This is a genomic window from Hydrogenophaga bisanensis (genome assembly GCF_042665135.1).
Lineage (GTDB): Bacteria > Pseudomonadota > Gammaproteobacteria > Burkholderiales > Burkholderiaceae_C > Hydrogenophaga > Hydrogenophaga bisanensis.
The window spans coordinates 506389-560176 of the sequence record NZ_JBHTBX010000001.1 but is presented as its reverse complement, the minus strand read 5'-3'; the positions used below and the strand labels follow the sequence as shown (position 1 = coordinate 560176).

Here is a 53788-nt window from a genome sequence, read left to right as displayed (position 1 = left end):
CAAGCCGGCCTCCACCCGCTTGAGCGCATCCATGATCTGGCTGTCGGTAAACCTTGACTTCTTCATGTAGAAATTCTCCTTCGAAAACTTCTACTTCTCGCCCCGCCGGTTTTTCGGGGGGATTACCTCTGTTCTTTGACTGATTGAAAAAGCATCGCCTACCCCCAAAAAATTGGCGGAAGCGGTGAGATTCGAACTTACTGACGATTGCTCGTCGGCTATATTCAAGACAGCTGGGTCAAATCACTCCCCCTCGCTTCCAAAATTTGCCCACCGGGTTAGGGTGGGATTGGATAGTACACGAAGAAATTCCTCAACAAAAAAATAAACTCGGATGGACCAGCTTCTAATACCGATTGATCAAAGAATTCCTCGAATAGCTTGACTGAACGACTGGAGTAAGTGACATTGGTAACTTAAAACGAAAACCCCCTTTTGTTTCGTCGAATATCGGCCTCGACCATCATCTGGCAGAGTTCTTCAAGAGACGTTGACGGCGACCACCCCAGAATATCTTGGGCGCGGCGGAAATCTCCGATGAGCAGATCAACCTCAGCGGGGCGATAATATTTAGGATTGATGCGCACCACGACGTTACCAGACGCCTCATCAATGCCAACTTCGTTCTCTTCAGATCCGCGGAAGTCAACCTTAATACCAGCCGCTTTGAACGCCATTGAAACAAAATCCCTAACCGACTCTGTTCGATTTGTAGCGAGCACGAAGGTGTCAGGCTCCTCGGCCTGCATCATTCTCCACATTCCGTCCACATACTCCTTGGCGTAACCCCAGTCTCGTTTTGAATCCAAATTCCCTAACTCGAGATGGCTGGATTTGCCCAGTGCAATCTGTGCTACGCCGTCAGAGATCTTTCTTGTAACGAACTCTTTGCCACGCAAAGGGCTTTCGTGATTAAAAAGGATGCCGCTGCAGCCAAATATGCCGTAGCTTTCACGATAGTTAATCGTCATCCAGTGAGCATAAAGTTTCGCGACGCCGTAGGGACTGCGTGGATAGAATGGCGTGCTTTCTCTTTGAGGGATGGTTTGAACAAGGCCAAACATCTCCGAAGTGCTAGCCTGGTAGAACCGGATGTTCTTGTCGACAATTCTAATCGCTTCGAGTAGATGCAGTGCGCCAATTCCTGTGATCTGAGTCGTAGTAACAGGTTGATCAAAGCTCACGCCAACGAAGCTTTGTGCAGCCAAGTTGTATACTTCTTGAGGCCGGTAACGGTCGATAAGTGTAATCGATGCCCCTAAATCCGTTAAATCATACTCAACGAGATGGAGATTGGGGTTGTTGGAAATTCCTAGCTCCTCTATACGCCAGAAATTAACAGAACTTGATCTTCGATAGGTTCCAATTACATGATAGCCTTTGGAAAGCAGTAGCTCTGCCAAATATGCGCCGTCTTGTCCGGTGATTCCGGTAATAAGTGCTGTCTTCATTTGAAATTTGGTATATTGGGTTAAATTAAATGGCGTTCTTGGTGAGTGGTTTTGTTGGGTTGCCAATTAAAGAAGTTTCTGGGGAGGCAACCCATTTCGCAACAGCTCTATTCCGATAACCACCATTTTTCTAATGCGCAGTGGTTTCTCTGGTGTTTTGTGCTTGAGGATTGCGCGGGCACCAATGTACGCGTGGTCTTTAATGATCACATTTCCCTTGCAATGAACGCCTGGCGCAAAGGTGAAATGGTCGCCAATTGTGAGTGGCATGATGTTATTGCTCACGGTAAGTTGCATGGTTTTTTAACGAAGACTAGAATCTCCAATCGCAACATTAAAATACTGTTCTATCGTGTCAAAGGGAAGAAAATCGGCTGTCTGACAAGACGGATGCCATCTATGGTCCCAACTGAAGGGTATTCTTCAACAAAGCACAGAGAAGCACGCAAGTAAGTTTTGTTAGACTGTACGATGCCTTCAAGAATAGGCTTGACCTCGCGCGCTAAACCGTTTGCGCCGAAAAACACCAATAATTGGAATTGGTGTCATAATTTATTGATCTCCGAATTTTTATTGGCTGCGGTGCGTTGGTTGGTTAGGAGGATTTTAAGGTCCGCGACGCTATTCTTTGTCTCCATGGACATTTGCCAAATACTTGCTAGTGTTTGTGGCGCTTTGAGGAGGCGCCAGGTGTATAAAAGAATTGGAGACACAATCGGAAGCTTCTTTAATGCAGCTACATATTTGTTTTGTGGCTGTATCCTTGTGTCCGTGAGTGGCGGTTTCTGTTGGAGGCTGGCTTTAATAGCCGAATTGGTCTCCAAGAAAGCCGCTACGGAGCGTTTACGGGTAATAGTCCTTGTGGAGAAGATGTTGTAATATCTATTTGCAACATCACTCCATGTGTATTGAGTGAGTAGTTTTTGAATGCGTTTTTGCTGCTCAATAATTGTTGTTCTGTTTGCTTGAAGATTTCTGTACAAGCCAGTCAGTTGGTCTATATTATCCGGATCGAAAACAAAATCAGTGCAATCATTTGGGTCTATTCCGATGGATTCAAGGCGTTCGATTGCGCCAGGCGTTCTGGCTATCAAGGCAGGCGTTTCCATTTGAATGGCTTCTAGTGCTTGCCAAGGTATCCCCCCCTCGAAATAGGACGGGGCAATTGAAAATTCTGCGTATTTGTGGAGCGCGTACAGCTCAATTTCAGATACGTCACCGGTAAGGACTATTTGGTCGTCCAATGCGAGTATTTTTGATAATGCTGATGCTCTCTTGTTCGGTTTTCCTGTAATTACCAACTTGAGGTCTGGATCGCTGAATCGGATTCGATCTAACAAACGGATCAAAGCCTCAAGATTCTTGTACGGCCTAATTTGGGTGGGGTAGAAGAAATAACGTTTGGGAAGCCCGTACTTATACTCAAGCACTTCCTTGCTTGGCAGTGCTACGTCCTGGTGTATCGGAGGAGGGATTACAGGAAGGTGAATGTAGTCGGTGCGTTCACTTCGCAAGCCATCGATATACTTCAGTGCGTGATTGTTTCTGACATAATTGCTATTTGAGCAAAAGAAGGCACCATCCGCGGCTATCTGTTGTGCGAAAAGCAGCACGCTTTTGGTTGACTGTTCGTCGTAGCCTTCTTCCTCTGCAAACAAATGCTTAAATTCAACGGTGACCAGATCGTGCAATGCTATGACCACTGGATGAATAAGGTTGATGGCATTTGTTAAGCTGACGATTGGTACCAGAAAACAGTCTGCCTTCGACAGTGTGTTGCAGCACACCTCCAAAAGCTGGTCGCGGTGGATCACATCTTTTGAACGAATAAAATCCCTAAGCCAAGATGTCTCGATGTCAAGTTGACATTGATTAAGCGAGCTGGCTTCTGTATGAATTCTTAATAGATGGGAAATACTTTTGTCTTTGATAATCGGTTCAAAAAGGCTTTCAAAATTACTCTTGTTAATCTCATAGCACCATAACTCGACTTCAGAGTTAAAGTTCTCCATCAAGGCCTTCGCAAGGCTTACGGTGTAGCGCCCAATTCCTTCTCTTTTTGTCTGAATTTCAAAGGGGAAGCCAAACCAAATTCCGATTCTAAGTGAGGGTGCTGCTTTGCCTGTGCTGGTGGTTTTGCTCATGCTGTCTTTAGTAGCTTTTAATGTGGCTATCTCGAGTGGCGTTGGTGACTTGGATTTAATCTTATGGGGGCGATTTCCGGTGTGTTGAGAGAAAAACGGAACTTTCGCACGACAATTAGAATTGATTGTTTGAGTGTACTGCTTGAGAATTCACAAAAACAATCAATCAATAAGGGTTCTATTTGGTTGGGTGTGTAAATTGGGTGGTGCTGGTGGAGCGGTTGCGTGCTTTTTGAGCTGAGGAAAACTCTGCTTAATTGGGTTCACCCTGAACTCGTGATTCTCATTGGCTCACGGGTTCAGGGTCAGATCATTAGGTTCAAGCTTGCATATCGTGGTTCGGATGCTTGCTTAACTGCCTTGTTTTTGTTTTATATGTCCCTTGTTGCTTCAACAAGAGTTTTGCAAACAAAGTCAATCTGTTGCTCTGTAAGCATAAGATGTGTTGGAAGATTGATCCCTCTTTGGCACCATTCGTCAGCGACTTTAAATGTACGCTCTTCTTTGTACGGAGGTAGCGTGTGCATTGGATGAAACACCGGGCGTGTCTCTATACCAGCCGTTTCAAGGGCATCCCGAACACGATCTCTCTCGTATGCAAATCCCTTCGATAGGAAGATGTTGAACATCCAGCAAACTGAGCGATACCCAGGTGTTTCGTCTGCAAAAAGAATGTCACTTGAAAGTCTTGCGAGATTTTCCTTGTACCGCGCCTTGATCTGATCTCTCTTGGCGATCGCTTCTTCAATGTTTTCAAATTGCGCCAAGCCAATGGCGGCTTGGATGTTCGTCATTCTGTAGTTATAGCCTACGACAGGGAACCAATAGCGCCTATTCGGATCCATTCCTTGGCTTCTATATAGTTTCATTCTTTCAGCAAGCTGATCATTGTTGGTTGTGATCATGCCGCCCTCACCAGTCGTGATGATCTTGTTTCCAAAGAAGCTGAACGTGGCGCAGTCAGACAGTGCGCCCACCTTGATTCCGTTGATTTCGGCGCCGTGGGCCTCTGCAGCGTCCTCAAGCACCCAGAGTCCATGTTTGGCTGCAATGTGATTGATTGCAGGAACATTGGCAGGATGCCCGTAAAGATGTACGGGAATAATCCCTTTGGTTTTGGATGTGATGGCCTTTTCTACAGAATCAGGGCAAATATTTAACGTCCCGGGTACACAATCAACCAAAACAGGAGTGGCTCCGCAATAGCGAACTGCATTCGCAGTGGCAATGTAGGTCACGGTAGGGACAATGACCTCATCACCCGGCTTTAAATCTAAGCCTACCAGGGCAAGATGCAGCGCTGTTGTACCGTTGTTTGTTGAGATGGCATGCTTTACGTCGCAGTACTTTGCAAATGCGGCTTCAAATTCTGTTATGTATTTTCCGCTTGATGAAATCCATGTCGAATCAAGACAGTCAAGTACATATTTTCTCTCGTTGCCGTTGAGCGTTGCTTCAGCTACAGAAATCTTTTTCATCATGGGGGTGCGTGTAATGCTTGGCTGCGTGGATTTTTACTGAATTACAGGCCGCTATTGAAATAGAGGGGGGCAATGTCTTCAGGTGACCCTTCCATCTTGATTTTTCCGTGTTCCAGCCAGATCACCTTATTACATTGGGTCTGAATCAATTCAGCTGAGTGCGTTGCGACGATGAGGATCTTGGATGATCCCACCATGGCGTTCATTCGTTCCTTGGCTTTATGTTTGAAGCCTTCATCACCTACCGACATCCACTCGTCCATAATCAGAATATCTGGCCGTACCATGGTTGAAATCGCAAATGCTAGACGAAGCTGCATACCGGTAGAGTAGGTTCTAAGTGGCATGTGAATGAAGTCGCCCAAATCGGAGAATTCAATGATCTCCTCCGTGTGGGCCTTTATTTCTTCATCTGATATACCAAGAAGTGTCCCTCGTAACTGAATGTTTTCCATTCCAGTCGATTCGGGGTCAATGCCGATGCCAATGTCGAGCAGTGTTCCAATGGATCCGATAATCTCGGCAGTACCGGAAGTGGGGGTATAAATTCGACTAAGCAGCCGCAGCATTGTGCTCTTGCCGGCGCCATTGTGGCCAATGATGCCCACTCTGTCTCCCGATCGGAGGCTTAGATTGATCGAATCAAGGGCTCGTATAATTACCCGGCCTTTGTTGTCGCTTGCTATTATTCCGCCCGTCGCGGCCTTAATAATGGTCGTTTTAAGCGAGCGAGTGCTTGCATTGTAGATAGGAATGTCTACGGTTGCGTTGTTAAGAGTAATGCTTGCCATGTTAGAGCCAGTAGACAATACGCTTGCTGAACTTGTTATAAAAGATGATGGTGAGAATCCAACCGCATACGCTCATTCCAATCGCCCATATGACATTTTCTTGCGTCGGAGCTTGCCCTAACAGAGGGGCTCTTACTGTTTCCACTAGGTGGAATAACGGATTCAGCTTGAGAATTTCGGCGGATGTGCGTTCCGGTAGTTGTTGTGGCATCCAGATGATTGGTGTTAGGTAGAACAGCACCTGGATTGTGTTTGCGATAATCGCTGGCATGTCCCTGAATCTTGCGCAAATCGTGGCAAACAGCAGCGAGATCCATGCTGTGTTGATGATCAACAGGAAAAAGCAAGGTATTGCCAATAATATCGCTGCGTTGACTTCTTTGCCGGTGTAAATATACACAAACGGAAGAACAATCAAGTTGTGCAGCACTATGATCAAATTTCTCCAAATCATCCTCAAGATGTGAAGAAAAAGGGGAAGTTCTGTCTGCTTTATCATCCCCTCAGATTGAGTGAAGGTATAGCAGCCTTCAGATAAGGCACTGTTAAAAAATGTCCAGACAATCATGCCCGCGGTTACGAACGGAAGGTATTCCGTCAGGGGGGCCTTGAAGATGGTCCCAAATACCAGAGCAAAGGCCGCGATCATTACCATCATGTTGAGTGTTAGCCAAAAGGCGCCTACACTCGATCGACGGTATCTTTGTTTTACGTCGAGCCAGCCAAATGTTATGGCAATGTTGTATTGCTTAAATGATCTTAGAATGTCAATCGTGGCGTTCATTTTTTGGCTCTTCCATATATGTCTGATACTCGAACGATGTCATCTTCCCCGAGGTATTCGCCTGACTGCACTTCGATTAGAACTAGATCGCTTTCGCCTGTATTTGTTAATCGATGCAATTCTTTTAGGGGTATGTAGCGGTATTCGCCGGTTTTGGTTGGAAATTCATTTTCGCCGATTTGAACTATCGCTGTTCCTTTAACAACCACCCAATGTTCGGCGCGCTTGTGGTGGTACTGCAGGCTCAAGCTCTGACCGGGACGCACAGTGATGCGTTTGACCTTGTATCCGTCCTCTTCCTTCAGGGTGGCATACGTTCCCCAGGGTCGTTGAACTGCAGGGGGCAACAGCGTGGTCTGATATGGTGCGCTGTCGATATGCCTCTCCTTGAGCATTTCGACCACTCTTTTGACGTTTTGTGCCTCCTGCTTGCTGGCCACCAGCAAAGCATCTGGCGTGTCCACTACAACAAGGTCCTTGACACCGACGGTGGCAACGACCTTGTGGCCGTGGCTGTCTACTTGGACATGGGTGCCTGTGGTGTTAATAGTCACCCAGTGCGTGTCTTCAGTCGATCCCATCGTATTGCCAGCTGCGTCAGGGGTATGTGCTTGGGCAACTGCTGGCCACGCACCGACGTCGCTCCAACCGAAGCGGGCGGGAACAAGCATGACGTTGCTGGCTTTTTCCATCACTGCATAGTCGATGCTGATGTCCGGTTGAAGTCCGAAGGTATGGGCGTCGAACATGCTGACTTTTGCGCTGCCTACTGACCCTGAGGCCGGAAGCATTTCGTCAGATCCTGATGCCATGACTTGCCGGGCTGCGCCCAGGACGTCTGGGGCGTGCTCTGCCAAAGCGGTGAGAATGCTCTTCGCGGTGAAGCAGAACATGCCGCTGTTCCAGAAGAAACGACCGGTAGCCAGATAGTTTTGCGCGGTGGTCAGATCTGGCTTTTCCACAAAACGCAATACCGCTTGGCTCTCTCGACCAACTTTGGGTACCTCGATATAGCCAAATCCAGTTTCCGGGCCAGTGGGCTGGATACCGAATACCACCAGATGTCCTGCCAGAGCAAGACGAGCGGCTTCCAGCGCGTTGGCCACGAATGACTCTGTGTCGGGGATGAGGTGATCGGCTGGCAGCACCAGCATCACAGCATCCTCACCGTGAGTTTGTTGGCACGAAAGAGCCGCCATGGCAATGGCCGGTGCTGTATTTCGGCCCCTGGGCTCCAGCAGGTAGTGGGGACGCGGTGGGTCCGCCATTTCGGCCAGCAGACTTTGTGTGAGAAACAGGTATTCCTGATTTGTAACAACCAGCAATTGGTCGGTGCCGCAGGCCTGACCACGGGAAATCGCTTGTTCAATTAGACTGCTGCCGCCAAGCTTCATGAAGGGCTTGGGATATGCTTGGCGGGAGGCTGGCCAAAGGCGCGTGCCAGCTCCACCGGAAAGTACGACAGTAACAAGCTTCATTTGAGGCAGATCATCCCTTGATGAGAGAGCCGCCTCTTGGGGCGTACTCAATCGTGTTGATAACGCTTCATTTTAGTTGGCTTACGCAATGAAACACGTTTACTCAAAGACGTCAGCGTGCCGTAGCGGTTTTGCCACCTGATCCTTGGCCGACAGGATGGGTGTGATGTCGGTGGTCCAGTCGATGGCCACGTCGGGGTCGTTCCACAGAAGGCTGCGTTCGTGTGCCGGCGCGTAGTAGTCCGTGGTCTTGTACAGGAACTCGGCGGTGTCGCTGAGCACGACGAAACCGTGCGCAAAACCCTCGGGTACCCAAAATTGGTGCTTGTTGTCGGCGGTCAACAGGGCGCCAACCCACTTGCCGAAAGTGGGCGAGGATTTGCGGATGTCGACGGCCACGTCGAACACGGCGCCTTGCACGACCCGCACCAGCTTGCCTTGCGGCTGCTGGACTTGGTAGTGCAGGCCGCGCAGCACGCCTTTGACGGACTTGGAATGGTTGTCCTGCACGAACTTCACAGGTCGACCGACCGCCTCTTCAAAGCGGGCGTGGTTGAAGCTCTCGAAGAAGAAACCGCGGTCGTCGCCGAACACCTTGGGCTCGAACAGGATGACGTCAGGGATGGTTTGTGGCGTGGCTTTCATGGCGGAGGTATCCGTGGGGTCAGACGAGGGTTTCCTTGAGGATCTGCAACAGGTACTGTCCGTAGCCGTTTTTGGCTAGGGGCTTGGCCAGAGCCTGCAGCTGTTCGGCGCTGATCCAGCGGTGCCGATAGGCGATTTCCTCAGGGCAGGCCACTTTCAGGCCCTGTCGTTTTTCCAGGGTGGCGATGAACTGGCCCGCTTCCAGCAGGCTGTCATGGGTGCCAGTGTCCAGCCAGGCATAGCCACGACCCATCAGTTCCACACGCAGCTGGTTCTTGTCCAGGTACAGGCGGTTGAGATCGGTGATCTCCAGCTCGCCGCGGGGCGAGGGCTTGAGGTCCTTGGCCAGCTGAACCACCTGGTTGTCGTAAAAGTACAGACCGGTGACCGCAAAGTTGCTCTTGGGTTGGGCCGGCTTTTCTTCCAGGCTCAGCACGCGTCCTTGCGCATCGAACTCGGCCACACCATAGCGTTCAGGGTCGTGCACGTGATAGGCAAACACGCTGGCGCCACTGTCGCGATCGCTGGCGCGGTGCAGCAGCTCGGCAAAGTCGTGTCCGTAGAAAATGTTGTCGCCCAGCACGAGGGAAGACGGATCGTTGCCGATGAAATCCTCGCCAATGATGAAGGCTTGTGCCAGGCCGTCCGGGCTGGGCTGCACCGCGTACTGGATGTTCAGGCCCCACTGGCTGCCATCGCCCAGCAGGTCGCTGAAACGTGGCGTGTCCATGGGGGTGGATATCACCAGGATGTCACGGATGCCGGCCAGCATCAGGGTGCTCAGCGGGTAGTAGATCATCGGCTTGTCGTAGACCGGCATGAGCTGCTTGCTCACGGCCTGCGTCACGGGATAGAGCCGGGTGCCGGATCCGCCGGCGAGGATGATGCCTTTGCGTGCCATCGTGGGGCCTTCTGGAGAGACGGGAAATCAGAGGATCTGCTGCAGGATGTGCTTCACGCCTTCCTGCCAGTGGGGCAGGTGCAGACCGAAGGTCTGCCGCAGCTTATGCGTGTCCAGGCGGGAATTTTGCGGGCGCCTGGCCGGTGTGGGGTAGGACGATGCCGGAATGGGCAGCACCCGTTCCGGTGTGGCCTTCAATGCCTTGCCAATACCGATGGCTTCGCCAATGACGTACTGGGCGTAAGCGTGCCAGCTGGTCTCACCTGCGGCGGCGAGGTGATAGACCCCGAACGGAAATCCATCGGCACCGTCGCGCAGCATCTGCCGGGCAATGTGGGCGGTGACGTCGGCGATCAGCGATGCCGATGTGGGCGCGCCGAACTGGTCGGCCACCACCTTGAGTTCATCCCGGTCGCCGGCCAGGCGCAGCATGGTCTTGGCAAAGTTGCCGCCGTGGGCGCCCACCACCCAGCTGGTGCGCAGAATCACATGCCGGGGGGTGACGGCTTGCAGGGCGCGCTCGCCGTCCAGCTTGGTCTGGCCGTAGACCGATTGGGGCGACACCGGGTCGGACTCTGTGTAGAGACCATCCTTGCTGCCGTCATAGACGTAGTCGGTCGAGTAGTGGATGACAGATGCACCCAGCCGGGAGGCTTCTTCGCCCAGCACACCCGGGGCCACGGCGTTGACCGCGCGTGCCTTGTCCGCATCGCTCTCGGCCTTGTCCACGGCGGTGTAGGCGGCAGGGTTAACCACGAGCTGCGGTTGCACACGCTGCATCAGGGCCCGAATGGCATCTGCATCGGCCAGATCACAATCAGCGGTGCCGACGGCGACGACCTCGCCCAAGGGGGCCAGGGCACGCTGCAACTCAAAGCCGACCTGGCCATTCTTGCCGGTCAGCAGGATCCGGGGCAACGTCATGCCTTGGCTCCGTACTGCTTGTCGATCCACTGGCGGTATTCGCCGCTTTGCACCTGCTGCACCCAGGCCTGGTTGTCCAGGTACCAGCGCACGGTCTTGCGGATGCCCGTCTCGAAGGTTTCGGCCGGCTTCCAGCCCAGTTCACGGTGGATCTTGGTGGCGTCGATCGCGTAGCGACGATCGTGGCCAGGGCGGTCGGTCACGTAGGTGATCTGCTCTGCATATCCCTTGCCATCGGCGCGCGGCGACATCTCGTCGAGCAGGACGCACACGGTCTTGACGATCTCGATGTTGGGTTTCTCGTTCCAGCCACCCACGTTGTAGGTCTCGCCAGGGGTGCCCGCTTCCAGCACACGGCGGATGGCGCTGCAGTGATCCTTGACGAACAACCAGTCACGAATCTGCATGCCGTCGCCATACACCGGCAGCGGCTTGCCAGCCAGCGCGTTGACGATCATCAGCGGGATGAGTTTTTCCGGGAAGTGATACGGGCCGTAGTTGTTGCTGCAGTTGGTGGTCAGCACCGGCAGGCCATAGGTGTGGTGGTAGGCGCGAACCAGATGGTCGCTGGCGGCCTTGCTGGCTGAGTACGGGCTGTTGGGCTCGTAGGTGTTCTCTTCGGTGAAAGGTGGGTCAGTGGGCTTGAGCGTGCCATACACCTCATCGGTGGAGACATGCAGGAAGCGGAAAGACGCCTTGGCAGCCTCATCCAGTCCACCCCAGTAGGCGCGCACCGATTCGAGCAGGTGGAAGGTGCCGACCACGTTGGTCTGGATGAAATCTTCGGGGCCATGAATGGATCGGTCAACGTGGCTTTCGGCCGCAAAGTTGACGATGGCGCGGGGCTTGTGCTCGGCCAGCAGGCGGTCCACCAGGGTGCGATCTCCGATATCGCCGTGCACGAAAATGTGGCGGGCGTCGCCCTGCAGGCTGGCCAGGCTCTGCAGGTTGCCGGCGTAGGTCAGCTTGTCCAGATTGATGACGGGCTCATCGGACTGGGCCAGCCAGTCCAGCACAAAGTTGGCGCCAATGAAGCCGGCGGCTCCGGTCACGAGAATCATCAGGAACTCCTGTTGTGGCGGCTGTCTTGAGCAGCCCTGCATGAATGGTTGGGGGCAATGAGGCGGACACCTGGACGATCAGTCTGCAACGGGCGATGTACTTGGCAAACGTCCCAGGTGCTTCATGAAATATCGCGCCATGCTGCCTGCGTGCCAGGCCATGTAGCGCGGTTGGCGGCGACTGGCTCGCTGGGCAGCATGCACCACCGATGTGCGAGGTGAGACCACCACCTTCCAGCCGGCATTCCAGAGCCGGGCGCAAATATCCACATCTTCGTAATAAAGATGGAATTTATCATCGAAGCCTCCCACACTGCGAAATGCAGAGGCCCTGAAGAGCAGGAACATGCCGGCGGTCCAGTCCACTGGCACCGGCGAGGCACCCTCGGCGAATGGAATTCGATAGCGTCCATCATCGCCCCCGATGGCTTTTCGCAGCAGTCCGATCGGTGTCGGAAATCGCCTGGCACTGTCTTCGGGCTGCCCCGCCGGGCTCACGACGAGTGGAGCCACCAGCCCCACCTTGGAGTCGTTCATGGCCTCCAGCAGCGCGGGGAACGGATCGACCGGCAGGCGAATGTCGGGATTGCACACGCAGAAGAATTCTTCGCGAGCGACCTTGAACGCTTGGTTGTGGTTGGCGCCAAAACCCAGCGGCGACGTGTTGGTCAGGCGCTGAACCGTCAGGCCATGGCTCTGCAGCGGCGTGCCATCAGGTACGTTGGTGGTCAGCACCAGCCTGTCTGGCCGGGTGATGCCGGCCAGATCGCCAAGCAAGAGGTTGCTCAGATGCGCTTGCCCGTGGCTGACAACGGATAGGCAGATGCTCATAGCTGGCGCAGCAACCGGAACAGCACCCGTTGAAGCGGCGGAAAGTGCACCGACAGCCAGCAAGCCATCCGCGTCTTGATCCGGTCCCGAATGCTCAGCTGGTCGCCGAACTGGCGCAGGAACGCACGCGCCTGGCGAGCGTTGCCCTGAAAGGCTTCATTGTGCTCGTCATCCCACATTCTGATGGCGATGATCACCAGCACCCGCAGTACGTGGTAGATGTTCTTGGGCAAGGCAGCGAGCCCGGCTTTCATCCGGTAGCGGTTGCGCTCCGTCCAGGCCTTGGCGCCAATGGTGTTGTTGCCGTGCTGGCGATAGTTCACCAGCGCCTCTTGCAGATACTGCCTTCGCCCGAAAGCGCTGGCCACCAGGGAGATCCACCAGTCGTGCATGATGGATTCGGCCGGTACCGGTGTGCATCGTTCCACCAGAGACCGGTTCATCATGGCCGTGCAACCGGTGACGGTGTTGCTGATCAGTTGGGCTGCAAGGCTGTCCCGGTCCGGTCGAAGGCCTTGATAGGCTGCCATCGACGGAGCGATTTCCTGGCCGTCCTGATCCACCACACGCAGGTCGCCATGGACCAGGGCCGGTGTCGATGAATCGCCTTGCTCCAGGCGGCGCATGGCCTCAAGCAGCTTTTCAAGTTTGTGTGGATGCCAGGTGTCGTCCTGATCGGCCAGCGCAAAGTAGCAGGGAGTACCTTTGCAAGGGTCTTGCTGGCTGACTTCCAGTGCGATCTCCATCAACCGGGAAAAGCTGCTGCGGGCCCCCAGATTGCCCAGCTGGTCATCGACCACAAGAATGCGCTGTGGATCGCGCGCCTGGTACTCCGCCACGATGGCGCGTGACTCGTCCTTCGATCCATCGTCCCTGCAGACGATGAGGATGCGTTCATGGCTCTGGCCGAGGATGGAGTCCAGTTGCGGCCTGAGATATCTTGAGCCGTTGTAGACAGGCAGGAGCACCAGGATCCAGGGCCTTGCGGACGCGATGGTGGATGTGCTGTTCATGGCAGATGTCGGGCGTCGCGCAAGGCGCGACGCAGGCTGGACCAGAACGCGCGGCGTTCGGCCGAAGTGAGCAGCAGATACAAGGTCTTCAGCGCCCAACGCACGTTGTCCTTGATTCGCCAGACCAGGGGTGCATATGTCTGGCGATGCAGATGCCGTCGGTTGCGTGTCGAGTAGTAGTAGCGCAGGGCACTGTGCTGAACAATGAGGCCGCGTTTGACCAGAGGGTTGTCGCTGTCTTCGCCTATGCGGTGCAGCAGGCTGGCATGTTCGCTACCGTACAGGGCATATCCCTTGGACACGGCGCGAAAACACCACTCCAGGTCGACGTTGTCGATGAAGTAGTCACTGCGCATCGGGCCGATGTGCGCCAGGGCTTGCAGGGAAACCAGCGATCCGGATGTGATCAGGAAAGCCGTGTGGATGAGTTTTCCGTCCGCGGTAGCCGGACTCTCCTGACGTTCAAGGAGGCGCCGGAACGAACGGAAAGGCATGCGTCGGCCGGAATGGGGTTCCACCAGTCGCGGTCCCACGGCTGCGACACGTCCGGGTGTGAGTGCCTGCGCCTCATCCCAGGCGGTCAGGAGGTTTTCCACGAAATGGGCGCCGATGCTGCTGTCCTGATCAAAGAGCAGGGCCAACTCATAGCCACGGCGTGCGACCTCGTCCAGTGCGCGGTTTAGGGCAGCGGCTTGACCGATGTTCTCTCCCAGCGCCAGCAAACCCTGACAGCTGGACAGCGGGTCGACGGATGCCTTGAGCTCGGCGATGTTGGACGAATGGTTGTCGATGACAAGGAAGTCACAGGCGCTGTCGTCGAGCTGACGCAGCAGGTCCATGGTGACTGCAAGGTCTGGATGGTAAGTTACCACGACCGCGCATACCCGGCGCCTGTTCATGGGAGTCTCTGGGTGACCAAGGCTCATGAGGCGCTTCGCCAGTTCAGCGCAAAGTCCCCGTCCGGTGAGAGGTTGGGGTTGTAGGCGGGGTCATGTGGCCGTCGCCCCCATTTGGCGATCCATGCCTGGCGTCGGGAGCCGAACAGGCCCAGCTCCGTCAGGAGATTGGCGCGACCTGCGAACCGCAGATCGTTGAACCGCACCTCGACTTCCGGCGTCCAGATGTTGGCAAGGCCTTTCTGGTGGAGGGACAGACACTTGTCGACGAGATCCAGCCGGCCGCCGAATGCTTCGGTAAACGGGTTTGTGTCTTGCAGGAGTTCGCGCCGGGCCACCAGCACGGCCGGCGACAAAGCCATGAACGACTGCTGCAGGATGCCTCTGCCCGCGTACCCCGTCATGTCGGTGAACAGGCCCTTGTGGGCATGTACCGCACGCATATCGTCCGTGAACAGGATACCGCCATGGTCAAAGATGTCGTCATTGCCAGCGCCATCCACGATCCTCGGCGCAACGAACCCCGCCCGAGCTTGCCCGGCAATTCTGGCCAGTTCCTCCAGCCAGCCCTCGGAAACCTCTGTCAGGGGTGTGTTCAGAATACCCACAAAATGTCCCGTGGCCAGCGCAAGCGCCGCATTCAGCCGCTGTGCAAGTGATGCTCCACGTGGCACGTGCATAACCTGAACACGCAGCTCGTCCCGATACTCAAGAGGCACCAAGGCCCCAGGGTCCATCGGCATCGAAGTGGCCACCACGACGTCGCAGGTCAGCTCACCTATGGCCTGATACAGACACGCAAGGATTCGCCGCAGTTGTTCAGCCGGGTAGTCAAATGTCAACACAAGGCTTGCAGTGCGCTGCTCAGGCCACAGGCCGTAACGCACCCGGTTGAACGCCGGCAAGTGGGTCGAAGGCAGAACCTCGCCGTCAACCCCCATCCGCGCCAGATGGTCCTTGATGGCCTGACGCGACGCGGTCGATGTGTAGGACTTTTCAGACTGCGCCAGCGCCGTGCTGCCTTCGATGGCGCGCCAGTGATACAGCACCTCAGGGATATGGACGATCTGGTCGGGCCGCAGCCGCTCCAGTGCCCGCAGTGCCAGGTCCCAGTCTTGGGACCCTTCCAGACCCAGTTTGAACCCGCCAATATCCTCGATCAGACTGCGTCGGTAGACGCCAAGGTGGCTGATCAGGTTGTGACCCAGGAACAGGTCGTAATTGAAGTCGGGCTTGAAATAGGCACCCAGGGCCTTGGCGCCCGTTTCATCGATACGGTCTTCGTCCGAAAAGATGATCCCCGCTTCGGGGTGCTGGGCAATGGTCTGGGCCACCCGCTCCAGTGCGTGGACAGGCAGCAGGTCATCCTGGTCAAGCAGGACGATGTAGTCACCTCGCGCCAGGCTCAGCGCCGAGTTGGTGCAGGCAGAGATATGACCGTTCTTTTCGCGGAACGCCACTCGGATGTTGGGATGCCGCGCCGCCAGTTCCTGAAGATAGGCGGTCAGATCAGGGTCCTGGGAGGCATCGTCTGCAATGCAGAGTTCCCATTGCGTGTAGGTTTGGGCCTGCACCGATTCGATCGCCTGCCGCAGCAGGTCCAGCGGAGGCCGGTACACCGGAACAACCACGGACAGCAGGACATCTGGCTGTTCAGCGGGTGTCTGGGGAAGCGCACTTGGGTGGCTGGTGCCGAATCGGCGCTTCCAGGCGGCGTAGTCATTGCGGTCGTGCTCGCCAGAGCCCGGGCCAGGGTTGAGTTCGTATGTGTTGATGCGGCTGAAGTAGGACCAACCGTAGGCACGAAACTCCCGCCACCATTCGCACAACTGCGGGTACCAACCCCCGCGACGGGCGACCTCACCTGGCAGCAGGCGCCAGCCATGACGCAAGCGCAGAGCCAGCATGATGGGGCCGCGGATGAGGATGGTGGCTCGCCAGAGGGTGGAATGGCGGATGGCGTCGAGCTCCTTGCGTGCCTGTTCCAGTTCCATTTGCAGATCTGCAATCTGCTTGCGCAGGCGCACAGCTTCTCGCGCAGGCACCGCGTCGGATGACGGGACCATGGGAGCGTGGCTGGAAGAGGTCGGGCGCGGATCCATAGGGGCTCCCGGCCGCTTTGCCGGGTGTTTGGGCATGAGGGGTGGTCGCCCCGGAAGGAGCGCAGCCTGCGATTATCCCGCGTTCGCAGGGCGGCCTTTGAACATTGGCTGCGCCGCCACCATCAGCAAAGTGAGGATGAGCGAGGCAAAGGCAATCAGGACAAAGGAGTTGAACTTGTACAGCCCTGGGTCTTTGCGGATTTTTGCGACATAAACCAGCGTGAGGTCTGTCTCGGCGCCGTTCACGGTGGCCCTGGGCAGGCCGGCGGTACTGCTGAGCACTGCGGTGACGGACTTGCCTGGTGCGGCGCTGACCCCTTCGATGTCGATCCAGGCGTCTCGCTGGTACACCTGGGCAAAGGTCACCCCGGGAAAACAAATGAGCTCCAATGAGTTGTCGATCAGATTCTTGACGTCAACGAGTTGCTCATTGGTGGCATCGCCGGCGGTGACCCGCAGTCGAATCAAACCGTCGTTGCGCCTTCGGCCGTAAGTGGCAAACAGCACGTCCATGCAGAAGACATTGTCCAGTTCGTGTGGTTCGAGTTGGGTGTGCTCGGTGCGCAGGTTCTGGCGAAGCCGGAAATCTGGCGTGATCTCGCCGGCAGGGCGCATACCGGCCCAAGGAATGCCCTTATGGAGGACATCCTCATTCTCATATCGCTCGATCACGGGGTAGAACATGAACAGCAGCAACGCTGCCATGAACAGAACCATGGCCGAAACGGAGCGAAGTGTCGGTCGAAACGCGCTCATATCTTCACCGTCTCAAGGAAGGGGATGACCTTCTGGGCATAGGTGTAGATGTCGGCGACAGCCAGCCCCAGTACGGCCCACAGATAGGCGTGGGGCGGTACGCGCAGCTTCTCCAGCACCAGGGCCGATGAGGCCAGCAACAACGGCACGTAGGGATAGAAGTAGCGCCCTTGGATGCCGCGCATCTGGGCCACCAGCACGTACGCCTTGAACACCTGGGTCAGAAAGATCAGTCCGAAAAAGACAAACACCAGCAGCCCGTATTGGACCAGGCGGTCTGAGGGCTCCCGGCTCAGCACCGCCAGCACCAGCGCCGTGGGGCCCAGGATCAGGGGAATCAGCAGGATGGCGTTGATGAAAGGCTCTTCCCTGAGTCCTTCTTCCAGGTGAAGCTGCGGCCAGACCCAAAGGTAGGCGGCAGTGCCTGCGATGGCCGCTGACACGATCAGCACCACCCGGAGTGCTCGGTTCGAGAGCAGGTTGGTCATCCATTCCTGCAGAGTGGCAGCAGGGTGCAAAGGTGCGGAGGGCTGCGCCAGCTGCCTGCCGTGGACCACGGTGAGCCACAGGAAGGCCAGTGCCAGCACCAGAATGACCAGCGCGAAGTACAGGAAGGGGTAGTCAGTGATGTGCGTCAGGCGCGTGCCGATGCAGAGGTGGGCCAGCTCTGGGGTCTGGCAGTAGCCGGAAAAGCCGAACAGCCCGTAGAAGCTCACCAGCATGGGATAGAAGAACGAGTCCGCGTGTATGAACTGCTCGACGGTCAGATGCGGCAGGGCTGCCTTCACCGAATCGGTGATTCCGATGTAGAAGGGGTTGCCAAAATGGTACAGATTGCGACCCATCCACCACAGCGGTGCCAGCACCGATACCAGACTGATCAAGGGTGCATGCAGGAGCCACCGGCGCCATGGCAACCTGAGTTCGAACAACAGAATCGCCACCATGGCAGCGATCATGATCCAGGCGGTCATTTTGGTGGCGCCGGCGATCGTCAGCCACAAAGCGCACAGGTAGGCATCTTGCAGCCGGTGATTCAGCAGGTACCGGATGAAGTGACGCGTGGCCACCGCCGATACCAAGGCCAGGAAGACATCGTTGGTGATGCCTGCGGACAGATTGGTCAAGGTCGGGATGAACGCCACCGACATGGCCAGCAACACCGCCTTGGCGGGGTCGACACGCATGTCGAGCATGGTTCGGAACAGCACCACTACCAGCAGTCCCAGGCAAAGGGCCGACACCAATCGGGTCGCCCTGATGTGGTACCAGCGGTCGTCCGTGATCAGGCTGGCGATCTTGTAGGGAATGGCGGCAATGGCGTAGTACAGCGGGGGATGCTGAACAATGTAGTTGGTTCGGGGAAACGGGGAGGGGCGCTTGTCGACGGGATCCATCCACAGGTCGTTGGGGATGGTGGCCTGGCCCAGCAGGGGGAAGATGTTGCCGTGGGCGATGTCCTTGACGTAGGCGTAGTGCCCTGATTCGTCCGGAATGTCGGCTGGCGGAATCACAAAGGATCCCAGGAAGATCGACTTCAACGTCACCAGCAGGAACAGCCAGATGGCCAGGCGTCTGGTCGTGCCAGACAAGGGCTGCAGCGCGCCTGAGGTATTGGGAGCCGAGGCAGACGGATTCATCTTTTAATTGTATAGTGCTAGGTTATCCATTTTTTTGGGCTGGCGCCTGTCGCCGGCCTTTTCCCCGCCGAGGATGGCTTCCCTGATCTCGATCATCGTCCCTGTCTACAACTGCGAGGCCTACCTGGAGCAGTGTCTCAGGTCGATCGCCGATCAGGGCTATCCGGATTTCGAAGTGTTGTTGATCAACGACGGTTCGACGGATTGCAGCGGCAGTCTGTGCGATGCGTTCGCTGCCGGGGATTCACGTTTCCAGGTGACCCACAAGACCAACGGGGGAGTTTCGTCGGCCCGCAACCTGGCTCTGGACCAAATTCGTGGGGACTATGTCGTCTTCATCGATGCCGATGACTACGTGGACGCCACCTTTCTTTCGAAGATGGTTGAAGCCTTGAACGACGGCGATGTGGTGGCGTGCGCCTACGATCGCGTCCGGCCGAGCGGCTCCCAGCCATTTGTGTTGGGGCAGGCGGGCCCGATCTCGCTGGAAGCGCTCTACGAGCACACGCTGTGTACCCAATGGATTGGCGGCGGATGCTGCAACAAGATTTTTCGGGCGGATCTGATTCGTCAGATGAATCTCAGGTTTGATACCCGGATTGCCGTGGGCGAAGACATGCTGTTTCTGGTGCAGTACTACCAGCGCTGCCGCTCCGCGGCCTATGTGGGCGATGTGCTGTACCACTACCGTTTCAATGAGGTCTCTGCCACCGAGGCTGGCTTTGCCCAGAAGAAGGTGAACGAGCGGACGGCCAGCATCCTGCTGGCACTGGACGCCATGGCGCAGCGAATCGATGCGGGTGTCGGGTATCAGCGGCAGGCACTGGCGTTTCGGCGGGTCCGTTCCGCGATGAGGCTCTTTTTCCAGATGGTGCTGTCGCGGACCCGTGACCCCGCGCTGATGACGGTCATCGAAGGGCATGTGCGAGCCGGCCTGCAGATCTTTCTGGCATCCCGTCACGCGCGCCTGTTTGAAAAGCTGGTGGCGGTGGCCATGGCGTTCTCCACGTGGCTGACCTATTGGCTGGCCGTGGCCCTGTCTGGTGTTTTGGCTGGTCGTCTGGCAAGCTATCGGACCTGACGGCTTCCATTTTTTGGCGCGAGCACCCGTGTATGTCTTCGATCTCTGACCAGATCCAGCACCTGGCCTCACAGACCTTGCGAAAAACCCTGCAGACGGTCCCGCTGGGGGTTTCGCGTTCGATCTCGTCGGGCACATTGCCCATCTTCATCTTCCACGCGGTGGAATCGTCGCCCAAGCCTTACATCCGGCACCTGTACGACTGCCACAGCCCTCAGAGCTTCGAGCGGGTGCTCGACGAGATCCTGAAGGAGTTCAAGCCCCTGGAAGACCTGTCCCCCGCCGGCATCGCGAATGCCGGGGCTGACCGGTTTCTGGTCACCTTCGATGACGGGTTGAGGTCCTCCTACGAGGTGGCCACACCGATTCTGGAGCGCAAGGGCATTCCCGCCATTCACTTCCTTATCACCGACTTCCTGGCGGGAACCGCCGGTTCGCGGGTGGAGGAGAAGTTCAAGGCCAGCCTGCTCATCGAACGGCTCAAGGGCCAGTCAGCACAGGAACGGCAAGACGTGCAGGCGATCCTGTCCCGACGTGGCTACACCGGGGGGGTGGACGAGGCGTTGATGGCCGTCCGGCTGGAGGATGCCTCCCTCTACGACGAGGTGGCGGAGCGCCTGGGTGTCGATCTGGCCGCGTTTTTTGAGGCGGATCGGCCGTACATCACCCACGATGAGGCCGCCGACCTGGTGCGGCGCGGTTTCATGCTGGGGGCGCACAGTTGTGATCACCCGAGGTACTGGGAGCTGGACCTGGATGCCCAGGTGGACCAGACGCTCAGAAGCGTGCGCCATGTGACACAGGCTTTCTCCCTGCCATACCGGTACTTTGCGTTCCCGTACAAGAACCGCGGCATCAAGCCCGCTTTCTACGAGCGCACCCGCGATGAGGTGGACCTGTTCTTCACCACCAGCGGTTGGGGCAACCGGATGAACCGGGACAAGGTTTTCCATCGGGTGGGGATGGACCACCAACCCGACGCGATCCAGGCGCTCAAGTGCGGGTGGCGACCCTATCCCTTGAGCCTGATCCAGTGATCAGGCCGCCTGACGGCGGTTGCCAAGCGTCCAGGGCAGCCAGCGCTCGATGACCGCGATCGCGGGCCACATGAGCAGCGAGGCCACGCACAGCACCAGCAGGCCCCAAAGGATGCTGTGTTCCATGGTGTCGAGACTGGTGCCTGTGCCGATGCTGAGGACCACTTTCACTCCCTTGATGGCCAGCATGTGCAACACCAGAATGCCCATGCTGTGCCGTCCGATGAAAGCGAGCGCGTCCTGAATCCTGACGCTGGCCAGCTGAACGAACAACAGCGACAGGCCAATGCCGATAAGTGCAAACAGCAGGAACAGAACAGGCTGATTGACGGTTGGTCCCGCCAATCCGACGGCGCCATTGATGGGTGAGAGCAAGGACAGACCGGCCAGCACCACCAGCCATAACCAACGCTGGCCCGTGGATATCTCGGTCATCCTGGCGGTGCGCTTCCAGTCCAGGCCCATCTGAATGAAGACCGCCGCCGCCATGGCAGGCAAGAGGCTGAACGGCGCCTTGATGTCTTCCTCGATCCCGGCAGCGATGGCAAACAGCGCCAACAGCAAGGCATAGCGTTGCCACTGCAGCCGCACATGGGTGTGAATCACATGGACGAGCGCTTGCGCGACGAAGAGGGCAGGAAGGAACCACAGGGGACTGTTGACCAGCAGACCATCGCCCACCGACCCGTAGAAAACGCCCAGCAGGGGCCACCAGAGCCCATACCCGAACTGCGCCACGGTTTTGCCCGCCAGCTGGGCGGCCGCGTAACCCAGCACATAGAAAACGTAACCCAGCAGGGCATAGACCAGATAGGGCAGCAGCAGGGTGGTGAGCCGGCGGCGCAGGAACTCCCCCAGAGGAGCTGCGCCGGGCTTGAAGGTCAGCCCTGCGGCAAAGAAGAACAGCGGGACATGAAAGGAGAAGATCCACATGTACCACTGGGGTACGTCCGACAGGGACCACACGTGACCTACGACGATGAGGATCATGCCCCAGCCCTTGAGGGCGTCTATCCAGGTTTCGCGGGTGGCTGTCGTCATCTTGCAGGGGGAACTCAGGAGGGGTCACCAAGGCGGCGCTGTGCGCCCGTGATCTCGGTCAGCCACTTGAGTGAATAGCCCACCACAAAAGCCAGCCCGTCGCCAAGCACCGTGGCCAGTCGCATGGTGACGCTCAGACCGATGGCGGTGCCCGTGCCGACCACCGACCCCAGAAGGGCCACCACCAGCGCCTCACGCACACCCAGCCCGCCGGGCGCGCCAGGCAACAGGTAACCGGCGATCCAGGCGGAGGTGAACATGAGCGTGAAGGTCAGCACATTCCCCTCGTTGACCCCGAAAAGGTAGGTGGCCTGCAGCTTGAGCATCACGCCGAACACAAAGAAGCAGAAAATGAAGCCGGCAGCGACCGCGACGGCGGTACCAAAGCGGGGCAGGGCCACCATTTGCCCGCTGCCCAAACGGCGCGACAGGCCCGGCAGCACGCGGTTGAGCAGCCACACCGCCACCCATGGGCTGATGGCCAGCGCGATGCCGAGGGCCGCCATGAAGGGCGTGCTGGGTATCGGTACGTCCAGCACGGCCGTGGCATCCAGGTAGATGAGCAGACCGGCACCCCCCATGGCCATGCCCGTGGCCACCAGCCACAGTGTGGAGATCAACATGGTGGTAACGGAGACACCAATGGGTACACCAGCCGCACTGGCCAGGGTGACCTGGCCAACCAGGTGGCCGACGTTGCCGGGCAGGTACTTGGCCACCTGCGCCATGCCCACGATCCGGAAGGCGGTGAGCGCAGGCAGACGCACCCCTTGGTCACGCAGCAGCGCCATCCACATCAGGCCACCACAGACCAGGTTGACGAACATGCACAGCACGGTGGCCATCAGGGCCAGCCATGCCGCCAGATCCCACCGGATCGGCGGGATGCTGTCGATATGCTGCCGGGCGGCACCGACAAAGTAGATGGCGACGATGATCAGAACGATCACGGACGCCCATTTGGCCAGTCGCCTGGACTTGGTGGCTTGGGTCATAACGAACCGCCCAACCGGTCACCGCCCGGCAGGGCGGTTGCCGAGGGGCAGCGTAGCTCAGGCCTTGTCGTTGAGCAGATCGGCAATGCGCTTGCCGGCCAGGATCGAGTGATCCATGTTGTAGTACTGCCAGTCGCCGAAGCGGCCTGCCGGGTGGATGTCCAGGCCCACCAGCCACTCGTGGATGGTCTTGACGTTTTCCTCGTAGTCCAGGTCATAGATCACGTAGGCCGGATCCACGGTCAGCACGTCGGCTGCGAGGATCTCGTCGTCCGGCCGCATGATCTTGGCCTTGATCAGGCCGTCGATGGTGGCCTGGATCAGGGCTTCACGTCCTTGCACCCGCAGCGGGCGGTGCTTGGAGTACGAGATCTCGCAGCAGACCGAACTGGTGCCCGGCGGGCAGGTCTTCTCGGAGGCGTTGCGCGGGAAGCTGATGCGGTGGAAGATGAAATCCTCGGCCTCGTGGAAGTACAGCCAGTGGTACGGGCTCATGTCCGGCCGGTTGATGCCGATGTTCACGCACTCGATCTGGTTGAACTGCAGACCGTTGATGGCATCGAGCACATGCTGCGGAATGTCATCAATGAAGTGTGGCAGGTGGGTCAGGGACAGGGTGTAGACCAGATTCTGGTATCCCACTACCTTGCCCGTGTTGAACGTGACCTGCTTGGTCTTCGGGTCGATGTGCGTGACGGTCTGGTTCAGATGGATGTTCTTCACGCCCTTGGCCAGCGCGACCGGCAGCGACTCGATCGCGCCTTCGATGGGGTACCAGAACTCCTGGTTGAAACCGGAACGGTCATCCTCGTGCTGCAGGGCCCCACGCAGCACGGACTCGAAGTCGGGCTCCGGGACGCGCCGGTCGATCCAGTTGAAGTTCATGTACTTGGGATCGATGGTCCAGATGCGCTCGGCGTAAGGGATCATCAGCTGCTCGGCGATGCCCTTGCCGAAACGCCAGTACATCCACTCGCGGTAGTTCTGCGGCTTCGGACGGTCCGGATTGCGCAACACCTCGACCAGGCCGCTCAGGCACTCGATCACGTCCTTGGCGGGCAGCCCGTACAGGTGGGCCTGATAGGGGAACTGGGTGTACAGGTCGTACTTGCCGTGATAGATAAAGGCCTTGCGCTTCTTGATCTCGATGTTGCCCTTGAGCAGGGTGTGGATGAGTTCGTGCGCGTACGGGTTGACCGTGTACAGGATGTGCGGTGCGTAATCGAACAGGAAGCCGTTGACCTCTTCGGAGCGGCACAGACCACCGACTTCATGAAGCTTTTCGTAGACCTGGTAGTCGTCGCTCTTGAGGTGGTAGCCGGTGCTCAGGCCAGTCAGGCCTGCGCCAAGGATGAGGTTCTTCGTGGTTTCCATCGAGGGCTCAATAAAGAAAATAACCCGGCATTTTACTGCCGGGTCTGGGATCAGAGGAAATGGACCTGCTGGACGTCCGGAATCAGGACATGGCTTCCCGGCACATGGCTTCGATGGCTTCGCCGGTCTTCTGGCTGGAGCAGTACTGCTCGAAGGCTGCATAACCGTTGCGGGCGATCTTTTCCCGCAAGGCCGGATCGTTCTTCAGCGTGCGGATGGCATCTGCCAGCGCCTGGGGATCGGCCGCGGGGACCAGATAGACGCTTTCGCCGTGCGTGAGCAGTTCCTGCACCGGGGCATTGCGCTGGGTGATCAGCGGCTTGGCCATGCCGATGCCTTCAATCACTTTGTTGGTCATCACCAGCGACGCACGGGTGTTGTCACCGAAGATGCCCAGGCACACATCCGCGTTGGACATGAGCACTGCCAGCTGATCGTAGGGAACGTTGTCGATCAGTCGTACGTTCTTGAGATCGAGCTCTCGCGCAAGCTTCATGTCCTCTTCGTAGGTGATGCCCCTGCCAACGATCTGGAAGGCAACCCCTTCGTTCTCCAGCATCTTGGCGGCCTTGAGGATGTGGCGAACGCCATGAAACGGCGTGTACTCGCCGTGGAAATGCACCAGGAACTTGTCGCTCTTCTCGGTGGCCGGACGCGGATAGATGGCTTTGTCGTCCACCGCCAGGAAGAGGCGGCGCAGCTTCTTGCCGTCCACCTTGAAGGTCCGCTTGAAATGGTCGATCACATGCTGGCTGTCCAGGATCGAGATGCTGGCGGCCTTGTAGGACAGCCAGTCGCTCAGACCGTAGACCCAGGCCATGAACGAACCGGCCTTGGCCTTGGCCCGGTCGAACACCATGGTGTCATAGGTGGTGATGTACATGTCGAACACGATGGGCTTCCAGGTCAGCAGACGCATCACCGGGGTGAGCAACTGGCCATAGAAACCGGTGAGCACGACATCACAGCTCGGGGCCTTCAGCATGGCCTTGAGCAACAAGCCAGGGTAGTGCTTGAACGAGCGGTCCGGTGGGAGCACCGGGACCACCTCGTGGCCACGGGATTCAAGGGCACGCATGACGATGCGTGTGCGTGAGTAGCTGGCTTCGCGCCCGGCAAGGTAAAGGATTCGCATGTAGTAGGCGGGTTGTCGGGGCGGATCAGAAGCTCAGGACGGCCTTGAGCTGGACGGCCTGGGTCTCCTCGCGCTGCTGCAGGTCCACCGCGTAGGCGGCATTGAGGTGCAGGTGGCGTGTGAGGCCCACATTGGCATTGAGGCCCAGGTAGGTTTGCTTGATGGCCTTGCGCTCAATGAATTCGCGCTGGGTGACCAAGGGCTGCGAGGCCTCGCGCATGGAGACGGTGTAAGGCGTCCGGTTCAGGCTTTCGCGGTGCATCAGGCTGCCGCCGAACTGAAGCAGGCGACCGTTGCCCAGCGAGACCGGCTGGAACTGCAGATCTACCCCCAAACCCGACACGAGTTCGTTGGACTTGATGGAGGAGAAGTTCACATCGGTCGTGTACATGGATTGCATCGTGCCGGCATTGAGCCGCTGTTGCATCTGTGTCAGCGAGACCCAGGGTGTCACGGTGGCCCAGGACGAACCCATGGAGTAGCGCAACTTGCTCTCGAACGACAGCCCGGAGCCTTTGCGCTCGTTGGCGATCGCGGTCTGGAGGATGTCGTCCTGGCCGTACTGGCCGAACTGCTGCGACAGGTGCGAGACGTGGTTGGTCCAGAGCAGGCTGGACCCCACCGGCTGCATCCAGTACAGCGTGGCGGCATGGGCCTGGAAGCCCAGCTGGGTGCGCTCTTCCATGCCGTCCAGGCGCGTCTGACCGACCTTCTGGTTCAGCGCCAGGCCGAATTGCGGCGCGCGGCCACCGGTGGCGGACTGGCCGCTGAAGTTGAAGGCCAGACCCGCGTAAGCCTGGTTTCCGGATCCGTTCAGGCGAAGCGGCGAACTGGCATCGAGTCGTTTCGCGTTGTCCATGCCCAGCGGCACCAGTGAAAAAGCCGATGTGCCGGGCTGACGCTCCTGCATGGCCAGCACCAGCAGGCCCTGGTCAATGTCCTTGTTCAGCTGGGCCGCCGATGCCGCGCCGGCTTCTAGCGCGTTGGCCCAGTTCCAGGCGCGGGTCAGATAGTGCTGGAACACCCGCGCAATGATCACTTCTCCGCGTGAGCCGAAGTGGATCGGGTCGTAGAACAGGGCAGTGGTACGGTGCTTGCTCGGGTCCTCGGTCGTGACGTTGGTGAAGCCGTACTTCTGGGGCTCGTTCAAGACCCGGTTGAAGGCCGTGTACAAATCCACGGCAATGATGTTGGGGTTGCTGTTGGCCAGCCCCGCCACGAAGTTGTTCCAGTCCACGATCTGGCCGGCAGAACGCGTCGGGTTGACACCCGGGTTGCGGCTCCAGTCGTGGATCTGTGTCACGAAGATCCGGTTGGTCCCGTTGGCGGCGCCGGCTTGCACCAGCTGGTTGATGGCCTCGGTGTAACCGGCCTTGGACGCCGCGATTTCGTTCTCTGGCTTGCCGTTGCGGCCGATGTCGTTGTAGCCGAAGTAGGTCACCGCCAGATCACGCTCGGTGACGGCGGAGCCCGTCCGCTTCCAGGTGGCGATCTGTCGGTCGATGGAGGTGGTCTGGGTGAAGGATGCCTTGGCGCCGCCGATGGCGTAGTTCTCGGTCTTGGTGACGGTGCCGTACTTCTCCAGTTCGGTCGCCCAGTTCAGGATGCCCCTCGGACCCGTGTACCCGGGATCGGAGTAACTGTCGCCGAAGACCCGCATGCGGTTGACCTTGACCTGATCGGGGCTCGTTGCACCTGCCAACGCAAACGGGTTTGGAACGGCCGGTGCGACCTCTTCCTTCTTGGGGCTGCTGGAGCAGCCCGTCGCGAGCATCAGGGCGATCGCGCTGCCAATGACGCCCAAGGGACGGAGCTGGCGCAGTAGTGGTGTCGTGACTTCCATGGAAGGGTGACCTCGCTGAGATTGAATTGTGACTTTGATGGAAAAGAGGGCCGAATCAATCGCTGCCGAACAGGTCGCGCGTGAAGACCTTGCTGTTCACGTCGGACAGGCTGCTGTGCATCCGGTTGCAGACGATCACGTCCGACAGGCGCTTGAACTCTTCCAGATCCCGGATCACCCGTGAATTGAAGAAGTTGCTGTCTTCAAGGTTGGGTTCGTAGATGACGACGTCCACGCCCTTGGCCTTGATGCGCTTCATGATGCCCTGGATGCTCGACGACCGGAAGTTGTCGGAGCCGGCCTTCATGATCAGCCGGTAGATGCCCACCACTTTGGGCTTACGACGCAGAATGCTTTCGGCGATGAAGTCCTTGCGCGTGGTGTTGGACTGCACAATGGCCTGGATTAGGTTCTGGGGCACGTCGCGGTAGTTCGCGAGCATCTGCTTGGTGTCCTTGGGCAGACAGTAGCCGCCATAGCCGAAGGAGGGGTTGTTGTAGTGGCTGCCGATGCGTGGATCCAGGCCTACGCCCTCGATGATCTGTCGGGAATCCAGCCCATGGGCTGCCGCGTAGGTGTCCAGCTCATTGAAGTAGGCCACGCGCATGGCCAGATAGGTGTTCGAGAACAGCTTGACGGCTTCTGCCTCGGTCGAGTCGAGCAGCAGGACCGGCGTGTCTTTCTTGCGTGCGCCTTCCAGCAGCAGATTGGCAAACTGCCGGGCACGCTCAGACCGTTCTCCCACGATGATTCGGGAGGGGTAGAGGTTGTCGTGCAGGGCCTTGCCTTCGCGCAGGAACTCGGGCGAGAAAATGATGTTGTCACAGCCGAGCTCTTGGCGGACACGGGCGGTGTAACCGACCGGCACGGTGGACTTGATGACCATCACCGCTTGCGGGTTGATGGCCATGACATCCCGGATCACCGCTTCCACCGATGAGGTGTTGAAGAAGTTGGTGTCGCTGTCGTAGTCGGTGGGCGTGGCAATGATGACGAAATCGGCGCCTTCATATGCCAGCTTCTTGTCGGTGGTGGCCTTGAGATTCAGCGGCTCGTGGCTGAGGAAATGCTGGATGTCCGTGTCTTCAATCGGACTTTGCCGGGCATTGATGGCGTCCACTTTGCTCTGGACAATGTCCAGCGCCACCACCTCGTGGTGCTGCGACAACAGAATGGCATTGGACAGACCGACGTAGCCTGTGCCTGCGACAGCAATCTTCATGAAAAAACGCCTGTGTGAACAGGCGCACCAATGGAAAAGACAAGCCGCGAACTGACCCGGGACGCTCCGTTCCTGGTCGTGATGATGGCGGATCCTGTGCCGTCTTCACAGCACAATACACTTCTTACTTCTTACCGGCATCGATTTTGCCACACAGGCTGGAGGTGTCGACCGCCGCGATTGGCCAGTGTTGCTCTGCTGCCAATACCTCTGACGCGGTCCGGTAGACGTTTGCGCAACCATTTGACAACCCAGACGGGCCGAAGGCCCACGTGTCCACCATGCACCCACCGAAGCTGGCGCTGCGATCGCTTGACAGGCTCCTGGTCTCAACCGCCGCCATGGTGTTGATGAGCTTGTATTACTTCTGGCAATGGGGTTCGGTATCCGAATTTGTCTTGGCCATCGATCATCACCCGCAGTTGTTCCAAGACTTCCTGGGACATTACTACCCGATGGGGCGATCGATCGATGAGGCCGATGCGCCCGTGAAAGGGTACTACTACTCTGCCTTCTTTGCGGTTCTCTTGATGCCGTTCAAGTGGCTGGAACCGGTGCCTGCTCTCTGGGTGTGGGGCTTGTGCCAGGGTGTGCTGATGTTGGGGCTGTCCGTGACTGCGTTGCGTCTGTTGGACCCAGCTGGAAAGGGGACGGCCTTCGCATTCAGTCTGTTGTTCTGGTCGTCATTTCCGCTGATCCACAACGCCAAATGGGGACAGGTCAGCGTCTTGTTGGTCTGGTTGACCTTGCTGTGCTTTGATGCCTACCGTTGTCGAAAGCCAGGACTGGCCGGGACCGCACTGGCTGTCGCCGCCGCGATCAAGTTCTACCCGGTGGTGTTTCTGGCCTGGTTCATGGTGCGCAGGGATGTCCGGGTGCTCGCAGCCACCGCGGCAGCGATGGTGGCATGCTACGTTCTGGTTCCCCTGGCGGTGATGGGGCCGGCCCAATGGTGGAGCTTCGAAATGGCGACGCAGAAGTCTCTGGCAGATGCCGGTTGGGCGGTTCGTGATGTCAACTCCCAGTACATCGGCCATGTGCTGATGCGTTGGCTGTCACTGGTGGACATCAGACTGGGTGTCGCCGAGTTGCGTTGGCTGTCGGCTGCGGGCTATGTGGTCTTCCTGTCGAACATGGTGCTGCTCTGGAGGGCAAGAAGGCTGCAGGACGCGAACGATCTCCGGTGGCTTTTCGGCCTGGTGTTGATTTTTCTGTCGTTGCCGATGGTCATCAAGACGTCCTGGCCCCACTATTTCGTCCACCTGGCGTTCTGTCAGGTGGCCGTGATTTTGATGGCGCGCGACATGCTGCCCGGCAGTGCCCTGAGAACTTCGGTGACCTTGCTGGCGGTGGCCTCTGCCGCCTGCTCCAGCTATTTCATGTTTGATCTCTTTCCCGACTGGCGGCGCTTCAGTCAGCTGGGCATGTTGTTTGTCTCCAACGGCCTTCTTCTGGTTGCTGCCCATCTGCTGGGTTGGCGCCAGCTGGTCAGTCCAATCGCAGATGGCCCAGCGCGTATCTACCGTCGCCTTGCACCACGCTGATCCGGACTGCAGAGATCGGAGTATCTTGAGACGTTGCTGCCCGGATGCGATGTATCCCCATGCCTTTGCTGTCTTGCGCAGGAATGCGGGCCAGTTCCTGCCAGGCGCCCTGACGCAAGGTGTAAATCGCGTACTCGGCCGCCCCGTCACGGGACAGTGACAGGTCAATCCAGTCCGCCGGGATCGGGGGCTCCACCTGGATATCCAGGTTGGTCGAGAACTGCGTATTGGCTGCTGAATCCCAGGTGGAGCCGGACAACTCCTTGGGCAGGTGGCGATAGGTGGCGGTTTGTGAACCAGACACGCGCGGCACGAAGGCGGTGCGATAAGGCTCCATGTCGGGCAAGGGCACCCTTCCCGCGTTGAGCTTGACGATGGCTTTTAGCCTGGCGGGGTGGTTCAGGGGACCTCTGGTGACCAGGCGGATGTACTCGTAGTACTGCCGCATGGCCGGATCCTTGATCTCGTTGCTGCGGAGTTCCAGGCTCTTGAGGTAGTCGGTCGGGAACTGTCGGTAGAAATGTCCGATGCGCCAATGCCGGTTGACTTTGGCAGGCATGCGGGCAAGCAACGGGTCGGAGAGGGCGCATTCGTCAACAAGGTGGACATGGGGTCCGCTCTTGAGGCCCAGGGCACCCAGCTGACAGGTGGGCTGGACTCGGTATTCGTACGCGGTCCAGTCGGGTTGGTTGAAACGAAATGCCTTTCCGGGTGCTTCGTACCCTGCTAGCGCAGGTAGGAGGCCGTGCTTCTGGAAGTAGTAGCCACGCTCATCCGAGATGCCGTTGGCTCGCACCTCCGGGATGTCGAACTCGGAGGTGCTGAGGACGGTGGACTTGAAGCTTGCACTGCCCATGAGCAAGACGCCACCACAGACCACGGACATGCCCCTGAAGTCCAGGTCCTGTCTCGCGATGCTGATGGCGGCTGCCATGAGTGGCACTGTCAGGAAACGACCTTCCATGAAGTCGCCACCGATGTTCAGCAGGTAGGCGATGTGAAGGAGAATACCCAGGGAGATAGCACGTGAGACGGCGTCCCGTGTAAATCCGAGAGCCAGCCCCGCCAGAATGACGGTGAGCGTCAGCGGGTCGTGGTCAGCACTTTGGATGAGGTAGCGAATACCTTGCCGAACGCGCTCGGACCACTCGATCCCGGTGCCCAGCTTGGCGTAGGCCGTGTTTGGAAAGGGGAACCCGTAGTACCAAGTGGAAAACAGGGTCCAAAGGATGGCAGGCAAGCCACCGATCACGACACTTTTGGCCACGTGCTTCAGCGGAAGATACCGACACCGGTACAGCACCCACAGCGACAGCGGAAATACCAGGACCAACGCGTCTGGGCGGGTCAGGTATGCCAGTGAGACCACACCGAAGAACAGCGCGAGGGTCCTGGTGTCCGGCGCCCGGTCGATGCGGATGGCCAGGAGCACGGAGACGATCAGCAGGACGTGACTGAGTGGATTCTCCAGGCCCGATGTGGCGTAGTCGATATAAGCCTTGGACAGCAGCAGTGCCAAGCCTGCGACGATGGCCCCACCCCGCAGGCCTCCCAGCCTGCAGAGCAGCAGCCAGTAAGCCAGCAGGCTGGTGAGAATCGACGCGGCGAATGTGCCTGTGTAGATGTTGGATGTGAGGGACGAGAAAGCCGCCAATACAAACATCCAGAGCGGATGGGTGTAGGCCTGAACCCGTTCGTCGATGTTGAAGCGCAATCCGTAGCCGTGCTCGAAGTTGAGCACGGTGCGCATGGTGATCATCGCGTCATCGGAGATCCATGCGGTGCGCAGGATGGTGAGCAGGAAGATGGAGCCCAGGGCAAACGCTGCAGCTTTTCGGTAACTGGTGAGGGTCATGGGCTGACTGACCATCGATCCTGCGCGGACCGGGTTGAAGAGGGTTGACCGGTTGTGGTGATCAAGCCTGTTGGTAAACCCGGATGGTCCAGGAGTGGCCGCCTTGGTTCACTGCTCTGGAACTCTCCACCAATCGGTTGTTCCGGTCCAGCATTTGCCAGACCTTGCGGGCCTTGATCATGTCGAACATGGACACCACGAACACGCCGTTCGGGTTGAGATGATCACGATACCGTCGCAGTACGGATTCAGGATCCTCAAGATAGTAGAGCATCTCATTGAACACGATGACGTCGTACTTCTGTTCGGGCTCGTAGTGCTCAACGTTGCCGACCAGGAAGCGGGTTCGCTCACCACCATGGTTCCGATCCGCTCGGGCAACTGCGTCAAGGGACAGGTCAACGCCAACATAGTGGCTGAAGATGTCCAGATTCAGGTGTCGGCGCAAGATGCCTTCGCCGCAGCCATGGTCGAGCAGGGCGCCGCCACGGGAATAGCAGTGGCAAAAGCTCGCGATGATCCCGTAACGGGCAATTTCACTGGATCCGCGCAGGTAGTCCCAGTGACCACCCGCATACTCTGCGTCCCAGTTGGCACGAGCAGTCTGCTGTGGCGAGTATTTGAAGGCGTTGACGGCGATCTCTGGCAGGTAAGCCGAGATCATGCACCGCAGGTGTCTGCGCCAGCGCTTCCAGCCTGTGGCCAACGAGGAGTAGCCAATACTGACCTCCACGGGTACCGCCGGCTGACTCGAGGGTATCTCTGATGGCTCGATGGAGTTTGGCATGGTGGCAATGCTTGTCGCCCGTCATCGGCGAAGGCCGTGGGCAAGAGTGGAACTAATAATTTCGCATCCTAGCCTGTGATCTTAATCGGCATGCATTTCATCCGGGAACCCAGATTCGGGAGTGTTGCCGTCTGGAGACAGTGGGCAGACTTAAGGCGCCAGTAAGCCAAGGGCCAGGGAGATGCTCGCCAGGCCCAGCAGGGTGGATAGGGTGACCAGGCCGGCCACGTAGCCACCGTCGTAGCCCATGCGTGCTGCGAGCACATAGCAGCTGGAGGCGGTGGGTACGGCAGAGAACATCAGCAAGGCCATTGACTGGGCGCTGCCCAGCCCGAACGCCTGGGCCAGCAAGGTGGCCAGCAGGGGCATGGCCAGGTGCTTGATGCCCAGCACCTGCATCGCCAGCAACCGGGCCTTGGCCAGCGACCCGAAGTGCATGCCGGCGCCGGCCGCCATCAGACCCAGCGCCAGGGACGACTGCCCGACCCGTTCCACGCTGGGTTGCAGCCAGCCGGGAATGGACAGGCCCAGCAGGTTGGCCACCAGCCCGCTGGCCGTGGCGATGATCAGCGGGTTGCGCACGAGTTCGCGGGCGAAGCCCCTGTTGGCGTGGCGTGCCATGGGCCAGACCGCGCCCACATTGAAAAGCGGAACGCACACGCCGATCAGCACGGCGATGTGCAGCAGTCCGTCAGGCCCCATCAGCTTGGACGCCAGCGCCAGTGCGATGAACGAGTTGAAACGGAAGCCCACCTGGGCGCTGGCAGCATGCAGGCGGCGGTCGATGTGGCGCCCCAGCCATGGCCAGTGGGGCAGCGAGTAGGACAGGGCGATGGCAGTGGTGCCCAGGCTGACCCCGGCCAGCGCCAGGCTGGAGGCCGCTGCGAAGTCGATCGGGCTGCGCACGATCGAGTGAAAAAGCAGGACCGGGAACAGGAAGTAGTAGACCAGGCTCTCGGTGGGCTCCCACACCTTGCGGTTGAGCGGGGTGAACCGGCACAGCAGGTAGCCGCAGAGGATCAGCAGAAAGTCGGGCAGCAGCAGGGGGAGGTAGGTCACGCCGTGGAGCATAGCGTCAGCCCGTGGACCGGACTGGGGGTTTTCACTTATGTGTTGTCCCCATGGTGTCCATCGGCTGGCACGGCTAGAGTCGGGGCGTCCATCCCCCGGGTGGTGGCTGATCCGTCCTGTCCCGATTCATCCGGTTAGGATCAGGGGGTCAGTCTTTCCAGCCTTTCCAGAACAGGAGATCCTGCTATGTTTTCTCGTCGTCATGTCGTTGGCTTTGCCGCCGCTTCGGTCCTGTTGGTCGGTACTGCCGCCGCCCAGGGGTTTCCAAACAAGCCCATCCGCCTGCAGGTACCTTTCGCGCCGGGTGGAACGACCGACATCATCGCGCGCGTGATGTCCGAACCGCTGGGCAAGGCCCTTGGCCAGAACATGGTGGTGGAAAACAAGGCCGGCGGCGGTGGCGTGGTGGGTGCCGCTGAATTGGCCCGTGCGCCGGCCGATGGGCACATCCTGGGCATGGCCACGGTGTCGACCACGGCGGCCAACCCGGCGATCAACCCCAAGATTCCGTACAACACACTGACCGATTTCACGCCGATCACCAACATCGCGGCCACCCCGAACGTGATCGCGGTGCATCCCAGCTTTCCTGCCAAGGACTTCAAGGCTTTCCTGGCCGAGATCAAGCGCAATCCGGGCAAGTACAGCTATGCCAGTTCCGGCACGGGCGGCATCGGGCATCTGCAGACCGAGCTGTTCAAAAGCCTGACCGGCGCGTTCATCACCCACATTCCTTACCGTGGCGCCGGTCCAGCCCTTAACGACACCGTGGGCGGTCAGGTGCCGATCATCTTTGACAACCTGCCGTCGGCCCTGCCGCACATCAAGGCTGGCCGCTTGGTGGCGATCGTCGTGGCGGCACCTGAGCGGCTGTCGGTGTTGCCTGACGTGCCGACTTTCAAGGAGGTGGGCCTGGAGCCGGTGAACCGCATGGCCTATTACGGCCTGATCGGTCCCAAGGGCCTGCCCAAGGACGTGGTGGACAAGGTCTACAACGCCACTCAGCAGGCCCTGAAGGACCCGGCGGTGCGCAAGCGCATTGAGGACACTGGCTCCCTGATCGTGGCCAACACGCCCGATCAGTTCACCGCGCAGATCAAGGCCGAGTACGAGGTGTACAAGGACGTGGTGACCAAGCAGAAGCTGTCCTTGAACTGAGCATGGATGCGGCGGCTGCCCTGTCTCGCAGCGAGGCCAGTGTCGCCGCATTCACTGACAGCCTGTGGCTGGAAGAGGGGCTGTCCCGCAATACCCTGGACGCCTATCGGCGTGACCTGATGGGTCTGTCACGCTGGCTGGCTCCCCAGGGTCGGTCGCTTCCCGAGGTGGCCGAATCGGAACTTCACGGGTACTTCGCGCAGCGCCATTCGCAAACGCGGGCCACCACGGCCAACCGGCGTCTGACCGTGTTCAAGCGCTATTTTCGTTGGGCCTTGCGGGAGCGTCTGATTGCCGGCGATCCCACCCTGAGGTTGCTGGCGGCCCGTCAGCCCTTGCGGGTGCCCAAGAGCCTCAGCGAAGCACAGGTGGAGGCCCTGTTGCAGGCCCCCGATGTGACCGATCCCCTTGGCCTCAGGGATCGGGCCATGCTGGAGTTGATGTACGCCAGCGGGTTGCGGGTGAGCGAACTGGTGGGGCTGAAGACCCACCATCTGGGGTTGTCCGAGCATGTCCTGCGGATCACCGGCAAGGGCAGCAAGGAGCGCCTGGTGCCCTTTGGTGCCGAGGCGGCCCGCTGGCTCAGCCACTACCTGCAGGAGGCACGCCCTGCGATACTGGCCGGTCAGCAGACGGAGGACCTGTTCGTCACCTCGCGAGGGCCCAAACCGGGGCAGTCCATGAGTCGCGTCATGTTCTGGCACATCGTCAAGCGCTATGCGGTGATGGCGGGGATCACGTCCACCTTGTCGCCGCACACCTTGCGGCATGCCTTTGCCACCCACCTGCTCAACCATGGTGCCGATCTTCGGGCCGTCCAGATGCTGCTGGGTCACGCCGACATCTCGACCACCACCATCTACACGCATGTGGCGCGTGAGCGGCTCAAGTCGATCGTGTCGCAGCACCACCCCCGGGGTTGATGGAGGCGTTCAGTCCTCCAGCACCCGCACCTTCACCGTCTTGCCCTTGACCCGGGTGGTCGACAGGCGGCTGGCCACCTGCCGGGCGATGGCGCGATCCACCGCCACGTAGGTGGACCATTCGTTGACGTTGATCTTGCCCACCTGCTCGCGGGTGTACCCCAGGTCGGCGGTGAGCGCGCCCAGCACGTCCCCGGGGCGGATCTTTTCCTTGCGTCCGCCCTGAATGTGCAGCGTGGCCATGGGTGGCAGCAGGGGCTCTGCGCTGGCGGGGGTCAGTTCGCTGATCGGGTTCCACCGGGCTTCGCTGCCCTGCAACTGCTCAATGCGGCCCACGCAGCCCATCTCGTCCATGCTGGCCAGGTTCAGTGCCAGACCCTTTTCTCCGGCACGGCCGGTGCGCCCGATGCGGTGGACATGCACCTCGGGGTCGGGCGTCATGTCCACATTGATCACGGCGGCCAGGCTGGCGATGTCCAGCCCGCGCGCGGCCACGTCGGTGGCCACCAGCACCGAACAACTGCGGTTGGCGAAACGCACCAGCACCTGGTCGCGTTCGCGCTGTTCCAGTTCACCGAACAGGGCCAGCGCGCTGAAGCCCTGCGCCTGCAGCACGGCCACCAGGTCGCGGCACTGGGCCTTGGTGTTGCAGAACGCGATCGTGCTGGCCGGGCGGAAATGGAGCAGCAACTGGCTGACCACGTGCAGGCGATCCTTGTCGTTCACTTCATACCAGCGCTGTTCGATCTGCGCCGGACTGTGTTGCGCCTGCACAGCAATGGTCTGCGGATCGCGCATGAACTGCGACGCGAGCTTGGCGATGCCTTCGGGGTAGGTGGCCGAGAACAGCAGTGTCTGGCGCTCCTTTGGGCACTGTTTGGCCACCTTGGCGATGTCGTCGAAGAAGCCCATGTCCAGCATGCGGTCAGCTTCATCCAGCACCAGGGTGTTCAGCGCGTCCAGCTGCAGACTGCCGCGCTCCAGGTGGTCCATGATGCGGCCGGGTGTGCCGACCACAATGTGCGCGCCGTGCTCCAAGGTGGCCAGTTGGCCTCGCAGTGGCACGCCACCGCAGAGCGTGACGACCTTGATGTTGTCGTCTGCGCGAGCCAGGCGCCGGATTTCGGTGGTGACCTGGTCGGCCAGCTCGCGTGTTGGGCAAAGCACCAGGGTCTGCACGGCAAAGCGGCGCGGGTTCAGATTCGCCAGTAGCGCCAGAGCAAAAGCGGCGGTCTTGCCGCTGCCGGTCTGCGCCTGGGCAATCAGGTCCTTGCCCAGCAAGGCGGGTGGCAGGCACGCCGCCTGGATGGGCGTCATGTCCAGGTAACCCAGTTGCCGCAGGTTGGACAGGGTGGCTGGTGACAGCGGAAGGGAGGCGAAATCGGTCGAGACAGCGGAAGACATGCGCGATTATCCGCGCTGCGGTCGACGGAGCCCACAAAAAAGCCGCTGGCACTGTGGGGCCAGCGGCTTGTGTTGGGGCAGGGGGTCAGTGAGCGGATGCCGCGGCGGCACCAATGCCGGTTTCGGAACGGACCTGTTGCGCCAGGAAGCCCGCCTTGTCCTTGGCTGCCTGCTTACTGCCGTCCAGCAGAGAGAAAAGCCAGATACCGAGGAAGCCGATGGTCATCGAGAACAGTGCCGGAGACGCATAGGGGAACGGTGCGCTGCCCTTGGCGTTGCCCAGCACCGCCTCCCACACCGAGGCGGACAACACGGTCAGGATGACCGAGGACGCCAGGCCCAGGAAGCCGCCGATGACTGCACCGCGCGTGGTGCAGCCTTTCCACAGTACGCTCATGAACAGGACCGGGAAGTTGGCCGAGGCGGCGATGGCAAATGCCAGCGAGACCATGAAGGCGATGTTCTGCTTCTCGAACGCAATGCCCAGGGTCACCGCGATGATGCCCAGCACCAGGGTGGTGACGCGCGAGACGCGCAGTTCGGAGGCGCTGTCGGCCTTGCCCTTCTTGATCACGGTGGCATAGAGATCGTGCGAGACCGCCGAGGCGCCCGAGAGCGTGAGACCGGCCACCACCGCCAGGATGGTGGCGAAGGCCACGGCCGAGATGAAGCCCAGGAACACGTTGCCACCGACGGCGTTGGCCAGGTGGATGGCCGCCATGTTGCCACCGCCCATGAGACCCCCCTTGGCGTCCAGGAACTGCGGGTTGGTCAGCACGAAGGTGATGGCGCCGAAGCCGATGATGAAGGTCAGGATGTAGAAGTAGCCGATCCAGGTGGTGGCCCACAGCACCGACTTGCGGGCTTCCTTGGCATTCGGCACGGTGAAGAAGCGCATCAGGATATGGGGCAGGCCGGCGGTGCCGAACATCAGCGCCATGCCGAAGGAGATGGCCGAGATCGGGTCCTTGACGAAGCTGCCTGGGCCCATGATGGATTGACCCGCCACAGCGGCTTCATCAGGCGTCTTTCCGGCGGATTCGGCCAGGCCGCGCTTGATCTCCACGGCTTTGGCAAACATGGCTTCGGGGCTGAAACCGAAATGCCAGAGCACCATGAGGGCCATGAACGACGCGCCGCCCAGCAGCAGACAGGCCTTGATGATTTGGACCCAGGTGGTGGCCGTCATGCCCCCGAAGAGCACGTACACCATCATGAGGGCACCGACGATGATCACCGCGATGTAGTACTCCAGCCCGAAAAGCAGCTTGATCAGCTGCCCGGCACCCACCATCTGCGCGATCAGATAGAAAGCCACCACCACCAGGGTACCCGAGGCGGCAAAGACGCGGATGGGCGTCTGGTTGAAGCGGAAGGCGGCTACGTCCGCGAAAGTGAACTTGCCCAGGTTGCGCAGGCGCTCAGCCATCAGGAAGGTGACCACCGGCCAGCCGACCAGGAAGCCGATCGAGTAGATCAGGCCATCAAAGCCGCTGACCATCACGGCCGCCGAAATACCGAGGAACGAAGCCGCGGACATGTAGTCGCCCGCAATGGCCAGGCCGTTCTGAAAGCCGGTGATGCCGCCGCCGCCAGTGTAGAAGTCGGCCGCCGACTTGGTCTTGGCCGCCGCCCACTTCGTGATGAACATGGTGGCTGCGACAAAGACGCCAAACATGGTGATGGCCGTCCAGTTGGTGGCCTGTTTTTCGGCTTGTCCGAGGTCTGCGCCAGCAGCGATGGCCGAAGAAGCCACACACAGTGCGGCCAGGGAAATGAAGAGTCGGGCATTCATCACATCACCGCCTTGCGAATGTCTTCGGTGAGTTCATCGAACTCGCTGTTGGCCCGGCGCACGTAGATGCCGGTGATGACGATGGTGAAGAGGATCACGCCCAGACCGATGGGCATGCCCAGGGTCATCACACCCGCGCCCAGCTTGGTGCTCAGGAGATCCTTCTTGAAAGCCACCAGCATGATGAAGCCGTAGTAGACGATCATCATCAGTGCCGTCAGCCACCACCCGAAGCGGGTGCGGCGTGATTTGAGCTCGATGTATTTCGGATGTGAGGCGATCCGTTGCGCCATGTCTGCATTCATGTCTTCCCTCCACGGTAGATTCGGCACACAGTGCCTCGACGTTTTGTCAAGCTTCTGTAAGCCTTGATAAATCAGAGGGAGATGCTATAGATAGGTGATTACCCGCGTCTTACTTGACGCCCCCGGAGTCTGTCGCTGGGGCATCATTTGGCGAGTTTGGGCGGTCAGCCTTGGCTATACAGATAAGCCATTTCGTCGGGGCTGAAACCGGCGCGCTGCCGCGCCGCTTCATTGAACGGCGGCCGTGGCCTTGGGGCCTCATGACGTCTGGCCAGCACGCGGTAGTGCGCCAGCGGATCGAGGTGCTCCCTGTGACACAGCCAGCCGTACCAGTGGTTGCCGATGGCCACATGTCCGACTTCGTCCCTCAGGATGATGTCGAGCGCGGCGATCCCGCGCAGCGCGGCAGGACTGCCCACCTTGCGCAGGCGGGCCTGGATCAGCGGCGTCGCATCGAGTCCCCGGGCCTCGAGTGTGCGGGGCACCAGGGCCATTCGGGCCACGATGTCCTCACGCGTCTTGATGCACATCTCCCACAGGCCGTCGTGTGCGGGAAAGTCGCCGTAGTCATGGTCCAGCAGACGCAGTTCAGCGCGAAGCAGCGCGAAGTGGGTGGCTTCTTCGTGCGCCACGCGCATCCAGTCGCGGTAGAACGCCGCCGGCATGTTGGCAAACCTCCACACCGCATCCAGGGCCAGGTTGATGGCGTTGAACTCGATGTGGGCAATGGCGTGCAGCAATGCGGCCAGTCCTTCGGGCGTGAAGGGCGAGCGGTGCGGTACCTCGGCCGGCGGGATGAGCAGGGGACGACCGGGTCGGCCGGGCAGGCATGACTCATCGGTCCTAAGGTCTTCATCGATGCACAAGGCGCGCGCCAGATCCGCGTCATCGCCCAAGGCTTCAAAGGCTGCCCACAGGCGGTGGGTCCTGGCCATCTTGGCGTCCGGATCGGCCACCAGCAGGACCTCCAGCGCTTGCTGCCGCAGGGATAGGGTAGGGGGTGCTCCAGAGGCGCTGTCAGGGCTCATCTTTACAATTCTAGGTTTCAGACAGCCGATGGAGGCAGAGGTATGGCGATCTATGAGCTCGACGGCGTGGCCCCTCGCATGGCCGATTCCGCATGGGTGGCGGACAACGCCCAGGTGATGGGGGACGTGGCGCTGGGTGAGGGTGCCAGTGTCTGGTTCGGCGCCACGGTGCGGGGCGACACCGAGACCATCACCATCGGTGAAGGATCGAACGTGCAGGACGGCAGCGTGCTGCATGCCGACCACGGTTTTCCCCTGAACATCGGTGCACGCGTCACCGTGGGCCATCAGGTCATGCTGCACGGCTGCACCATTGGTGATGAGTCGCTCATCGGCATTGGTGCTGTCGTGCTCAACGGTGCGCGAATCGGCCGCCATTGTCTGGTAGGTGCTGGATCGCTGGTGACCGAAGGCAAGGAATTTCCGGACGGTTCCATGATCCTGGGCCGTCCGGCCAAGGTGGTGCGCGAACTCACGCCCGAGCAGATCGAGGGCCTGCGCATGAGTGCGGCGCATTACGTCGAGAACGCCCGCCGCTATCGTCAGGGCTTGAAAAAGATCGGCTGATCCCGATCTGCCTTTCTTTGATTTTCAGGAATTGCCAGTGTCCGAACTCCACAAGTTCATGTTTGAAGGCTTGCCGGTGCGCGGCATGCTCGTTCGCCTGACCGATGCCTGGCAGGAAATCCTGCGCCGTCGTCAGGAGGCGGGCGGTTACCCGGCGGCGGTCACCGAACTGCTGGGGGAGATGGCCGCCGCCGCCACGCTGATGCAGGCCAACATCAAGTTCAATGGTGCGCTGGTGATGCAGGTCCAAGGAGATGGACCGGTCAAGCTCATGGTGGCTGAAGTTCAGCCTGATCTGGGCCTGCGTGCCACCGCCACCGTGCAGGGTGAGGTTGCCGATGACGCCCCGCTGTCCCACATGGTGAATGTGCTGGGACAGGGACGCTGTGCCATCACCCTCGATCCGAAGGATCGGCTGCCGGGTCAGCAACCCTACCAGGGCGTGGTGCCTTTGTATGGCGACCGCGGCGAGAAGCTGGAGAAGCTCAGCGAGGTGATCGAACACTACATGCTGCAGAGTGAACAGCTGGATACCCGGCTGGTGCTCGCTGCCAACGACCGGATGGCGGCTGGCCTGCTGATCCAGCGCCTGCCGCTTCAGGGTGAAGCCAACCTGGCGGGCAGCGGGGTGGCGCGACGGGACGAAGACCAGATCGGCCAGAACGAGGACTACAACCGGATTGCCATGCTGGCGGCCAGCCTCAAGCGCGAGGAGTTGCTGGAACTGGATGCGGAGACGATCCTGCGCCGCCTGTTCTGGGAGGAGGATGTGCGTCGCTTCGAGCCCCTGACGGGCACGAACGGTCCGCGTTTTTCCTGTACCTGTTCCCGGGATCGTGTGGCCGGCATGCTGCGCTCCCTGGGGCAGGATGAGGTGGCCTCGATTCTCGCCGAGCAAGGCCAGGTGGAGGTGGGGTGCGACTTCTGCGGGGCGCACTACCGGTTTGACCCGGTCGACGCGGCGCAGGTGTTTCTGCAGCCGGCCAGCCAGCCGCCCGGCTCATCGGGTGTTCAGTAAGCGGCTGAAGAGCCGGTGTTCGCAGGCCGGGTCGCTGCAACGTTCGCATTGCCAGGTGGCCTGACCCAGACCCCATGCCGGCAGGGGGTCGGTCAGCTCGGTTCCCAGCAGGCGCGAGATGGGGCGCAGCGCTTGCTGAAGCCGCTGGGGCCCTGATCCGTAGATGGTGTGAAACGCCAGCCCGGCTGCTGTCAACTCTCTCCGGATGACACGGTCGGTGTCCGCTCTGACAGTGGGGCTGTCCCTGAACAGGCCATCCGGGACCCAAGGCAGATCCAGACCCATCAGCAGGGTGAGGTCGTACCCGCGCTGCCGGTCCAGGGCCTCGCCCCAGAGCGAGCGGTCTCCGAAGTAAAGCTCACTGTAGGCGGCCACCACGAGGGCGGACGTGTCCGCGATCACCACATCGGTGGATCGGCTGCTGGCGGCCTCGCTGATCAGCTCGGCCTGGGTTCGGGCCAGCGCCGCCTGCTCGTGTGCCAAGGGTGCCCGACCGGCGTTTTGGCACCAGGTGCGAAGGTGTTCGTCCACGCGCGAGCAGCTCAGTCCGTGGCGATCAGCCAGGTGAACCTGGAGTTCACGTGAGAGCGTGGACTTGCCGGTCGATTCGCCACCGATCAGGCAGATGATACGCGCCACGTCTCAGGGCCGGGCATCAGGGCGCGGCCCGGTCACCTGGACAAAGATTTCGTTGGGCTTGACCATGCCCAATTCCTGGCGGGCGAGCTCTTCGACCATGTCCAGACCTTCCTGAAGGTCCTGCACTTCGCTGGCCAAACGCTCATTCCGGGCTTTGGCTTCCCGGTTGGCATCTTCGATGCTGGCCAGTTCGCGCTTGAGTGCTGCCACTTGGGGAACACTGCCCCGCCCAAGCCAGAGCTGGGCGTGAAACACCAGCAGCAGGCCCAGCAGAAGGAGTGGAATCAGGCGGCGGCCCATGTCGCTAGTGTAGTTCTCCTGCGACCTGGCGCGAAAGCGTCAGGCCGCAGATCCGAACTCACTTGAGGTTGTAGAAGGCCGCGCGGCCGGGGTAGACAGCCACTTCGCCCAGGTCTTCCTCGATGCGCAGCAGCTGGTTGTACTTGGCCATGCGGTCAGAGCGCGAGAGCGAGCCGGTCTTGATCTGGCCTGCGTTGGTGCCCACGGCGATGTCGGAGATGGTGCTGTCCTCCGTCTCGCCCGAGCGGTGGCTGATCACGGCGGTGTAGCCGGCGCGCTTGGCCATCTCGATGGCCGCAAAGGTCTCGGTCAGGGTACCGATCTGGTTGATCTTGATCAGGATCGAGTTGGCGATGTCCTTGTCGATGCCTTCCTTGAGGATCTTGGTGTTGGTCACGAACAGGTCGTCACCGACCAGCTGGACCTGCTTGCCCAGGCGCTCGGTCAGGTGCTTCCAGCCGGCCCAGTCACCTTCGGCCATGCCGTCCTCGATGGAAATGATCGGGTACTTGTCGCACCAGGTGGCCAGCATGTCGGTCCACTGCTCGGCCGACAGCACCAGGCCCTCGCCTTCGAGGTGGTACATGCCGTCCTTGTAGAACTCGCTGGAAGCGCAGTCCAGGCCCAGGGCGATTTGCTCGCCGGCGGTGTAGCCAGCGTTCCCGATGGCTTGCAGGATCATCTGGATGGCGGCCTCGTGGCTCTCGACGCTGGGGGCAAAGCCGCCCTCGTCACCCACGGCCACGCTCATGCCCTTGTCGTGCACGATCTTCTTGAGGGCGTGGAACACCTCGGCACCCCAGCGCAGGGCTTCGCGGAAGCTCGGCGCGCCCACGGGGATGATCATCAGTTCCTGCAGGTCGAGGTTGTTGTTGGCGTGGGCGCCACCGTTGACCACGTTCATCATGGGCACAGGCATCTGCACCGCGCTCATGCCGCCGAAATAGCGGTACAGCGGCAGGCCAGCCTCTTCGGCGGCGGCACGGGCCACGGCCATCGACACGGCCAGCATGGCATTGGCGCCCAGGCGGCCCTTGTTCTCGGTGCCGTCCAGGTCGATCAGGGTCTTGTCCAGGAAGGCCTGCTCGGAAGCATCCAGGCCCAGCACGGCTTCGCTGATCTCGGTGTTGATGTTCTCGACGGCCTTGAGGACGCCCTTGCCGAGATAGCGGCTCTTGTCGCCGTCGCGCAGCTCGATGGCTTCGCGCGAGCCGGTGGAGGCACCCGAGGGTACAGCGGCGCGGCCCATCACGCCCGACTCCAGCAGCACGTCGCATTCGACGGTGGGGTTGCCCCGGCTGTCCAGCACTTCGCGGCCAACGATGTCAACGATTGCGCTCATGGTTTCCTTTCGATGGGAGTTTTCAATGAATGGGTTCAGACGACCGGGGCGTCGACGCCCTCAACCAGGATCATGTTGAAGAAGGCCGTCGCGCCTTCGCGTTTGGCGCGCGCCTGTCGGTACATTTCGCCGTCGTAGAAGGTCTTGGCCTGCTCGTAGCTCGGGAAGCGCAACATCGCCACGCGCGCAGGCTGCCAGTCGCCTTCGATTACCTCGAACTTGCCGCCACGCACCAGGTATTCGCCACCGGCGGCCTTCACGGCGGCCGGTGCCTCGGCCATGTACTGTTTGTATTGCTCCAGATCGGAGATCTGCATGTCGACGATGAGGTAGGCGGCTGGCATGGGACGTGTTCAGCTGAAGTTGTTTTCCAGGAAGCCGCTGCGCTTGGTCACATCGTCCAGCGCCACCAGGGTTTCCAGCAAGGCCTTCATGCGGCCCAGCGGCACGGCGTTCGGCCCGTCGGACCAGGCCTCGGCTGGCTTGGGGTGGGTTTCCATGAACAGGCCGGCCACACCAGCGGCGACGCCCGCGCGTGCCAGCACAGGTACCATCTCCCGGGCTCCACCGCTGACAGCGCCCAGGCCGCCGGGCTTCTGCACCGAATGGGTCACGTCGAACACCACCGGCGCGCCGGATTTGCGCATCTCGGCCAGGCTGGTCATGTCGGCCACCAGGTTGTTGTAGCCAAAGCTCACGCCACGTTCGCAGGCCAGGAACTGGTCCTCGGTCAGACCGGCCTCGCGCGCCGCCGCACGGGCCTTGTCGATGACGTTGGTCATGTCCCAGGGTGCCAGGAACTGGCCCTTCTTGATGTTGACCGGCTTGCCTGACTGCGCCACGGCGCGGATGAAATCGGTCTGGCGGCAAAGAAAGGCCGGGGTTTGCAGAACGTCCACCACGCTGGCGACCTCGGCCACCTGCGATTCGTCGTGCACATCGGTCAGCACGGGCAGCCCTGTCTGTCGGCGGACTTCGTCGAGGATCCTCAGGCCTGCATCCAGGCCCACGCCGCGCTTGCTGCTGCCGGACGAACGGTTGGCTTTGTCGAAGGAACCTTTGTAGATCAGGGGGATGCCCAGCGACGCGCAGATGTCCTTGAGTTGCCCGGCGACGTCGAGAGACATCTCGAGGCTCTCGATGGAGCAGGTGCCCGCGATCAGGAATAAGCGCTGGTCCAGTCCGACATCGAATCCGCAAAGCTTCATGGCTTGTCCGATCAGGCTTTCGCCGCCTTCTGGTGTTCGACCGCTGCCTTCACGAACGCGTTGAACAGCGGGTGACCGTCCCAGGGGGTGGACTTGAACTCGGGATGGAACTGCACGCCGATGTACCAGGGGTGCACTTCCTTGGGCAGCTCGACGATTTCGGTCAGTTGCTCGCGCTGGGTGAGCGCCGAGATCACCAGACCGGCCTTGCGCAACTGGTCCAGGTAGTTGACGTTGGCCTCGTAGCGGTGGCGGTGGCGCTCGGTCACCACATCGCCGTAGATGCTGTGGGCCAATGTGCCGGGCTGCACGTCCGAGCTTTGCGCGCCCAGACGCATGGTGCCGCCCAGGTCGGAATTGGCATCACGTTTCTGGATGCTGCCGTCGGCATCCTTCCATTCCTCGATCAGAGCGATCACCGGGTGCTGGCAGGCAGGATCGAATTCGGTGCTGTTGGCACCCTTGAGGCCCGCGACATGGCGCGCGTACTCGATGGTGGCCACCTGCATGCCCAGGCAGATGCCCAGGTAGGGCACCTTGTGCTCACGGGCGAAGCGCGCGGTGTTGATCTTGCCCTCGACGCCGCGGGCACCGAAACCGCCCGGCACCAGGATGGCGTCGTACTGGGCCAGCTTCCGGGCCGCATCCGGGCCCTCCATCGTTTCCGAATCGACGTGGTCGATCTTCACGCGGACGTGGTTGCGCATGCCCGCATGCCGCAAGGCTTCGTTGACCGATTTGTAGCTGTCCGACAGGTCGACATACTTGCCGACCATCGCGATCTTCACCTCGCCTTGCGGGTGCTCGGTTTCGTAGACCAGATCGTCCCAGCGCTTGAGGTTGGTGGGCGGCGTGTTCAGGCGCAGCTTGTCGCAGATCAGGCCGTCCAGGCCCTGCTCATGCAACATTCGCGGCACCTTGTAGATCGTGTCCACGTCCCACATGCTGATCACGCCCCACTCGGGCACGTTGGTGAACAGCGAAATCTTGGCGCGCTCCTCTTCCGGAATGCGGCGGTCGGCGCGGCAGAGCAGGGCGTCGGCCGAGATGCCGATCTCGCGCAGCTTCTGCACCGTGTGCTGGGTCGGCTTGGTCTTGAGCTCGCCGGCCGCGGCGATCCACGGCAGATAGGTCAGGTGCACGAAGGCCGAGTTGTTCGGGCCCATGCGCAGGCTCATCTGGCGCACGGCCTCTAAGAAGGGCAGGGACTCGATGTCGCCCACCGTGCCACCGATCTCGACGATGGCCACGTCCACCGCGTCAGGCGTGCCGATGCCGGCGCCGCGCTTGATGAATTCCTGGATCTCGTTGGTGACGTGCGGGATGACCTGCACCGTCTTGCCGAGGTAGTCGCCGCGGCGTTCCTTCTCCAGCACCGACTGGTAGATCTTGCCGGTGGTGAAGTTGTTGGTCTTCTTCATGCGCGTTTCGATGAAACGCTCATAGTGACCGAGGTCCAGGTCGGTTTCGGCGCCGTCGTCGGTGACGAACACCTCGCCGTGCTGGAAAGGCGACATGGTGCCCGGATCCACGTTGATGTACGGGTCGAGCTTGATGAGGGTGACTTTGAGGCCGCGCGATTCGAGAATGGCGGCCAGCGACGCCGACGCGATGCCCTTGCCCAAGGAGGACACCACACCGCCGGTGACGAACACGAATTTGGTCATGACTCGGGCGAGCCGGATGCTCGCAGGAGGTGGAAAGGCCAATTATAAAGTCCGGCCACCTCGGCCCGCCCGCCGATGACTTTGAAGGTCAGTTGGCGATGACAGACAGCGTGAATGCACGCTCCAACGTTCGGGCGCTTCCGCTGACCCGGGCGATCGCCGTGATCTTGAACTCCTGCCGGCGTCCCGAGGTGTTGTCGTAGCAGTTGGGGAACCCGGAACACTGCTGGTAGATCAGGCCTGTGGCCGGGTCGATGCGCAGATTCGCCTGCATGGAGCTCAGCGCAGCAGAGTCAGCGACGATCGAGTCGATGCGCATGCTGTACTCGATGGCCGAACCCGCCGGGCCGGTGGCCGACGTGTCAATGCCCCAGACGGACATGCTGCGATCCCCCCGGCGGCGCTTGCTGTTGACTGTGCCGTAGTTGGCAGCGCCTTCGGTCAGGACCGTACCGTTGGCTGCCAGCTTGTCCATCGGGTAGTAGCTGTCGTTGTCGACAAACTGGATGCTGCTCAGCGCAGCACCCGTCGGAACCGGATCTTCGTCCTCGTCGGAGCCGCCACAGGCAGCGAGTGCGGCAATCAGGGAAATGGCAAGGCTATGGCGAAGCAGGGTACGCATTGTCCGGTTCATCTCGGTCTGGGTGATAGGTGCCTGATTATGACCAGTTTGTCTATGAAATCGGTGAAAATGGTGGTCTTCTGCCAAGCTGATACATTGCGCCCATGAACGATTTGGCTGGAAAACACATTGTGCTGGGGCTCTCGGGCGGAATCGCCTGCTACAAGGCGGCCGAGTTGTGCCGGGCGTTTGTCAAGGAGGGGGCCACTGTCCAGGTGGTGATGACCGAGGCGGCCACGCAGTTCATCACGCCGGTGACCATGCAGGCCTTGTCGGGGCGGCCGGTGTTCGTGTCGCAATGGGACGCGCGCACCGCGGCCGGTGTAGATAACAACATGGCGCACATCAACCTCAGCCGTGATGCAGATGCCATCGTGGTGGCGCCGGCCAGTGCGGATTTCATGGCCAAGCTGCTGCACGGTCGGGCCGATGACCTGCTGTCGCTGCTGTGTCTGGCCAGGCCGCTGGACAAGGTGCCGCTGATCCTGGCGCCCGCCATGAATCGCGAGATGTGGAACCACCCGGCCACCCAACGTAACGTGGCCCAGCTGGCTGCGGATGGTGCCGTGGTGCTCGATGTGGGGGCGGGTGAGCAGGCCTGCGGTGAGGTGGGTGATGGGCGCATGCTGGAGCCCGAAGAACTCTTGTACGACGTGGCGCGCCACTTCACCGCCAAGGTGATGGAGGGGCAGCATGTTCTGGTCAGTGCGGGTCCCACCTTCGAGGCCATCGATCCGGTTCGTGGGCTGACCAACCTGTCGAGCGGGAAGATGGGCTTTGCCATCGCGCGCGCCGCCCACGAGGCGGGCGCCCGGGTGACGCTGGTCGCCGGACCGGTGGGTCTGCCCACCCCGCGCGGTGTGGCACGCATCGATGTCCGCTCGGCCCTGGAGATGAAGGCGGCGCTGGAGGCGCAGGCCCCGACCGCCTCGGTGTTCGTGTCGGCTGCTGCGGTGGCCGATTGGCGCCCCGCCACCTCGCAGCAGGAGAAGATCAAGAAGGACGGCACCGGGCAGGTGCCCACCCTGTCCTTTGTCGAGAATCCCGACATCCTGGCCGGAATTGCCGCGTCGCCGCGCGCGCGGCGACGTGAGCTGTTCTGCGTGGGCTTTGCCGCCGAAAGCCACGATCTTCAGACCCATGCGCAGGCCAAGCGAGCCCGCAAAGGGGTCCCCCTGCTGGTGGGCAACATCGGTCCCGAGACCTTCGGCAAGGATGACAATGCCTTGTTGCTGGTCGACGAGCAGGGCGTGCAGGAGCTGCCAAGGGCCGGAAAACTGCCGCTGGCCCGGCAACTGGTGGCCGAGATTTCCAGGCGTCTGCCGGTGGTTGTGGCCGCCTGACCGGCGGAGGGCGTGCAGGCTTGCCCCAGCCAGCAATGCAGGTTTATCATCAGCTAATAAGCAACCAATGATTGACTGGTTGTTCGCTGATGGAGACATGTCATGGCACCTGCTGCTCGCCCTGAAGGACTTTCGCTGAACCGCCGGCGCTGGCTGGGCTGGATGACGGGCACGGGAATGGCCGCCGCGGGGCTGGCGATCGTGCCCGAGGTGCGGGTATTTGCGCAGCAGGTGCAGGACTTCATCGAAGGGCCGCCCGTACCTGACATTGCGCCTGAGCAGCTGTCCCCTCACGTGTGGATGATCTATTCGAAAGACGGTTTTCCGACCCAGGAGAACCTGGGCATGATGGCCAACATCGTGTTCGTGGTCACCAGTCAGGGCGTGGTGGTGCTGGACTCTGGCGCCTCATTGCAGATTGGCCAGATGGCCATTCGCATGATCCGCAAGGTGACGCCGTTGCCGGTGGTGGCGATCTTCAACAGCCACTATCACGGGGACCACTGGCTGGGCAACCATGCGTTCGTGGAGACCTACGGCAAGGATCTGCCGATCCATGCGTTGGCGCACACGCGGGAACAGATCGCGGGCCATGAGGGAAACCTGTGGCGCAGCCTCATGGAGCGCTGGACCAACCAGGCCACGCTGGGAACGAAGGTGTTTGCGCCCAACCGGACGGTCGAGCATGGTCAGGTGCTGCAGTTCGGAGACGTGACGCTGAAGCTGCACCACTACGGAAGGGCCCACACCCCGTCGGATCTGTGCGTCGAGGTGGTGCAGGACCGGGTGACCTATGTCGGCGACATTGCCATGGAAAACCGAATTGCCAACATGGACGACGGGTCCTACCCGGGGACGTTCAAGTACTACGATGCCCTGAAGAAGGCAGCTGGCGAGCAGCTGTGGGTGCCCGGTCATGGTCGCGGGCAGAAAAATCTGCTGGATACCTATGGGACCTTCATGAAGGGCATCTGGGAGCCCTGCGAGCGCGCGGTGAAGGAGGGTGTACCGCTGGAGCAGGCCAAAGAACTGGTGCTGAAGGATCCCCGCGTGGCCAGCCGCGCCAAGACCATGGCGGGTTTTGACAGCAACATTGGCAAGTACACCAGCTTGGCGTACCTGGAGGCGGAGAAGGAGGCGTTCTGATCCTCACGGCACATGGTGTCACCTTGGTGACATATTCTGTGAGGCGGCCTGCCTTACTGGTCGGCTTTCCTTCGGGTTTGTGGCCGATTCTGGAAGGATCGCAGTCGCTTGGATGCCACGGTTGCTGACCTTGTGTTTTTGTCAAGCAATAGACATGCCAATTATCCGTGAGGCTTGAACGGCTTTTGTAGCCACATTTCCCCAGTCGATCTTCATGTTCAGCGACAAGTTGTCGCTGTCCGGACGCCAACTTGCGTGATTCCGCAGAAGGGAATCGCGATGCTTGGCTAAGCATGTTCTTTCATAAGGACTAATGCTTGGTCACTTTGACTTTTCTCACGAACACAATGGGTATAGCTCTGCCGTGTAGCAGGCGTTCCACGAAGACGGGCCCAGGGGCCCGCAGGAGAGAAAAGTCATGGACATGAACCGGAGGCAGTTCTTCCGGGTCAGCGGTGCAGGACTGGCGGCATCCAGCCTGGTGGCTTTGGGCTTCTCGCCCACGGCCGCTTTGGCGGAGACGCGCAGCTTCAAGCTGGCCCGGACGACGGAAACACGCAGCACCTGCCCGTATTGCTCGGTCAGTTGCGGCTTGGTGATGTACACCCTGGGCGATAAGGCCAAGAACGTCAAGTCGACCATCGTCCACGTCGAGGGTGATCCGGATCACCCGGTCAATCGTGGCACGCTGTGCCCCAAGGGTGCTGGCGTCATGGACATGATCCAGTCGCCCAACCGGGTCCTGCAGCCGCAGGTGCGGGAAGCAGGCGCCAAGGAGTGGAAGACCATCTCCTGGGATGAGGCGCTGACGCGGGTGGCCAAGCACATGAAGGCCGACCGCGATGCCAACCTGGTCAAGACCAATGACAAGGGGCTGACGGTCAACCGCTGGAACACCACCGGCTATCTCATTTCTTCTGCATCTTCCAACGAATCCGGTTACCTCGCTGTCAAGGTCGCTCGTGGCCTTGGGATGGTCGGCATCGACACCCAAGCACGCATCTGACACGCGCCGACTGTGTCCAGTCTGGGCCAGACTTTCGGTCGCGGAGCGATGACCAACTCGTGGACGGATATCAAGAACACGGATCTTGTCCTTGTCATGGGTGGCAATGCCGCCGAAGCGCACCCCTGCGGTTTCAAGTGGGCGGTAGAGGCCATGCAGCACCGCAAGGCCAAGTTGATCGTGGTCGACCCCCGGTTCACCCGCAGTGCGGCAGTGGCCGATCTTTACGCGCCCATTCGCGTGGGTACGGACATTGCCTTCCTGGCGGGCGTGATCAACTACCTGTTGACCAACAACAAGATCCATCTGGATTACGCCAAGTTCAACACCGACCTGACCTTCCTGACCAAGCCGGATTTCAAGCTGGAAAACGGGTTGTACAGCGGGTACGACGAGTCCAAGCGGTCCTATAACAAGGCCAGCTGGGGCTACCAGATCGGTGAAGACGGCTTTGTCAAGGTCGACGAGACGCTGCAAGACCCTCTGTGCGTGTACCAGCAGATGAAGAAGCACTTCAGCCGCTACACGCCCGAGGTGGTCAGCAAGATCACTGGCACGCCAGTGGACACCTTCCTGAAGGTGGCCGAAGCGATGGCGGAGACGTCGGCGCCTGACAAGGTGATGACCATTCTCTACGCGCTGGGCTGGACCCAGCACTCGGTGGGCTCGCAGAACATCCGAACCATGGCCATGATCCAGCTGCTGCTGGGCAACATGGGCCGGCCAGGCGGCGGTGTCAATGCGCTGCGGGGTCATGCGAACGTGCAGGGCATCACGGATATGTGCGCGTACTCCGAGACGCTTTCGGGTTACATGGGGGCGCCCACCGACAGCGATCCGGACTACGAGACCTACATTGCCAAGCGGGCACTCACGCCGCTGCGGCCCAATCAGATGAGCTACTGGCAGAACTTCAAGAAGTTCCAGGTCAGTCTGATGAAGGCCTATTACGGCAACGCCGCCACGGTGGACAACAACTTCGCCTACGACTGGTTGCCCAAGCGCGATGGCGCCTACGACGTGCTGGCATTGTTCGAGCGCATGCACCAGGGGCAGATGAATGGGTTCATCTGCCAGGGCTTCAACCCGCTGGCGGCGGTGCCGAACAAGAAAAAGCTCTCGCAGGGTCTGGCCAAGCTCAAGTACCTGGTCGTGATCGATCCGCTGGAGACCGAAACCAGCGAGTTCTGGAAGAACTACGGGCCGATGAACGACGTGAAGTCCGAAGAGATCCAGACGGAGGTGTTCCGCTTCCCGTCGGGCTGTTTTGCGGAGGAGGCCGGTACCTTCACCAATTCCAGTCGGGTCCTCAGCTGGAAGGACGCAGCGGTCCCCCCGCCCGGTCAGGCCAAGGTCGACAGCGAGATCGTGGCTAGCCTGTTCATGAAGTTGCGCAACATGTACGCCAAGGAGGGAGGCGCCCTTCCCGAACCGGTGGCTGCGCTGAACTGGCCCTACATCAACCCGACCAAACCCAGTCCCCAGGAACTGCTCAAGGAAATCAGTGGCAAGGCGCTGATTGATCTGACCGATCCGAAGGATCCCACCAAAGTGCTGGTCAAGGCCGGTGAGCAGGTGGCAGGCTTTGGCGTCTTGCGCGACGATGGCAGCACGAGCTGCGGCAACTGGCTGTATTCGGGGTGCTGGAGTCAGGCAGGCAATCTGACCGCACGGCGCGACAACAGCGATCCGTCCGGCTTGGGCGTGTTCCAGAACTGGGGATACGCCTGGCCTGCCAACCGGCGCATCCTCTACAACCGTGCCAGTGCGGACAAGGATGGCAAGCCCTGGGATCCCAGCCGCAAGTACATGGCCTGGAATGGTACTGCCTGGGCGGGCGCGGACATCCCAGACATGCGCCCGAACGCAGCGCCTCAGGAAGGGGTTGGCTCGTTCATCATGACCCCGGAGGGTGTGGCACGACTGCACGCTGCGGGCATGGCGGAAGGGCCTTTCCCCGAGCACTATGAACCGTTCGAGACGCCAGTGGGCTTCAACCCCATGCACCCCGACAACCCCAAGGCCACCAGCAATCCGGCCGCGCGGGTCTACAAGGGTGACCTGGAGGCATTCGGCAAGAAGGACGAGTTCCCGTATGCGGCGACGACCTACCGGTTGACGGAACACTTCCATTACTGGTCCAAGCATTCGCTGAGCAATGCCATTGTCCAACCAGCGCCCTTTGTCGAGATCGGTGAAGAGCTGGCCAAGGAGAAGGGCATCAAGCAAGGGGAAATGGTCAGGGTCCGCAGTAACCGCGGCGAGGTTGTGGCGGCCTGCGTGGTGACCAAGCGCATCAAGGCGCTCGATGTGAACGGACAGAAAGTGCACCATGTGGGTATCCCTATCCACTGGGGCTTCAAGGGCGTCACGCAGAACGGCTATCTGGCCAATGCGCTGACACCGTTCGTGGGCGACGCGAACTCCCAGACAC

General features: G+C 60.1%; 47 protein-coding genes and 1 tRNA gene (1 of these 48 cut by a window edge). 10 read left to right on the top strand and 38 right to left on the bottom strand.

What is annotated here, in order from left to right; all coding sequences use genetic code 11:
* Nucleotides 1–173: 173 nt before the first annotated feature.
* The 18 genes from ACFQNJ_RS02625 to ACFQNJ_RS02540 form a co-directional block, all read right to left on the bottom strand.
* Nucleotides 174–261: transfer RNA gene (locus ACFQNJ_RS02625), tRNA-Ser, on the bottom strand.
* Between the two features lie 155 nt (nucleotides 262–416).
* On the bottom strand, nucleotides 417–1451 hold the full coding sequence (gmd, locus tag ACFQNJ_RS02620) for a GDP-mannose 4,6-dehydratase (RefSeq protein WP_382253605.1): 1035 nt from the start codon (nucleotides 1449–1451) through the stop codon (nucleotides 417–419).
* 66 nt (nucleotides 1452–1517) lie between these two features.
* Nucleotides 1518–1736 carry an LbetaH domain-containing protein gene (locus tag ACFQNJ_RS02615; protein ID WP_382253603.1) on the bottom strand — a complete coding sequence of 73 codons (219 nt, stop codon included), beginning with the start codon at nucleotides 1734–1736 and terminating at the stop codon, nucleotides 1518–1520.
* 260 nt (nucleotides 1737–1996) lie between these two features.
* Nucleotides 1997–3595: a glycosyltransferase gene (locus ACFQNJ_RS02610; protein ID WP_382253601.1), complete on the bottom strand. Its 1599-nt coding sequence runs from the start codon at nucleotides 3593–3595 to the stop codon at nucleotides 1997–1999.
* Nucleotides 3596–3966: 371 nt separating this feature from the next.
* Complete coding sequence (locus ACFQNJ_RS02605; RefSeq protein WP_382253599.1) at nucleotides 3967–5076, bottom strand: DegT/DnrJ/EryC1/StrS family aminotransferase; 1110 nt, start codon at nucleotides 5074–5076, stop codon at nucleotides 3967–3969.
* Between the two features lie 41 nt (nucleotides 5077–5117).
* Complete coding sequence (locus ACFQNJ_RS02600) at nucleotides 5118–5867, bottom strand: ABC transporter ATP-binding protein (protein WP_382253597.1); 750 nt, start codon at nucleotides 5865–5867, stop codon at nucleotides 5118–5120.
* A gap of 1 nt (nucleotide 5868) precedes the next feature.
* Nucleotides 5869–6651 carry an ABC transporter permease gene (locus ACFQNJ_RS02595; RefSeq protein ID WP_382253595.1) on the bottom strand — a complete coding sequence of 261 codons (783 nt, stop codon included), beginning with the start codon at nucleotides 6649–6651 and terminating at the stop codon, nucleotides 5869–5871.
* Nucleotides 6648–8129, bottom strand: a complete 1482-nt coding sequence (locus ACFQNJ_RS02590) for a mannose-1-phosphate guanylyltransferase/mannose-6-phosphate isomerase (RefSeq protein ID WP_382253593.1) — start codon at nucleotides 8127–8129, stop codon at nucleotides 6648–6650. The genes ACFQNJ_RS02595 and ACFQNJ_RS02590 overlap by 4 nt, the downstream gene beginning before the upstream one ends.
* A gap of 99 nt (nucleotides 8130–8228) precedes the next feature.
* A complete protein-coding gene (gene rfbC / locus ACFQNJ_RS02585) occupies nucleotides 8229–8774 on the bottom strand; it encodes a dTDP-4-dehydrorhamnose 3,5-epimerase (RefSeq protein WP_382253591.1) in 546 nt (181 codons plus the stop codon).
* Nucleotides 8775–8793: 19 nt separating this feature from the next.
* Nucleotides 8794–9675, bottom strand: coding sequence for a glucose-1-phosphate thymidylyltransferase RfbA (gene rfbA / locus ACFQNJ_RS02580; protein ID WP_382253589.1), 882 nt, complete (start codon nucleotides 9673–9675; stop codon nucleotides 8794–8796).
* 27 nt (nucleotides 9676–9702) lie between these two features.
* A complete protein-coding gene (gene rfbD, locus ACFQNJ_RS02575) occupies nucleotides 9703–10599 on the bottom strand; it encodes a dTDP-4-dehydrorhamnose reductase (protein ID WP_382253587.1) in 897 nt (298 codons plus the stop codon).
* The gene (gene rfbB / locus ACFQNJ_RS02570; protein WP_382253586.1) at nucleotides 10596–11660 is read right to left on the bottom strand and encodes a dTDP-glucose 4,6-dehydratase; all 1065 of its coding nucleotides are present in this window, start codon (nucleotides 11658–11660) and stop codon (nucleotides 10596–10598) included. Before rfbB ends, rfbD begins: the two co-directional genes overlap by 4 nt.
* A gap of 78 nt (nucleotides 11661–11738) precedes the next feature.
* A complete protein-coding gene (locus tag ACFQNJ_RS02565; protein WP_382253584.1) occupies nucleotides 11739–12395 on the bottom strand; it encodes a glycosyltransferase in 657 nt (218 codons plus the stop codon).
* A gap of 92 nt (nucleotides 12396–12487) precedes the next feature.
* Nucleotides 12488–13504, bottom strand: coding sequence for a glycosyltransferase family 2 protein (locus ACFQNJ_RS02560; protein ID WP_382253582.1), 1017 nt, complete (start codon nucleotides 13502–13504; stop codon nucleotides 12488–12490).
* Nucleotides 13501–14343 (bottom strand): glycosyltransferase family protein, encoded by an 843-nt coding sequence (locus ACFQNJ_RS02555; protein ID WP_382253581.1) that lies wholly within the window; start codon nucleotides 14341–14343, stop codon nucleotides 13501–13503. Before ACFQNJ_RS02555 ends, ACFQNJ_RS02560 begins: the two co-directional genes overlap by 4 nt.
* An 83-nt stretch (nucleotides 14344–14426) precedes the next feature.
* Complete coding sequence (locus ACFQNJ_RS02550; protein WP_382253579.1) at nucleotides 14427–16466, bottom strand: glycosyltransferase family 2 protein; 2040 nt, start codon at nucleotides 16464–16466, stop codon at nucleotides 14427–14429.
* A 108-nt stretch (nucleotides 16467–16574) separates the two neighbouring features.
* Nucleotides 16575–17258, bottom strand: a complete 684-nt coding sequence (locus tag ACFQNJ_RS02545; RefSeq protein WP_382253578.1) for a hypothetical protein — start codon at nucleotides 17256–17258, stop codon at nucleotides 16575–16577.
* Nucleotides 17255–18898, bottom strand: coding sequence for a glycosyltransferase family 39 protein (locus tag ACFQNJ_RS02540; RefSeq protein ID WP_382253576.1), 1644 nt, complete (start codon nucleotides 18896–18898; stop codon nucleotides 17255–17257). Before ACFQNJ_RS02540 ends, ACFQNJ_RS02545 begins: the two co-directional genes overlap by 4 nt.
* A gap of 73 nt (nucleotides 18899–18971) precedes the next feature.
* On the opposite strand from ACFQNJ_RS02540, the gene ACFQNJ_RS02535 reads away from it, so the two are divergent.
* Together ACFQNJ_RS02535 and ACFQNJ_RS02530 are read left to right on the top strand one after the other, a co-directional pair.
* Nucleotides 18972–19979: a glycosyltransferase family 2 protein gene (locus ACFQNJ_RS02535; protein WP_374642629.1), complete on the top strand. Its 1008-nt coding sequence runs from the start codon at nucleotides 18972–18974 to the stop codon at nucleotides 19977–19979.
* Nucleotides 19980–20011: 32 nt separating this feature from the next.
* Nucleotides 20012–21016: a polysaccharide deacetylase family protein gene (locus tag ACFQNJ_RS02530; protein WP_382253574.1), complete on the top strand. Its 1005-nt coding sequence runs from the start codon at nucleotides 20012–20014 to the stop codon at nucleotides 21014–21016.
* Here the strand turns inward: ACFQNJ_RS02530 and ACFQNJ_RS02525 are convergent, their stop codons facing one another.
* The 6 genes from ACFQNJ_RS02525 to ACFQNJ_RS02500 all read right to left on the bottom strand — a co-directional run bounded on the left by ACFQNJ_RS02525 (nucleotide 21017) and on the right by ACFQNJ_RS02500 (nucleotide 28626).
* A complete protein-coding gene (locus ACFQNJ_RS02525) occupies nucleotides 21017–22057 on the bottom strand; it encodes an acyltransferase family protein (RefSeq protein WP_382253572.1) in 1041 nt (346 codons plus the stop codon).
* Between the two features lie 14 nt (nucleotides 22058–22071).
* Nucleotides 22072–23052: a lysylphosphatidylglycerol synthase domain-containing protein gene (locus ACFQNJ_RS02520; protein ID WP_382253570.1), complete on the bottom strand. Its 981-nt coding sequence runs from the start codon at nucleotides 23050–23052 to the stop codon at nucleotides 22072–22074.
* A 57-nt stretch (nucleotides 23053–23109) separates the two neighbouring features.
* Entirely contained in the window at nucleotides 23110–24426 is a 1317-nt protein-coding gene (locus ACFQNJ_RS02515; protein WP_382253568.1) for a protoporphyrinogen/coproporphyrinogen oxidase, read from the bottom strand.
* 82 nt (nucleotides 24427–24508) lie between these two features.
* The gene (locus tag ACFQNJ_RS02510; RefSeq protein WP_374642620.1) at nucleotides 24509–25561 is read right to left on the bottom strand and encodes a glycosyltransferase; all 1053 of its coding nucleotides are present in this window, start codon (nucleotides 25559–25561) and stop codon (nucleotides 24509–24511) included.
* 25 nt (nucleotides 25562–25586) lie between these two features.
* On the bottom strand, nucleotides 25587–27404 hold the full coding sequence (locus ACFQNJ_RS02505) for a GDSL-type esterase/lipase family protein (RefSeq protein WP_382253566.1): 1818 nt from the start codon (nucleotides 27402–27404) through the stop codon (nucleotides 25587–25589).
* A gap of 55 nt (nucleotides 27405–27459) precedes the next feature.
* Nucleotides 27460–28626 carry a nucleotide sugar dehydrogenase gene (locus ACFQNJ_RS02500; RefSeq protein WP_382253564.1) on the bottom strand — a complete coding sequence of 389 codons (1167 nt, stop codon included), beginning with the start codon at nucleotides 28624–28626 and terminating at the stop codon, nucleotides 27460–27462.
* Nucleotides 28627–28976: 350 nt separating this feature from the next.
* On the opposite strand from ACFQNJ_RS02500, the gene ACFQNJ_RS02495 reads away from it, so the two are divergent.
* Nucleotides 28977–30170 (top strand): glycosyltransferase family 87 protein, encoded by a 1194-nt coding sequence (locus ACFQNJ_RS02495; protein WP_382253563.1) that lies wholly within the window; start codon nucleotides 28977–28979, stop codon nucleotides 30168–30170.
* Here ACFQNJ_RS02495 and ACFQNJ_RS02490 read toward each other — a convergent pair.
* The 3 genes from ACFQNJ_RS02490 to ACFQNJ_RS02480 form a co-directional block, all read right to left on the bottom strand.
* Nucleotides 30115–32025 carry a hypothetical protein gene (locus ACFQNJ_RS02490; protein WP_382253561.1) on the bottom strand — a complete coding sequence of 637 codons (1911 nt, stop codon included), beginning with the start codon at nucleotides 32023–32025 and terminating at the stop codon, nucleotides 30115–30117. The two genes, ACFQNJ_RS02495 and ACFQNJ_RS02490, sit on opposite strands and share 56 nt — an antisense overlap.
* 61 nt (nucleotides 32026–32086) lie before the next feature.
* Entirely contained in the window at nucleotides 32087–32812 is a 726-nt protein-coding gene (locus tag ACFQNJ_RS02485; RefSeq protein ID WP_382253560.1) for a class I SAM-dependent methyltransferase, read from the bottom strand.
* Nucleotides 32813–32962: 150 nt separating this feature from the next.
* Nucleotides 32963–33883, bottom strand: a complete 921-nt coding sequence (locus ACFQNJ_RS02480; protein WP_374642608.1) for an AEC family transporter — start codon at nucleotides 33881–33883, stop codon at nucleotides 32963–32965.
* A 186-nt stretch (nucleotides 33884–34069) separates the two neighbouring features.
* On the opposite strand from ACFQNJ_RS02480, the gene ACFQNJ_RS02475 reads away from it, so the two are divergent.
* On the top strand, nucleotides 34070–35041 hold the full coding sequence (locus ACFQNJ_RS02475) for a tripartite tricarboxylate transporter substrate binding protein BugE (protein ID WP_382253558.1): 972 nt from the start codon (nucleotides 34070–34072) through the stop codon (nucleotides 35039–35041).
* 2 nt (nucleotides 35042–35043) lie between these two features.
* Nucleotides 35044–35964 carry a site-specific tyrosine recombinase XerD gene (gene xerD, locus ACFQNJ_RS02470; protein ID WP_382253556.1) on the top strand — a complete coding sequence of 307 codons (921 nt, stop codon included), beginning with the start codon at nucleotides 35044–35046 and terminating at the stop codon, nucleotides 35962–35964.
* A 9-nt stretch (nucleotides 35965–35973) separates the two neighbouring features.
* Here xerD and dbpA read toward each other — a convergent pair whose 3' ends face one another.
* The 4 genes from dbpA to ACFQNJ_RS02450 form a co-directional block, all read right to left on the bottom strand.
* Nucleotides 35974–37368, bottom strand: coding sequence for an ATP-dependent RNA helicase DbpA (gene dbpA / locus ACFQNJ_RS02465; RefSeq protein ID WP_382253554.1), 1395 nt, complete (start codon nucleotides 37366–37368; stop codon nucleotides 35974–35976).
* A gap of 85 nt (nucleotides 37369–37453) precedes the next feature.
* Nucleotides 37454–39163: a cation acetate symporter gene (locus ACFQNJ_RS02460; RefSeq protein WP_382253553.1), complete on the bottom strand. Its 1710-nt coding sequence runs from the start codon at nucleotides 39161–39163 to the stop codon at nucleotides 37454–37456.
* Nucleotides 39163–39468 carry a DUF485 domain-containing protein gene (locus ACFQNJ_RS02455; RefSeq protein WP_374642599.1) on the bottom strand — a complete coding sequence of 102 codons (306 nt, stop codon included), beginning with the start codon at nucleotides 39466–39468 and terminating at the stop codon, nucleotides 39163–39165. Before ACFQNJ_RS02455 ends, ACFQNJ_RS02460 begins: the two co-directional genes overlap by 1 nt.
* Nucleotides 39469–39632: 164 nt before the next feature.
* Entirely contained in the window at nucleotides 39633–40496 is an 864-nt protein-coding gene (locus ACFQNJ_RS02450; protein WP_382253551.1) for a ferritin-like domain-containing protein, read from the bottom strand.
* Nucleotides 40497–40538: 42 nt separating this feature from the next.
* Here ACFQNJ_RS02450 and ACFQNJ_RS02445 point away from each other — a divergent pair, with 42 nt between their 5' ends.
* Nucleotides 40539–41063 (top strand): gamma carbonic anhydrase family protein, encoded by a 525-nt coding sequence (locus ACFQNJ_RS02445; protein ID WP_374642595.1) that lies wholly within the window; start codon nucleotides 40539–40541, stop codon nucleotides 41061–41063.
* 37 nt (nucleotides 41064–41100) lie between these two features.
* Nucleotides 41101–42081, top strand: coding sequence for an Hsp33 family molecular chaperone HslO (gene hslO / locus ACFQNJ_RS02440; RefSeq protein ID WP_382253550.1), 981 nt, complete (start codon nucleotides 41101–41103; stop codon nucleotides 42079–42081).
* Here hslO and ACFQNJ_RS02435 read toward each other — a convergent pair.
* The 7 genes from ACFQNJ_RS02435 to ACFQNJ_RS02405 all read right to left on the bottom strand — a co-directional run bounded on the left by ACFQNJ_RS02435 (nucleotide 42064) and on the right by ACFQNJ_RS02405 (nucleotide 47859).
* Nucleotides 42064–42720: an AAA family ATPase gene (locus ACFQNJ_RS02435; protein ID WP_382253549.1), complete on the bottom strand. Its 657-nt coding sequence runs from the start codon at nucleotides 42718–42720 to the stop codon at nucleotides 42064–42066. The two genes, hslO and ACFQNJ_RS02435, sit on opposite strands and share 18 nt — an antisense overlap.
* A 3-nt stretch (nucleotides 42721–42723) precedes the next feature.
* Nucleotides 42724–43020 carry an FtsB family cell division protein gene (locus tag ACFQNJ_RS02430; protein WP_374642590.1) on the bottom strand — a complete coding sequence of 99 codons (297 nt, stop codon included), beginning with the start codon at nucleotides 43018–43020 and terminating at the stop codon, nucleotides 42724–42726.
* A gap of 58 nt (nucleotides 43021–43078) precedes the next feature.
* Nucleotides 43079–44362, bottom strand: a complete 1284-nt coding sequence (gene eno, locus ACFQNJ_RS02425) for a phosphopyruvate hydratase (RefSeq protein WP_382253548.1) — start codon at nucleotides 44360–44362, stop codon at nucleotides 43079–43081.
* A 35-nt stretch (nucleotides 44363–44397) separates the two neighbouring features.
* Nucleotides 44398–44706: a DUF1330 domain-containing protein gene (locus ACFQNJ_RS02420; RefSeq protein ID WP_382253547.1), complete on the bottom strand. Its 309-nt coding sequence runs from the start codon at nucleotides 44704–44706 to the stop codon at nucleotides 44398–44400.
* A gap of 9 nt (nucleotides 44707–44715) precedes the next feature.
* Nucleotides 44716–45570, bottom strand: a complete 855-nt coding sequence (gene kdsA / locus ACFQNJ_RS02415) for a 3-deoxy-8-phosphooctulonate synthase (RefSeq protein WP_382253545.1) — start codon at nucleotides 45568–45570, stop codon at nucleotides 44716–44718.
* A gap of 11 nt (nucleotides 45571–45581) precedes the next feature.
* Nucleotides 45582–47237 carry a CTP synthase gene (locus tag ACFQNJ_RS02410; RefSeq protein WP_382253544.1) on the bottom strand — a complete coding sequence of 552 codons (1656 nt, stop codon included), beginning with the start codon at nucleotides 47235–47237 and terminating at the stop codon, nucleotides 45582–45584.
* Nucleotides 47238–47325: 88 nt separating this feature from the next.
* Entirely contained in the window at nucleotides 47326–47859 is a 534-nt protein-coding gene (locus ACFQNJ_RS02405) for a hypothetical protein (protein WP_382253543.1), read from the bottom strand.
* A gap of 104 nt (nucleotides 47860–47963) precedes the next feature.
* Between ACFQNJ_RS02405 and coaBC the strand changes: the two genes are divergently transcribed.
* The 3 genes from coaBC to fdnG all read left to right on the top strand — a co-directional run.
* On the top strand, nucleotides 47964–49202 hold the full coding sequence (gene coaBC, locus ACFQNJ_RS02400; RefSeq protein ID WP_382253542.1) for a bifunctional phosphopantothenoylcysteine decarboxylase/phosphopantothenate--cysteine ligase CoaBC: 1239 nt from the start codon (nucleotides 47964–47966) through the stop codon (nucleotides 49200–49202).
* A gap of 102 nt (nucleotides 49203–49304) precedes the next feature.
* On the top strand, nucleotides 49305–50348 hold the full coding sequence (locus ACFQNJ_RS02395) for an MBL fold metallo-hydrolase (protein WP_382253540.1): 1044 nt from the start codon (nucleotides 49305–49307) through the stop codon (nucleotides 50346–50348).
* 418 nt (nucleotides 50349–50766) lie between these two features.
* Nucleotides 50767–53788 carry the 5' portion of a formate dehydrogenase-N subunit alpha gene (gene fdnG / locus ACFQNJ_RS02390; RefSeq protein WP_382253539.1) on the top strand. 41 nt of this gene lie beyond the right edge of the window, so only the first 3022 of its 3063 coding nucleotides appear in the window; its start codon is at nucleotides 50767–50769; the stop codon falls past the right edge of the window.

Bases quoted from the DNA above. Each gene is read 5' to 3' on its own strand.
- kdsA (WP_382253545.1), bottom strand. From the start codon at position 45,570: ATGAAGCTTTGCGGATTCGATGTCGGACTGGACCAGCGCTTATTCCTG.
- gmd (WP_382253605.1), bottom strand. From the start codon at position 1,451: ATGAAGACAGCACTTATTACCGGAATCACCGGACAAGACGGCGCATAT.
- rfbA (WP_382253589.1), bottom strand. From the start codon at position 9,675: ATGGCACGCAAAGGCATCATCCTCGCCGGCGGATCCGGCACCCGGCTC.
- ACFQNJ_RS02420 (WP_382253547.1), bottom strand. From the start codon at position 44,706: ATGCCAGCCGCCTACCTCATCGTCGACATGCAGATCTCCGATCTGGAG.
- ACFQNJ_RS02410 (WP_382253544.1), bottom strand. From the start codon at position 47,237: ATGACCAAATTCGTGTTCGTCACCGGCGGTGTGGTGTCCTCCTTGGGC.
- rfbB (WP_382253586.1), bottom strand. From the start codon at position 11,660: ATGATTCTCGTGACCGGAGCCGCCGGCTTCATTGGCGCCAACTTTGTG.
- ACFQNJ_RS02505 (WP_382253566.1), bottom strand. From the start codon at position 27,404: ATGGAAGTCACGACACCACTACTGCGCCAGCTCCGTCCCTTGGGCGTC.
- ACFQNJ_RS02590 (WP_382253593.1), bottom strand. From the start codon at position 8,129: ATGAAGCTTGTTACTGTCGTACTTTCCGGTGGAGCTGGCACGCGCCTT.
- xerD (WP_382253556.1), top strand. From the start codon at position 35,044: ATGGATGCGGCGGCTGCCCTGTCTCGCAGCGAGGCCAGTGTCGCCGCA.
- rfbD (WP_382253587.1), bottom strand. From the start codon at position 10,599: ATGACGTTGCCCCGGATCCTGCTGACCGGCAAGAATGGCCAGGTCGGC.
- ACFQNJ_RS02460 (WP_382253553.1), bottom strand. From the start codon at position 39,163: ATGAATGCCCGACTCTTCATTTCCCTGGCCGCACTGTGTGTGGCTTCT.
- ACFQNJ_RS02525 (WP_382253572.1), bottom strand. From the start codon at position 22,057: ATGACGACAGCCACCCGCGAAACCTGGATAGACGCCCTCAAGGGCTGG.
- ACFQNJ_RS02595 (WP_382253595.1), bottom strand. From the start codon at position 6,651: ATGAACGCCACGATTGACATTCTAAGATCATTTAAGCAATACAACATT.
- ACFQNJ_RS02540 (WP_382253576.1), bottom strand. From the start codon at position 18,898: ATGAATCCGTCTGCCTCGGCTCCCAATACCTCAGGCGCGCTGCAGCCC.
- ACFQNJ_RS02550 (WP_382253579.1), bottom strand. From the start codon at position 16,466: ATGGTCCCGTCATCCGACGCGGTGCCTGCGCGAGAAGCTGTGCGCCTG.
- ACFQNJ_RS02545 (WP_382253578.1), bottom strand. From the start codon at position 17,258: ATGAGCGCGTTTCGACCGACACTTCGCTCCGTTTCGGCCATGGTTCTG.
- ACFQNJ_RS02450 (WP_382253551.1), bottom strand. From the start codon at position 40,496: ATGAGCCCTGACAGCGCCTCTGGAGCACCCCCTACCCTATCCCTGCGG.
- ACFQNJ_RS02500 (WP_382253564.1), bottom strand. From the start codon at position 28,626: ATGAAGATTGCTGTCGCAGGCACAGGCTACGTCGGTCTGTCCAATGCC.
- ACFQNJ_RS02455 (WP_374642599.1), bottom strand. From the start codon at position 39,468: ATGAATGCAGACATGGCGCAACGGATCGCCTCACATCCGAAATACATC.
- dbpA (WP_382253554.1), bottom strand. From the start codon at position 37,368: ATGTCTTCCGCTGTCTCGACCGATTTCGCCTCCCTTCCGCTGTCACCA.
- ACFQNJ_RS02485 (WP_382253560.1), bottom strand. From the start codon at position 32,812: ATGCCAAACTCCATCGAGCCATCAGAGATACCCTCGAGTCAGCCGGCG.
- ACFQNJ_RS02495 (WP_382253563.1), top strand. From the start codon at position 28,977: ATGAGCTTGTATTACTTCTGGCAATGGGGTTCGGTATCCGAATTTGTC.
- ACFQNJ_RS02445 (WP_374642595.1), top strand. From the start codon at position 40,539: ATGGCGATCTATGAGCTCGACGGCGTGGCCCCTCGCATGGCCGATTCC.
- ACFQNJ_RS02510 (WP_374642620.1), bottom strand. From the start codon at position 25,561: ATGCGAATCCTTTACCTTGCCGGGCGCGAAGCCAGCTACTCACGCACA.
- ACFQNJ_RS02475 (WP_382253558.1), top strand. From the start codon at position 34,070: ATGTTTTCTCGTCGTCATGTCGTTGGCTTTGCCGCCGCTTCGGTCCTG.
- ACFQNJ_RS02555 (WP_382253581.1), bottom strand. From the start codon at position 14,343: ATGGACCTGCTGCGTCAGCTCGACGACAGCGCCTGTGACTTCCTTGTC.
- ACFQNJ_RS02430 (WP_374642590.1), bottom strand. From the start codon at position 43,020: ATGGGCCGCCGCCTGATTCCACTCCTTCTGCTGGGCCTGCTGCTGGTG.
- ACFQNJ_RS02520 (WP_382253570.1), bottom strand. From the start codon at position 23,052: ATGACCCAAGCCACCAAGTCCAGGCGACTGGCCAAATGGGCGTCCGTG.
- ACFQNJ_RS02560 (WP_382253582.1), bottom strand. From the start codon at position 13,504: ATGAACAGCACATCCACCATCGCGTCCGCAAGGCCCTGGATCCTGGTG.
- eno (WP_382253548.1), bottom strand. From the start codon at position 44,362: ATGAGCGCAATCGTTGACATCGTTGGCCGCGAAGTGCTGGACAGCCGG.
- ACFQNJ_RS02515 (WP_382253568.1), bottom strand. From the start codon at position 24,426: ATGGAAACCACGAAGAACCTCATCCTTGGCGCAGGCCTGACTGGCCTG.
- ACFQNJ_RS02535 (WP_374642629.1), top strand. From the start codon at position 18,972: ATGGCTTCCCTGATCTCGATCATCGTCCCTGTCTACAACTGCGAGGCC.
- ACFQNJ_RS02610 (WP_382253601.1), bottom strand. From the start codon at position 3,595: ATGAGCAAAACCACCAGCACAGGCAAAGCAGCACCCTCACTTAGAATC.
- coaBC (WP_382253542.1), top strand. From the start codon at position 47,964: ATGAACGATTTGGCTGGAAAACACATTGTGCTGGGGCTCTCGGGCGGA.
- rfbC (WP_382253591.1), bottom strand. From the start codon at position 8,774: ATGAAAGCCACGCCACAAACCATCCCTGACGTCATCCTGTTCGAGCCC.
- ACFQNJ_RS02530 (WP_382253574.1), top strand. From the start codon at position 20,012: ATGTCTTCGATCTCTGACCAGATCCAGCACCTGGCCTCACAGACCTTG.
- ACFQNJ_RS02405 (WP_382253543.1), bottom strand. From the start codon at position 47,859: ATGCGTACCCTGCTTCGCCATAGCCTTGCCATTTCCCTGATTGCCGCA.
- ACFQNJ_RS02395 (WP_382253540.1), top strand. From the start codon at position 49,305: ATGGCACCTGCTGCTCGCCCTGAAGGACTTTCGCTGAACCGCCGGCGC.
- ACFQNJ_RS02480 (WP_374642608.1), bottom strand. From the start codon at position 33,883: ATGCTCCACGGCGTGACCTACCTCCCCCTGCTGCTGCCCGACTTTCTG.
- ACFQNJ_RS02490 (WP_382253561.1), bottom strand. From the start codon at position 32,025: ATGACCCTCACCAGTTACCGAAAAGCTGCAGCGTTTGCCCTGGGCTCC.
- ACFQNJ_RS02605 (WP_382253599.1), bottom strand. From the start codon at position 5,076: ATGATGAAAAAGATTTCTGTAGCTGAAGCAACGCTCAACGGCAACGAG.
- ACFQNJ_RS02600 (WP_382253597.1), bottom strand. From the start codon at position 5,867: ATGGCAAGCATTACTCTTAACAACGCAACCGTAGACATTCCTATCTAC.